The 56,964-nt window shown below is 57.9% G+C and carries 50 protein-coding genes, 5 tRNA genes, 2 pseudogenes and 1 riboswitch; of the genes and pseudogenes, 25 read left to right on the top strand and 32 right to left on the bottom strand.

The window, feature by feature from the left end; genetic code table 11:
• Positions 1–67: 67 nt before the first annotated feature.
• Positions 68–144, bottom strand: a tRNA-Arg gene (locus QOM10_RS22065).
• A gap of 293 nt (positions 145–437) precedes the next feature.
• On the opposite strand from QOM10_RS22065, the gene QOM10_RS22070 reads away from it, so the two are divergent.
• Together QOM10_RS22070 and QOM10_RS22075 are read left to right on the top strand one after the other, a co-directional pair.
• Entirely contained in the window at positions 438–674 is a 237-nt protein-coding gene (locus QOM10_RS22070) for a hypothetical protein (RefSeq protein WP_127929423.1), read from the top strand.
• A 20-nt stretch (positions 675–694) separates the two neighbouring features.
• Positions 695–874: a PA3371 family protein gene (locus QOM10_RS22075; RefSeq protein ID WP_150776407.1), complete on the top strand. Its 180-nt coding sequence runs from the start codon at positions 695–697 to the stop codon at positions 872–874.
• On the opposite strand, the gene phnN is transcribed toward QOM10_RS22075, so the two are convergent.
• A complete protein-coding gene (phnN, locus tag QOM10_RS22080) occupies positions 849–1,418 on the bottom strand; it encodes a phosphonate metabolism protein/1,5-bisphosphokinase (PRPP-forming) PhnN (RefSeq protein WP_316916941.1) in 570 nt (189 codons plus the stop codon). The two genes, QOM10_RS22075 and phnN, sit on opposite strands and share 26 nt — an antisense overlap.
• Before the next feature lie 390 nt (positions 1,419–1,808).
• Between phnN and QOM10_RS22085 the strand changes: the two genes are divergently transcribed.
• A complete protein-coding gene (locus tag QOM10_RS22085; RefSeq protein WP_003178899.1) occupies positions 1,809–2,135 on the top strand; it encodes an Arc family DNA-binding protein in 327 nt (108 codons plus the stop codon).
• A gap of 113 nt (positions 2,136–2,248) precedes the next feature.
• On the opposite strand, the gene mgtE is transcribed toward QOM10_RS22085, so the two are convergent.
• Entirely contained in the window at positions 2,249–3,691 is a 1,443-nt protein-coding gene (gene mgtE / locus QOM10_RS22090; protein ID WP_007919330.1) for a magnesium transporter, read from the bottom strand.
• Between the two features lie 321 nt (positions 3,692–4,012).
• Between mgtE and QOM10_RS22095 the strand changes: the two genes are divergently transcribed.
• Positions 4,013–4,531: a cell envelope protein SmpA gene (locus QOM10_RS22095; protein WP_127929426.1), complete on the top strand. Its 519-nt coding sequence runs from the start codon at positions 4,013–4,015 to the stop codon at positions 4,529–4,531.
• Positions 4,532–4,550: 19 nt separating this feature from the next.
• Here QOM10_RS22095 and QOM10_RS22100 read toward each other — a convergent pair.
• The 8 genes from QOM10_RS22100 to ltaE all read right to left on the bottom strand — a co-directional run bounded on the left by QOM10_RS22100 (position 4,551) and on the right by ltaE (position 10,662).
• Positions 4,551–4,627 (bottom strand) — tRNA-Arg (locus tag QOM10_RS22100).
• A gap of 72 nt (positions 4,628–4,699) precedes the next feature.
• Positions 4,700–4,776, bottom strand: a tRNA-Arg gene (locus QOM10_RS22105).
• A gap of 71 nt (positions 4,777–4,847) precedes the next feature.
• A tRNA-Arg gene (locus tag QOM10_RS22110) sits at positions 4,848–4,924 on the bottom strand.
• A 107-nt stretch (positions 4,925–5,031) separates the two neighbouring features.
• Positions 5,032–5,122: transfer RNA gene (locus tag QOM10_RS22115), tRNA-Ser, on the bottom strand.
• 62 nt (positions 5,123–5,184) lie between these two features.
• Entirely contained in the window at positions 5,185–5,373 is a 189-nt protein-coding gene (gene csrA, locus QOM10_RS22120) for a carbon storage regulator CsrA (RefSeq protein WP_002554426.1), read from the bottom strand.
• Between the two features lie 187 nt (positions 5,374–5,560).
• Complete coding sequence (locus tag QOM10_RS22125) at positions 5,561–6,802, bottom strand: aspartate kinase (RefSeq protein WP_008086083.1); 1,242 nt, start codon at positions 6,800–6,802, stop codon at positions 5,561–5,563.
• 90 nt (positions 6,803–6,892) lie between these two features.
• Positions 6,893–9,511, bottom strand: coding sequence for an alanine--tRNA ligase (gene alaS, locus QOM10_RS22130; RefSeq protein WP_150750296.1), 2,619 nt, complete (start codon positions 9,509–9,511; stop codon positions 6,893–6,895).
• 146 nt (positions 9,512–9,657) lie between these two features.
• A complete protein-coding gene (gene ltaE, locus QOM10_RS22135; RefSeq protein WP_150750297.1) occupies positions 9,658–10,662 on the bottom strand; it encodes a low-specificity L-threonine aldolase in 1,005 nt (334 codons plus the stop codon).
• 198 nt (positions 10,663–10,860) lie between these two features.
• Positions 10,861–11,031, top strand: a riboswitch (FMN riboswitch).
• A gap of 103 nt (positions 11,032–11,134) precedes the next feature.
• Here ltaE and QOM10_RS22140 point away from each other — a divergent pair.
• Positions 11,135–11,644, top strand: coding sequence for a 6,7-dimethyl-8-ribityllumazine synthase (locus tag QOM10_RS22140; RefSeq protein ID WP_016983960.1), 510 nt, complete (start codon positions 11,135–11,137; stop codon positions 11,642–11,644).
• Positions 11,645–11,765: 121 nt separating this feature from the next.
• Here the strand turns inward: QOM10_RS22140 and astE are convergent, their stop codons facing one another.
• The 7 genes from astE to QOM10_RS22175 all read right to left on the bottom strand — a co-directional run bounded on the left by astE (position 11,766) and on the right by QOM10_RS22175 (position 19,645).
• A complete protein-coding gene (gene astE, locus QOM10_RS22145) occupies positions 11,766–12,776 on the bottom strand; it encodes a succinylglutamate desuccinylase (protein ID WP_150750298.1) in 1,011 nt (336 codons plus the stop codon).
• 12 nt (positions 12,777–12,788) lie between these two features.
• A complete protein-coding gene (locus QOM10_RS22150) occupies positions 12,789–13,079 on the bottom strand; it encodes a hypothetical protein (protein ID WP_007919345.1) in 291 nt (96 codons plus the stop codon).
• A 58-nt stretch (positions 13,080–13,137) separates the two neighbouring features.
• Entirely contained in the window at positions 13,138–14,484 is a 1,347-nt protein-coding gene (gene astB, locus QOM10_RS22155) for an N-succinylarginine dihydrolase (protein WP_095048119.1), read from the bottom strand.
• 163 nt (positions 14,485–14,647) lie between these two features.
• A complete protein-coding gene (gene astD / locus QOM10_RS22160) occupies positions 14,648–16,117 on the bottom strand; it encodes a succinylglutamate-semialdehyde dehydrogenase (RefSeq protein ID WP_316918394.1) in 1,470 nt (489 codons plus the stop codon).
• On the bottom strand, positions 16,114–17,139 hold the full coding sequence (astA, locus tag QOM10_RS22165; RefSeq protein WP_160041483.1) for an arginine N-succinyltransferase: 1,026 nt from the start codon (positions 17,137–17,139) through the stop codon (positions 16,114–16,116). Before astA ends, astD begins: the two co-directional genes overlap by 4 nt.
• 51 nt (positions 17,140–17,190) lie before the next feature.
• Entirely contained in the window at positions 17,191–18,210 is a 1,020-nt protein-coding gene (gene aruF, locus QOM10_RS22170; protein WP_007919353.1) for an arginine/ornithine succinyltransferase subunit alpha, read from the bottom strand.
• A gap of 214 nt (positions 18,211–18,424) precedes the next feature.
• The gene (locus QOM10_RS22175) at positions 18,425–19,645 is read right to left on the bottom strand and encodes an aspartate aminotransferase family protein (RefSeq protein ID WP_008077923.1); all 1,221 of its coding nucleotides are present in this window, start codon (positions 19,643–19,645) and stop codon (positions 18,425–18,427) included.
• A 305-nt stretch (positions 19,646–19,950) separates the two neighbouring features.
• Here QOM10_RS22175 and QOM10_RS22180 point away from each other — a divergent pair, with 305 nt between their 5' ends.
• Positions 19,951–27,765: a dermonecrotic toxin domain-containing protein gene (locus QOM10_RS22180; protein ID WP_316916942.1), complete on the top strand. Its 7,815-nt coding sequence runs from the start codon at positions 19,951–19,953 to the stop codon at positions 27,763–27,765.
• Between the two features lie 37 nt (positions 27,766–27,802).
• Here the strand turns inward: QOM10_RS22180 and QOM10_RS22185 are convergent, their stop codons facing one another.
• The 7 genes from QOM10_RS22185 to acs all read right to left on the bottom strand — a co-directional run bounded on the left by QOM10_RS22185 (position 27,803) and on the right by acs (position 35,878).
• Positions 27,803–28,795 (bottom strand): GlxA family transcriptional regulator, encoded by a 993-nt coding sequence (locus QOM10_RS22185; RefSeq protein WP_177413875.1) that lies wholly within the window; start codon positions 28,793–28,795, stop codon positions 27,803–27,805.
• Between the two features lie 244 nt (positions 28,796–29,039).
• Complete coding sequence (locus QOM10_RS22190) at positions 29,040–29,804, bottom strand: ABC transporter ATP-binding protein (protein WP_007912705.1); 765 nt, start codon at positions 29,802–29,804, stop codon at positions 29,040–29,042.
• A gap of 27 nt (positions 29,805–29,831) precedes the next feature.
• The gene (locus QOM10_RS22195) at positions 29,832–30,944 is read right to left on the bottom strand and encodes a M14 family metallopeptidase (RefSeq protein WP_316916943.1); all 1,113 of its coding nucleotides are present in this window, start codon (positions 30,942–30,944) and stop codon (positions 29,832–29,834) included.
• A gap of 1 nt (position 30,945) precedes the next feature.
• Complete coding sequence (locus QOM10_RS22200; protein ID WP_007912703.1) at positions 30,946–31,644, bottom strand: ABC transporter permease; 699 nt, start codon at positions 31,642–31,644, stop codon at positions 30,946–30,948.
• The gene (locus tag QOM10_RS22205; RefSeq protein ID WP_007912702.1) at positions 31,641–32,330 is read right to left on the bottom strand and encodes an ABC transporter permease; all 690 of its coding nucleotides are present in this window, start codon (positions 32,328–32,330) and stop codon (positions 31,641–31,643) included. The genes QOM10_RS22200 and QOM10_RS22205 overlap by 4 nt, the downstream gene beginning before the upstream one ends.
• Positions 32,331–32,421: 91 nt before the next feature.
• Positions 32,422–33,195, bottom strand: coding sequence for an ABC transporter substrate-binding protein (locus QOM10_RS22210; RefSeq protein ID WP_038366516.1), 774 nt, complete (start codon positions 33,193–33,195; stop codon positions 32,422–32,424).
• A 727-nt stretch (positions 33,196–33,922) separates the two neighbouring features.
• Complete coding sequence (gene acs, locus QOM10_RS22215) at positions 33,923–35,878, bottom strand: acetate--CoA ligase (RefSeq protein WP_316916944.1); 1,956 nt, start codon at positions 35,876–35,878, stop codon at positions 33,923–33,925.
• A 474-nt stretch (positions 35,879–36,352) separates the two neighbouring features.
• Here acs and QOM10_RS22220 point away from each other — a divergent pair, with 474 nt between their 5' ends.
• The 6 genes from QOM10_RS22220 to QOM10_RS22245 all read left to right on the top strand — a co-directional run bounded on the left by QOM10_RS22220 (position 36,353) and on the right by QOM10_RS22245 (position 41,634).
• Complete coding sequence (locus tag QOM10_RS22220; protein WP_316916945.1) at positions 36,353–36,613, top strand: DUF2790 domain-containing protein; 261 nt, start codon at positions 36,353–36,355, stop codon at positions 36,611–36,613.
• A 542-nt stretch (positions 36,614–37,155) separates the two neighbouring features.
• Complete coding sequence (locus QOM10_RS22225; protein WP_122662771.1) at positions 37,156–38,406, top strand: ribonucleotide-diphosphate reductase subunit beta; 1,251 nt, start codon at positions 37,156–37,158, stop codon at positions 38,404–38,406.
• Positions 38,407–38,754: 348 nt separating this feature from the next.
• Positions 38,755–39,288, top strand: a complete 534-nt coding sequence (locus QOM10_RS22230) for a Bro-N domain-containing protein (protein WP_134176795.1) — start codon at positions 38,755–38,757, stop codon at positions 39,286–39,288.
• 113 nt (positions 39,289–39,401) lie between these two features.
• The gene (locus QOM10_RS22235) at positions 39,402–40,115 is read left to right on the top strand and encodes an HNH endonuclease signature motif containing protein (protein WP_134176794.1); all 714 of its coding nucleotides are present in this window, start codon (positions 39,402–39,404) and stop codon (positions 40,113–40,115) included.
• A gap of 136 nt (positions 40,116–40,251) precedes the next feature.
• Entirely contained in the window at positions 40,252–40,590 is a 339-nt protein-coding gene (locus tag QOM10_RS22240; RefSeq protein WP_244294975.1) for a hypothetical protein, read from the top strand.
• Positions 40,591–40,647: 57 nt separating this feature from the next.
• Positions 40,648–41,634: a hypothetical protein gene (locus tag QOM10_RS22245; protein WP_316916946.1), complete on the top strand. Its 987-nt coding sequence runs from the start codon at positions 40,648–40,650 to the stop codon at positions 41,632–41,634.
• 3 nt (positions 41,635–41,637) lie between these two features.
• On the opposite strand, the gene QOM10_RS22250 is transcribed toward QOM10_RS22245, so the two are convergent.
• From QOM10_RS22250 to QOM10_RS22260, 3 genes are all read right to left on the bottom strand, one after another.
• Positions 41,638–42,786 (bottom strand): hypothetical protein, encoded by a 1,149-nt coding sequence (locus tag QOM10_RS22250; protein WP_316916947.1) that lies wholly within the window; start codon positions 42,784–42,786, stop codon positions 41,638–41,640.
• 86 nt (positions 42,787–42,872) lie between these two features.
• Complete coding sequence (locus QOM10_RS22255; RefSeq protein WP_316916948.1) at positions 42,873–43,592, bottom strand: DUF6933 domain-containing protein; 720 nt, start codon at positions 43,590–43,592, stop codon at positions 42,873–42,875.
• A 77-nt stretch (positions 43,593–43,669) separates the two neighbouring features.
• Positions 43,670–44,485, bottom strand: a complete 816-nt coding sequence (locus tag QOM10_RS22260; RefSeq protein ID WP_316916949.1) for a sulfite exporter TauE/SafE family protein — start codon at positions 44,483–44,485, stop codon at positions 43,670–43,672.
• 112 nt (positions 44,486–44,597) lie between these two features.
• On the opposite strand from QOM10_RS22260, the gene QOM10_RS22265 reads away from it, so the two are divergent.
• From QOM10_RS22265 to QOM10_RS22280, 4 genes are all read left to right on the top strand, one after another.
• A complete protein-coding gene (locus QOM10_RS22265; protein WP_316916950.1) occupies positions 44,598–45,365 on the top strand; it encodes a helix-turn-helix transcriptional regulator in 768 nt (255 codons plus the stop codon).
• A 93-nt stretch (positions 45,366–45,458) separates the two neighbouring features.
• Positions 45,459–45,776, top strand: a complete 318-nt coding sequence (locus QOM10_RS22270) for an XRE family transcriptional regulator (RefSeq protein WP_160041501.1) — start codon at positions 45,459–45,461, stop codon at positions 45,774–45,776.
• A gap of 42 nt (positions 45,777–45,818) precedes the next feature.
• Positions 45,819–46,187, top strand: a complete 369-nt coding sequence (locus QOM10_RS22275) for a type II toxin-antitoxin system RelE/ParE family toxin (RefSeq protein ID WP_083368143.1) — start codon at positions 45,819–45,821, stop codon at positions 46,185–46,187.
• Positions 46,174–46,494, top strand: coding sequence for a helix-turn-helix domain-containing protein (locus tag QOM10_RS22280; RefSeq protein WP_150775215.1), 321 nt, complete (start codon positions 46,174–46,176; stop codon positions 46,492–46,494). Before QOM10_RS22275 ends, QOM10_RS22280 begins: the two co-directional genes overlap by 14 nt.
• A gap of 11 nt (positions 46,495–46,505) precedes the next feature.
• Here the strand turns inward: QOM10_RS22280 and QOM10_RS22285 are convergent, their stop codons facing one another.
• Positions 46,506–47,561: an MBL fold metallo-hydrolase gene (locus QOM10_RS22285; RefSeq protein ID WP_150775216.1), complete on the bottom strand. Its 1,056-nt coding sequence runs from the start codon at positions 47,559–47,561 to the stop codon at positions 46,506–46,508.
• Between the two features lie 216 nt (positions 47,562–47,777).
• Between QOM10_RS22285 and QOM10_RS22290 the strand changes: the two genes are divergently transcribed.
• The 5 genes and pseudogenes from QOM10_RS22290 (at position 47,778) to QOM10_RS22305 (ending at position 51,814) form a co-directional block, all read left to right on the top strand.
• Positions 47,778–48,386 carry a TetR/AcrR family transcriptional regulator gene (locus tag QOM10_RS22290; protein WP_150750316.1) on the top strand — a complete coding sequence of 203 codons (609 nt, stop codon included), beginning with the start codon at positions 47,778–47,780 and terminating at the stop codon, positions 48,384–48,386.
• Positions 48,387–48,542: 156 nt separating this feature from the next.
• Complete coding sequence (locus QOM10_RS22295; protein ID WP_316918395.1) at positions 48,543–49,610, top strand: diguanylate cyclase; 1,068 nt, start codon at positions 48,543–48,545, stop codon at positions 49,608–49,610.
• A 281-nt stretch (positions 49,611–49,891) separates the two neighbouring features.
• Positions 49,892–50,575: pseudogene (locus QOM10_RS31365) on the top strand (PAS domain-containing protein); the annotation flags it as partial.
• Between the two features lie 108 nt (positions 50,576–50,683).
• Positions 50,684–51,121: pseudogene (locus tag QOM10_RS31370) on the top strand (methyl-accepting chemotaxis protein); the annotation flags it as partial.
• Positions 51,122–51,280: 159 nt separating this feature from the next.
• Positions 51,281–51,814 carry a DUF1003 domain-containing protein gene (locus QOM10_RS22305; protein ID WP_150750318.1) on the top strand — a complete coding sequence of 178 codons (534 nt, stop codon included), beginning with the start codon at positions 51,281–51,283 and terminating at the stop codon, positions 51,812–51,814.
• Here the strand turns inward: QOM10_RS22305 and QOM10_RS22310 are convergent, their stop codons facing one another.
• Positions 51,815–52,756, bottom strand: coding sequence for a LysR family transcriptional regulator (locus tag QOM10_RS22310; RefSeq protein WP_316916952.1), 942 nt, complete (start codon positions 52,754–52,756; stop codon positions 51,815–51,817). It lies immediately after the preceding gene.
• Positions 52,757–52,771: 15 nt separating this feature from the next.
• Between QOM10_RS22310 and QOM10_RS22315 the strand changes: the two genes are divergently transcribed.
• Positions 52,772–53,476: a CTP synthase gene (locus QOM10_RS22315; RefSeq protein ID WP_316916953.1), complete on the top strand. Its 705-nt coding sequence runs from the start codon at positions 52,772–52,774 to the stop codon at positions 53,474–53,476.
• Complete coding sequence (locus QOM10_RS22320; protein WP_150750321.1) at positions 53,476–53,781, top strand: antibiotic biosynthesis monooxygenase family protein; 306 nt, start codon at positions 53,476–53,478, stop codon at positions 53,779–53,781. Before QOM10_RS22315 ends, QOM10_RS22320 begins: the two co-directional genes overlap by 1 nt.
• A 125-nt stretch (positions 53,782–53,906) precedes the next feature.
• Here QOM10_RS22320 and QOM10_RS22325 read toward each other — a convergent pair whose 3' ends face one another.
• Positions 53,907–54,233 carry a DUF2025 family protein gene (locus QOM10_RS22325; protein ID WP_108227136.1) on the bottom strand — a complete coding sequence of 109 codons (327 nt, stop codon included), beginning with the start codon at positions 54,231–54,233 and terminating at the stop codon, positions 53,907–53,909.
• A 221-nt stretch (positions 54,234–54,454) separates the two neighbouring features.
• Here QOM10_RS22325 and QOM10_RS22330 point away from each other — a divergent pair, with 221 nt between their 5' ends.
• Together QOM10_RS22330 and QOM10_RS22335 are read left to right on the top strand one after the other, a co-directional pair.
• Complete coding sequence (locus tag QOM10_RS22330; RefSeq protein ID WP_127929456.1) at positions 54,455–55,582, top strand: glycerophosphodiester phosphodiesterase; 1,128 nt, start codon at positions 54,455–54,457, stop codon at positions 55,580–55,582.
• Between the two features lie 162 nt (positions 55,583–55,744).
• Positions 55,745–56,050 carry a PepSY domain-containing protein gene (locus QOM10_RS22335; protein ID WP_159812753.1) on the top strand — a complete coding sequence of 102 codons (306 nt, stop codon included), beginning with the start codon at positions 55,745–55,747 and terminating at the stop codon, positions 56,048–56,050.
• A gap of 389 nt (positions 56,051–56,439) precedes the next feature.
• Here the strand turns inward: QOM10_RS22335 and QOM10_RS22340 are convergent, their stop codons facing one another.
• Positions 56,440–56,886, bottom strand: a complete 447-nt coding sequence (locus QOM10_RS22340; protein WP_316916954.1) for a hypothetical protein — start codon at positions 56,884–56,886, stop codon at positions 56,440–56,442.
• Between the last annotated feature and the right edge of the window lie 78 nt (positions 56,887–56,964).

Below are 56,964 nucleotides of genomic sequence, written 5' to 3' on the forward strand. Positions count from 1 at the left end.
ATGATCGCGTTATAGAGCGGCTGGAGGCCGGTGAAATCTGGTAACAGAGGGAAGTTCAAACAATAGATGGTGTCCCAGGGCAGGTTCGAACTGCCAACCTTCCCCTTAGGAGGGGGATGCTCTATCCAATTGAGCTACTGAGACACGGGGTTGTCACGAGCAGACGCTGCGTGACGGACGGCCTGCATGTTAACGGCCAAGTCCTGATTTGTCATGTCATCCGTAGCCATATTAAGTGTAGGCATGCACACCGCAATGCTGCGGGAAGTTTTACCGTGCATTTTGCACGCCCTTAAGACGCCACCAATGCAGATTGCAAGCCCTGCAAGCCCAAAAAACCTCTCAAATCCTTGTTTTTAAAGGACTAAACAGCGGTTAGACTGTTGGCACGACGACTGCTTTGCCTGTTCAATAGAAGAACAATCGGAGCGCCGCTCATGAATACCACCCTCTTACTTGCAAACGCCGCTGCATTGGCGATTTTGGCCAGCTTTCACTTTATGCCTGAAAGCGCCACCCAGAAATCGGTAGCCCAACGTATGCCGCATTACCTGCAAGTGCAGAGGCAACCCCAATTGGCAGTTCTAACCGATAAAGACAGCTTTGCTCCAAGAGCTGTCAGCGCCCGAGAGCAAGCCCTGCCACCCCAAATGATCAACCGTCTGGTTTTTTGAAATATCTTCAGGAGTACAGCATGTCAAAGTCAGCCGCAGGATTTCTGATTCTCGCCGTTATGAGTGGTGTCATGCATTTTTCGCTGTTCGAGGACACCGTTGTCACCCTGCCACTGATTGTTTGCGGCGTGTTTTCGGTATTGTTTGTCCTGGCACTGATCGCTGGTCGCAAAATCAAGTTCGATCCGGTACTGCGTTAAACCGGATCACATCCAGCAATTGACTCACCGCGCCCGCCAAGTCGCCCGAATTGTCGATTACATGTACCGACTCATCGCTTGATCTTCTGTCCTTGAACAATGTATTGCGGCCAAGTCGAGCCTCTATCTGTTCAAGTGTCTCCCGACCGCGTCGAAGAAGACGCTCTTGCAAAACCTCGTCATCTACCGTCAATAGAACAGGTACCAACGTCGGGTAGCGCTCCAACGCTTGGCGAAGGTTTGCGCGGGAGCCGTTGACCAGCACGTGCCGCCCCGCTGCCAACAAATGATTCATCTCAATCGGTATTCCATACGCAAGACCGTTAGCATGCCAAGCCAGCGAAAAATCGCCAGCGAACTGACGATTCTCGAATTCCTCGGGCGTCACACCCACCGCATCCTCGCCCACCGACTCGGCTGATCGAGTAATAACCCGCCGGATGATCTCGCAGTTCATTGCCTGCAGTGGTTCACGTGCAGCCTCAATCAAACTGTCCTTGCCCGAACCGGACGGCCCCATCAAATAAATAAGCTTGCCATCCATCCTGAAAACGCCCTCCGGCAGGTGTCTGCCACTAGTAAATCGGCAATTTGCCACTATCCTGTACAGATAAGGAGCAAGGATGCAGAACCCGCATAGCATGCACGTTCTGATGCTTGCGGACATCAATTGATGTACCGCCGGAAGCGGCAAAGGATGTGGACAGAGGCGAAGATTTCCAACCAGTCCGCATTTCTGATAATTGGTGCTGGCATTACGCCTTTACCCAGCTCAATATTTGTCACAGAATTGACGCCAATGATCTGGCAATTTTGAGGCATGATGCGGGCCTCTTAACAATTCAGGTTGAACCATTTGGCGCGGATGCTTGTCCTACCACACATCCTGCGGCCAATCCCGAGAACCGCTCCCCTGAACTAACCGGTTAAATATATGCGCCCATTGAAACAGGCAATTTATTCCAGCCGTACGGCTGACAAGTTCGTCGTACGTCTGCCAGACGGAATGCGTGAACGCATTGCCGAGGTGGCTCGCAATCATCATCGCAGCATGAACTCCGAGATCATTGCGCGCCTTGAGCAGAGTCTTATTCAGGAAGGTGCACTGGGCGAAGAGCTGAGCATGCGCCTGGACAGCCCGGAGCTGTCGTTGCACGAGCGCGAGCTGTTGCAACGTTTCCGCCAGCTATCTCATCGTCAGCAAAACGCTTTGGTGTCCTTGATTGCCCATGACGCCGAAATGGCAGCAGACGCGTCCTGAGCCATACCGAACATCTCAAGCCAGCTTAACTGCTGGCTTTTTTTTGCGCGGAATTCGAGATTTCGCAGACAAGAAAAAGCCCGCCAATAGGCGGGCTGTTTCGATGCAGCTGATCAGAGCAGGAAGATTGTCGCCAGCCCGAGGAAGATGAAAAAGCCACCACTGTCGGTCATCGCGGTAATCATCACACTTGCACCCATGGCTGGGTCGCGCCCCATTTTTGCCAGGGTCATCGGAATCAATACTCCCATCAACGCCGCCAACAGCAAGTTGAGCGTCATAGCCGCGGTCATTACCACGCCCAACGACCAACTGCCGTAGAGAAGATAAGCAACCACACCAATCACACCGCCCCAGACCAGGCCATTGATCAGGCCTACCGCCAGCTCTTTGCGCATCAGGCGCGAAGTATTGCCTGTGCTTACCTGGTCGAGCGCCATGGCGCGAACGATCATGGTGATCGTCTGGTTACCGGAGTTGCCACCAATACCGGCCACAATCGGCATCAGCGCTGCGAGCGCTACCAGCTTCTCGATCGAGCCTTCGAACAGACCGATCACTCGAGAGGCGACAAACGCAGTGATCAAATTGATCGCCAGCCATGCCCAACGGTTGCGTAAAGACTTCCAGACCGAAGCGAAAATGTCTTCCTCTTCACGCAGACCGGCCATGTTGAGAACTTCGTTCTCACTTTCTTCACGAATCAGGTCAACCATTTCGTCAATGGTCAGACGACCAATCAGCTTGCCGTTCTTGTCGACCACCGGAGCCGAGATCAAGTCGTAACGTTCGAACGCCTGAGCAGCGTCGTAGGCATCTTCGTCCGGATGGAAACTCACCGGATCGCTGGCCATCACCTCGGCAACCTGCTTGTCCGGATCATTGACCAGCAGGCGCTTGATCGGCAGCACACCTTTGAGCACGCCGTCGTAGTCAACGACGAACAGCTTGTCGGTATGACCCGGCAGCTCTTTGAGGCGACGCAGATAACGCAGAACAACTTCGAGGCTGACATCCTCACGGATGGTTACCATCTCGAAGTCCATCAACGCGCCGACCTGCTCCTCGTCGTAAGACAGGGCCGAACGGACGCGTTCACGTTGCTGGTTATCCAGGCTCTCCATCAACTCATGAACGACGTCTCGCGGCAGCTCGGAAGCCAGGTCAGCAAGTTCGTCGGCGTCCATGTCCTTGGCAGCAGCCAGGAGTTCGTGATCGTCCATGTCGGCGATCAGCGTTTCACGAACGGAGTCGGATACTTCGAGAAGAATGTCGCCGTCGCGATCAGCCTTGACCAATTGCCAGAGCGTCAGACGGTCGTCCAGCGGCAAGGCTTCAAGAATGTAGGCGACGTCGGCGGAGTGCAGATCATCGAGTTTGCGCTGCAGCTCGACGAGATTTTGCCGGTGAACCAGATTTTCGACGCGGTCGTGATGCGCGCCTTCCTGGCGATGAGTCAGGTCTTCGACGACCCGCTGGCGCTGCAGCAGCTCGACGACCTGAGCCAGGCGATCCTGCAGGCTTTCTTGTGTTTTCTTTACTTCGATTTCAGACATAGGCGAACTCCACTCCCAGCAGCGGGGCACGCCGGAAGGATCAATCAGTCAATTCATGATTGGTGAAACGGGGTACTGAGTAACTACTGGGTAAGTCCATGGAGGTTTTCCATAAGCCCCGGCGGGGCTGACGGGCGCAATGATACACCGCCTGACGGTTTAAAACGTTAAAAAATCACGGTCGAAACAAGCGCTTGCGAAACAAACCTGAGCACTGTCCTGATCCCTGCACATGCGACGACTCATCCTGAAAAGAAAACACACCAACACTCGAAAATGCAGCGTCTACCCTTGAGCGTAGATCGTCATGGAGGACGCCGAATGCCATTGAAACCATCCCACCTCGTACTCACCAGCCTGCTCTGCCTGCCGCCCACCGGGGCCGCCCTCACCCTCCATCGCTGCGAAGCCGCCGATGGCAGCATCACGTTCACCTCGATGAGCTGTGCACAAGGTGAGCAGCGCTCAGCACAGGAAGTCCACCCCTACTCACCCGGATCAGTTGTGGCAGTGATGCCGGAACACAACCATGAAGAAACATCCGGCATGACAACCAAAGGCCGCGAACCAGGCATCGTTGGCCACACCGAAGACAAATGCGGAAATCTGATCGACGCCAGGCAACGGCGCGCAGCGATCATCAATCGACGCGTCATTGCCGGCATGAACCAACAAGACGTCGAAAGCGCGCTAGGCAAACCGGACAAGGTAAATACCCGAACATCGACGACCAGCTATCGATACGACCTCAAGCGAGGCCGTAGTGCTCAAATTGATTTTGATGAGAGGGGGTGCGTGAAGGCAAAAGCCAAATCCCGGACAGCAAAAAGCCCGCGATAAACGCGGGCTTTTCGGTATATGGTGCACTCGACAGGATTCGAACCTGTGACCGCTCGGTTCGTAGCCGAGTACTCTATCCAGCTGAGCTACGAGTGCAATTTGTGTTTTTAGACCAGACCACAACTGGCTGAAACCAAGTTATTCACATTGCTGCAACTAACTCTTAAATGGTGCACTCGACAGGATTCGAACCTGTGACCGCTCGGTTCGTAGCCGAGTACTCTATCCAGCTGAGCTACGAGTGCATTTGTGTTTTTAGACCAGATCACATCTGGTTGAAGCCGAGTTATTTACATCGCTGTAACTAACTCTTAAATGGTGCACTCGACAGGATTCGAACCTGTGACCGCTCGGTTCGTAGCCGAGTACTCTATCCAGCTGAGCTACGAGTGCATTTGTTGCGCCGCATTATAGCCCGTCTAATCTCTATTCCAACCACTTTTTCTATTAATTTCAACAACTTACAGAAAAAGCCAGATTACGACGTACTAAGCAAATAATGGCGGAGAACGGGGGATTCGAACCCCCGACACCCTTTTGAGGTGTACTCCCTTAGCAGGGGAGCGCCTTCGGCCACTCGGCCAGCTCTCCGCAACACGGGGCGTATCTTAACCAACCTTTTCCCCGTTTGCAAACATAAAAATCGATAAAAATTAATGGCTTGGTTCTTCGTCCTTCTCTTTCTTTATACGCAGGTAAATTTCCTCACGGTGCACAGCAACCTCTTTCGGGGCGTTGACGCCGATACGCACTTGGTTTCCTTTAACGCCGAGCACGGTCACGGTGATTTCGCCATCACCGATAATCAGGCTTTCTGCGCACCGACGAGTCAGAATCAGCATACCTTTCTCCTCACGCAATTCAGTTCAGGGACAACAGTCTGCAAAAAAAAGGCACCCGACCTACAACCGGAGCGATCGTAGCCCTACATGCCTGAGTATTGACCAGCGCGAGCAAAAGAACAGTTCAGGGCTCGCGCCATTCAAAAAATAAAGGGCGCGGTCAGACCGCGCCCTTCAAGAAACGGAATTACTCGCCTTGACGGGCCGGAGCATCCAGTTCGAAAGCCGTGTGCAGGGCGCGCACAGCCAGTTCCAGGTACTTCTCTTCAATCACCACGGAAACCTTGATTTCCGAAGTCGAGATCATCTGGATGTTGATGCTTTCCTTTGCCAGGGATTCGAACATGCGGCTGGCCACGCCTGCGTGAGAACGCATGCCGACGCCGACGATCGAGACCTTGGCAATCTTGGTGTCGCCTACGACTTCACGGGCACCGATCTCGCGAGCGGTGTTTTCCAGCACGGTCTGTGCGGCCTGGTAGTCGTTGCGGTGCACGGTGAAGGTGAAGTCGGTGGTGTTATCGTGCGCGACGTTCTGCACGATCATGTCGACTTCGATGTTCGCGGCACTGATCGGGCCGAGAATCTTGAACGCCACACCCGGGGTGTCTGGCACGCCACGGATGGTCAGCTTGGCTTCATCGCGGTTGAAAGCGATGCCGGAAATGATCGGCTGTTCCATGGTTTCCTCTTCATCAATAGTAATGAGGGTGCCCGGACCCTCCTTGAAGCTGTGCAGTACGCGCAGCGGAACGTTGTACTTGCCGGCGAATTCCACCGCACGGATCTGCAACACCTTGGAACCGAGGCTGGCCATTTCCAGCATCTCTTCGAAGGTGATCTTGTCCAGACGCTGAGCGACCGGCACAACGCGCGGATCGGTGGTGTAAACACCATCAACGTCGGTGTAGATCTGGCACTCGTCAGCCTTCAACGCAGCAGCCAGTGCCACGCCGGTGGTGTCAGAACCGCCACGACCCAGGGTGGTAATGTTGCCGTGCTCGTCGACGCCCTGGAAACCGGCGACAACTACCACGCGACCCGCTTTCAGATCGCCACGAATCTTCTGGTCATCAATCTGCAAGATACGCGCTTTATTGTGCGCACTGTCGGTCAGGATCCGCACCTGATTACCGGTGTACGACACCGCCGGCACACCGCGCTTGATCAGCGCCATGGCCAACAGGGCAATCGTCACCTGCTCACCGGTGGAAACGATCACGTCCAGTTCACGCGGAACCGGTTGGCCGTCGCCACTGATTTGCTTGGCCAGATCGATCAGACGGTTGGTTTCGCCGCTCATTGCAGACAGCACAACCACCAGGTCATCGCCGGCATCGCGGAATTTCTTAACCTTGTCGGCGACCTGCTCGATTCTCTCGACAGTACCGACCGAGGTGCCTCCAAATTTCTGTACGATCAAAGCCATTTCAAAGCCGCCTCTGCCCATGAAGGGCGCCCAATAATCACTCGAACAGCCGCCGGGCCCGCCACTAGACTGCGGGCCCGACGGGCCGTCTTATAAACCCTGCTCGACGAATGGAACGGTCAGCGCCAGTGCGCCATCCAGCGCGCCGGCATCAACACCGCCGCCCTGCGCCATGTCCGGACGACCACCGCCCTTCCCGCCCACTGCCGCAGCAGCCTGTTTCATCAAATCACCGGCTTTGAGTTGGCCAGTCAGGTCTTTGGTTACGCCTGCAACCAGAACGACCTTTTCCTCATGGACACTGCCGAGCAGGATCACTGCGCGGCCGAGTTTGTTCTTCAACTGATCAACCAGCGCCAACAGCGCCTTGGCGTCCTGACCATCCAGACGTGCGGCCAAAACCTTCACGCCTTTGACGTCCAGAGCCGAGGACGACAGATCGTCGCCCGCAGCACTGGCCGCCTTGGCTTGCAACTGCTCGAGCTGCTTCTCCAGTTGGCGATTGCGCTCCAGCACAGCCGACAGCTTGTCGATCAGGTTGTCGCGGCTGCCCTTGACCAGGCTGGCCGCTTCCTTGAGTTGTTCTTCTGCAGCATTCAAGTAGGCCAGTGCCGCAGCACCGGTCACTGCTTCGATACGACGCACGCCCGAGGCCACACCGCCTTCGCTGATGATTTTCAGCAGGCCGATGTCGCCGGTACGGTTGGCGTGGATACCGCCGCACAGCTCGACGGAGAAATCGCCGCCCATGCTCAGCACGCGCACGTTGTCGCCGTACTTCTCGCCGAACAGCGCCATCGCGCCTTTGTTCTTGGCGGTTTCGATGTCGGTTTCTTCGGTTTCAACCGCCGAGTTCTTGCGGATCTCGGCGTTGACGATGTCTTCCAGCGCTTTGATCTGCTCAGGCTTGATCGCTTCAAAGTGGCTGAAGTCGAAACGCAGACGCTGGCTATCCACCAACGAACCTTTCTGCTGAACGTGCTCGCCCAGTACCTGACGCAGTGCCGCGTGGAGCAAGTGGGTTGCCGAGTGGTTCAACGAAGTCGCGTGACGCACTTCGGCATCGACGTGGGTTTCCACTGGCGCGCCGATGGTCAGGCTGCCCGAATCCAGCACGCCGTGGTGCAGGAATGCGCCGCCAGTCTTGGTGGTGTCACGTACGTCGAAACGTGCGCTGCCCGCCTGAAGGAAACCGCAGTCGCCGATCTGGCCGCCGGATTCAGCGTAGAACGGCGTCTGGTTCAGAACGATCACCGCCTCTTCGCCTTCATTCAAGACGTCGACCGACTGGCCATCTTTATAGATAGCGACAATTTTTGCCGAACCGCTGGTGTCTTTGTAGCCGGTGAATTCGGTGGCCACATCAACCTTGACCAAGGTGTTGTAGTCCAGACCGAACGAGCTGGCCGAACGCGCGCGAACACGCTGGGCTTCCATCTCACGTTCGAAACCGGCTTCGTCGACCGTCAGGCTGCGCTCGCGGGCGATGTCGGCGGTCAGGTCCATCGGGAAACCGTAGGTGTCGTAGAGTTTGAACACCACGTCGCCCGGCACCACGGTGCCTTTGAGTTCCAGCAGGTCCTGCTCGAGAATTTTCAGGCCGTGCTCCAGGGTTTTGGAGAACTGCTCTTCTTCGGCCTTGAGCACGCGCTCGATGTTGCTTTGCTGCTTTTTCAGTTCCGGGAAGGCTTCGCCCATCTCGGCAACCAGCGCCGCGACGATCTTGTAGAAGAAGCTGCCAGTAGCGCCCAGCTTATTGCCGTGACGGCAGGCGCGACGGATGATCCGGCGCAGCACATAACCGCGACCTTCGTTGGACGGCAACACGCCGTCGGCGATCAGGAAGCCGCACGAACGGATGTGGTCGGACACTACTTTCAGCGAAGACTGATCACCGTTTTCGCAACCGATCGCTTCGGCCGAGGCCTTCAGCAGGTTCTTGAACAGATCGATGTCGTAGTTGGAATTGACATGCTGCATCACCGCACTGATCCGCTCCAGGCCCATACCGGTATCGACCGACGGCGCTGGCAACGGATGCAACACGCCGTCGGCGGTGCGGTTGAACTGCATGAACACGTTGTTCCAGATCTCGATGTAACGATCGCCGTCTTCTTCCGGCGAGCCCGGTGGGCCGCCCCAGATGTGGTCGCCGTGATCGTAGAAAATCTCGGTGCATGGACCGCACGGGCCGGTATCGCCCATGGTCCAGAAGTTGTCGGAGGCGTACGGCGCGCCTTTGTTGTCGCCGATGCGGATCATGCGCTCGACCGGCACACCGATTTCTTTGGTCCAGATGTCATACGCTTCGTCGTCGGAGGCGTAGACGGTGACCCAGAGTTTTTCCTTAGGCAGTTGCAGAACGCCGGTCAGGAAGGTCCACGCGTAGGTAATCGCGTCCTTCTTGAAATAGTCACCGAAGCTGAAGTTACCGAGCATTTCGAAGAACGTGTGGTGACGAGCGGTATAACCGACGTTTTCCAGGTCGCTGTTCTTGCCACCGGCACGCACGCATTTCTGGCTGCTGGTCGCACGGGTGTACGCACGTTTTTCCTGGCCCAGGAAGCAGTCCTTGAACTGGTTCATCCCCGCGTTAGTGAACAGCAGGGTTGGGTCGTTGCCCGGAATCAAAGAGCTGGAGGCTACACGGGTGTGGCCTTGCTCTTCGAAGAAGCGAAGGAAGGCTTCACGGATTTCTGCGCTTTTCATTAGGTTCTTCCACGGAGGCTGCGGCCAAAGGCCTGTTCGAAACGTCAACAGACGAAGCGACGGCAAAGGGCCGCATTATATCGGCCCTGCGCGCGGGGTACAGCGTGTTTATACGATAGAAACGGTCAATTGGACGGCTAACGCTGTCACTTGCGCGAAAACTCGACGAATGTCGCGATCACTTGCTCGATTTGCGAGCGGTTGACGTCCATGTGCGTGACCATACGCAGACGCGCAGCAGCGCTCAATTTGATCCCGCGTTCGCCGGCAAACGCCTTGAGTGCTTCGGCTTTGTCGCCCATTTGCACATAAACCATGTTGGTTTGCACGGGTTCGACGATGAAACCTGCTTCACGCAAGCCATCGGCGAGCAATTGCGCGTTGGCGTGGTCGTCGGCCAGACGCTCGACGTTGTGATCCAGCGCATACAGGCCTGCCGCTGCCAGCAGTCCGGCCTGGCGCATGCCGCCGCCGACCATTTTGCGCAAGCGACGAGCTTTGCCGATCAACTGCTCAGAGCCGCACAGCACCGACCCCACCGGGGCACCGAGGCCTTTGGACAGGCACACCGACACCGAATCAAAGTACTGAGTGATTTCCCGTGCATCCACACCAAGTTTCACCGCTGCGTTGTACAGGCGCGCGCCGTCGAGGTGCAGTTGCAAGCCTTTGTCCTGAGTAAAGCGGCGGGCGCGGGCCAGATACTCCAGCGGCAGCACTTTGCCCTGCATGGTGTTTTCCAGCGCCAGCAAACGAGTTCGAGCGAAATGGAAGTCATCCGGCTTGATCGCTGCCGCGACCTGATCGAGATCCAGCGAACCGTCCGCCTGTACTTCCAGCGGCTGCGGCTGGATCGAGCCGAGCACCGCAGCGCCACCACCTTCGTACTTGTAGGTGTGCGCCTGCTGACCAACGATGTACTCGTCGCCGCGCTCACAGTGCGCCATCAACCCCAGCAGATTACTCATGGTGCCGGTCGGCACGAACAAAGCGGCGGCAAAGCCGAGGCGCTTGGCCAGCTCGGCCTCCAGGCGATTGACCGTTGGATCTTCGCCGTAAACGTCATCACCGGTGTCCGCCGCAGTCATCGCGTCGAGCATGGCCGGAGTCGGTTGGGTGACGGTGTCGCTACGAAGATCGATAACACTCATGAACCTGGCCTCTAATCAGCAGGGGAAATCCCTTTACGAAGTGGAATTACTGCGGTCATCGCGGGGATTAATCAACCCTTGCGCAAGGAAAAGTCATTTCGAGTCGTCAAAAAATTCGATGGCAATCATCAGAAAGGCGCAATGCACAGACACACAATCTGTGTTAAAAACGCTGCGCCGCCCGAGAAAGGGCGGCAAAAACGTTCTCAGGGCGGGGTGCAATTCCCCACCGGCGGTAATTGCGCGCAATGCGCATAGCCCGCGAGCGCTTGGTGCTGACACGGCTTTGGTTGTGCGCGGCGACAAGGTCAGCAGACCCGGTGTGATTCCGGGGCCGACGGTCATAGTCCGGATGAAGAGAGAACGGGATTAACGCCAAAGGGCCGTCCGCGTGCATTCGTGCGTGCGCTCGTACCCTTGAATCCCTTTCGATTCATAACGCCCTGTTTTTCACACAAACAGGAGTCAGAACATGCAACCCACCGCTATCGACAGCAAAAGCAAACACCCTCATGGCGAGCGCGTCGCGTTCATCCAAGCCTGCTGGCACAAGGAAATCGTCGACCAGAGCCGTAAAGGCTTCGTTGCCGAAATGATTGCCCTGGGTTATCAGGAATCCGACATCGATATCTTCGAAGTCGGCGGCGCTTTTGAAATGCCGCTGCACGCCAAGTTGCTGGCCAAGACCGGTCGTTATGCCGGCATCGTCGCGGCAGCCCTGGTGGTGGACGGCGGCATCTACCGCCACGAATTCGTCGCCCAATCGGTGGTCAGCGGCCTGATGCAGGTGCAACTGGAAACCGAAGTGCCGGTGTTCTCGGTGTCGTTGACGCCGCATCACTTCCATGCCGGTGACGAGCATCAGAAGTTCTTCTTTGAGCACTTTGTACACAAGGGTCAGGAAGCGGCAAGGACTTGCGCGGATACGCTGCAGAAGGTTCGGGCATTGCGTCGTACAGAGCCGCGTGCTGTAGCCGTCTAAGCCTCGAACGATCGTTCCCACGCTCTGCGTGGGAATGCCTCAATGGACGCTCTGCGTCCGCTTTGGGACGCGGAGCGTCCCGGGCTGCATTCCCACGCGGAGCGTGGGAACGATCATCGGGTCAGGCGAGATTTTCGTCGGTGGTCGGGACGATCAGAATGCCCGCGCGCAAGCCGTTCTTGACCTTGGGATTGGGGAAGATGATACGTGCGCCCTCTTCCTCAATGATCCAGCGGGTATTGGCCAGATCTTCGGCCAGCACGTAACCCACGTCCAACTCTGAAAAGTTTTCGATGTCCTGCGGCAGGTTCAAGCGGAACGCATCACTGTGCTTGATGATTTCCCGGGCGACACTGAACAGCTGCAAACCGTCTAGCCCCTGCTCCGCCATCTCCGGCTCGGTACCTTCGATGATCTGCTTCAGACGAGTTTCCAGCAGCGAGACGTTAACCCCGTCGTTCTGCCCGAACGGCCGCGCCTTGCCCAGTTCCAGCGTGAAAGCCTCGGCACCGAGCTTGTCGTAGGTGTACGAGCTGAACACGATCGACGGTTTGTTCTGCAACAGCACCGCTTCCATGCCCGCAGCGCGCAGACGTGCCAGCTCAAGACGCGAATGCTGGCGACCTTCCTTCCACGGATACAAGGCAAACTGCTCGATCTTCGAACCGCGAATAGCGGTGTGCAGGTCGTAGTGCAGACGCTGGCGATCCGGTTTGCTGAAAAAGCTCGCTGCCAGACGCTCCAGCTCACAGGCACGCAGTGCTTCGCTGCCACTGCTTTGTTCATGACGGCCGTTGAACAGCCGATTGACGTCCTGCTCGACGAAACGCTCGCCTTTGCGAATCGCTTCCGGGTTGCCAAACAGGAACAGAATGCGTGCGCGCGGCTTCAGATCGCCGCGAGCGATGTCGTGCAGCAACCGATCAAGCAACTCGATCGGCGCAGTTTCATTGCCGTGGATGCCTGCCGACAGCAGCAGGTCCAGGCCATTGTCGCGCGCTTCCGGTGGCCGGACTTCCAGCGCACCTTCGCTCAACCAGCGCATACGCACGCCTTCGACAGTCAGTTGAGTCTTCTCCGCCGGTTCGCGGCCGGCGAGGGTCAGTTCAAGCAGTTTGCCGAGGGCGAGCATAGAACGGTTTCCTTAGTGGTCGTGGTTGCAATCCGGGCCGTGCACGTGGTCTTCGTCGTCGCCGACGTCAGCCGGTTCCATTTCCAGTTGCAGACTTACCAGATTAGTCGCCAATGGGCGCAGCAGCAGGTTGGCGTACTCGGCGTCACCTTCTTCAACGTCCACGCCGATCAGCAGTTGGCCACGGCCGTCCTGCTGGATCCACAGCTCTTTGCCTTGCCACATGACCGCAACGCGGGTGCAGGAAGTCTCCAGTTGCGTGCCGTCGGTGTCTTCAAGGATCAGCTGCAGGGAATCGCTCATGTTTTTACTCTCTTGGGGGAGACAAGCCGCGCGCCGCGTTCAGGCGACGCGCCGGCCATCAATTGATCTGGAATGGATAAACCGCGCCCAGTTTAAGGATTTGCGTCAGTTCATCCAGTGCCGTCCGGCATTCAAGCAGCAATTGCGGATCCGCCAGATCGGTTTCGCTCAGGCGGTCGCGGTAGTGCTTTTCAACCCATGCGGTCAACGAACCGTACAACGGTGGCGTCATGATAACCCCTGGGTTGACGGCTGCCAGTTCGGTTTCGTTTAGCGCGACGCGCAGTCGCAGGCACGCCGGGCCACCGCCGTTCTGCATGCTTTGCTTGAGGTCGAAGACTTTTACTTCGCGGATCAGACCGCCGGAGCTGGTCAGGCTTTGCAGGTAAGCCCAGACGCGCTCGTTGGCCTGGCACTCTTGCGGCACGATCAGCAACATCGAGCCATCAGGACGCGAGAGCAATTGGCTGTTGAACAGGTACGAGCGCACCGCGTCATCCACGGTCACCGCCGAACGCGGCACGCACACGGACTGGAAGTTGCCGCCGACCTTGGCCAGTTTGCTTTGCAGTTCGGCCAGCATTTGATCGGTCTCGAGGAATGCATCCTCGTGATAGAACAGCACTTCACCGTTACCCACGGCGATCACGTCATTGTGGAACACGCCCTGATCGATCACGTTCGGGTTCTGCTGGGCGTAAACCACGCCTTCGTCACGCAGACCGTGCAGACGCGCAACGGCTTGCGAGGCTTCGAGGGTCTGGCGCGCCGGATATTTCTGTGGCGCCGGGAAACGATTGTCGAAAGCACTGCGACCGAACACGAAGAATTCGACGCCCGCCTCGCCATATTCACGGCAGAAACGCGTGTGGTTGGCCGCGCCTTCGTCACCAAATTGCGCCACTGCCGGCAGAGCAGCGTGATGGGCGAAGTGCTGCTGATTGGCGAACATCGCGCCGAGCACGCGACTGGTGGTCGGATGCTCGATGCTGCGGTGGTACTTGCAGTTGAGGTTGGCGGCGGTGAAATGCACGCGGCCGTCTGCGGTGTCGGCACTCGGGCTGACCGTGGCGGCGTTGGCCACCCACATGCTCGACGCCGAGCAACTGGCGACCAGCAGTGGCATGGCTTCTTTGGCAGCGCGCTCGATCACTTGCGCGTCAGTACCGCTGAAACCCAGGCGGCGCAGAGCGGCAACGTCCGGACGCTCCTGTGGCGCCAGCACGCCTTGCTGAAAGCCCATCTCCATCAGCGCTTTCATCTTCGCCAGGCCTTGCAGCGCCGCTTCCTTCGGGTTCGAAGATTGCTGGCTGTTGCTCTGGGACGCAACGTTGCCGTAGGACAGACCACCGTAGTTATGGGTCGGCCCCACTAGACCGTCAAAATTGACTTCATAGGATTTCATCAGCGAGGCTCCACGAGAATCTGTTGTTATAGGCATCAGTAACTATTCTTTTAGACCGAGGCGCGGCCTTCGCGAGCAGGCTCGCTCCCACAGGATTTATGTTGGACACAACATGTGTGAACACCACTGAACCTGTGGGAGCGAGCTTGCTCGCGAATGGGCATCACGCCATTTTCACGCCTGGCGTGAGGGCCGATGGCAACACCAGGCTCGGCGTTTCCAGCGACGCTACCGGGTACGCGCAGTAATCCGCCGCGTAATAGGCGCTGGCGCGATGGTTGCCCGAGGCACCCACACCGCCGAACGGCGCGCTGCTCGCAGCACCGGTCAGCTGTTTATTCCAGTTGACGATCCCGGCGCGGCTTTCCAGCCAGAACTGCTGATAACGCGCTTCGGAATCGGACAACAAACCAGCGGCCAGACCATAAGCGGTGTCATTGGCTTCAGCGATCGCCGCTTCGAAATCGGTGTAGCGGATCACTTGCAGCAACGGGCCGAACAATTCTTCGTCCGGACGCTCGGCAACAGCGCTCACATCGAGAATGCCCGGAGTCAGCAACGCGGCTTGTGCCTGTGGCTGAGTCATTTCCAGCAACGAAACCGCGCCGTTGGCCAACAGATGCTCTTGAGCGTCCATCAGCGCTTTCGCTGCGCCGAGGGAAATCACCGAGCCCATGAACGGCGCCGGTTGCTGATCGAACGCTCCGACTTCAATGGTCGCGCTGACCTCAACCAGGCGCTTGAGCAGGCCGTCGCCCCGCGCGCCTTGCGGCACCAGCAGACGGCGTGCACAGGTGCAACGCTGGCCGGCAGAGATGAACGCCGACTGAATGATCGTGTAGACCGCCGCATCCAGATCCGCGACCTCATCAACCACCAGCGGGTTGTTGCCGCCCATTTCCAACGCGAGAATCTTGTCCGGACGCCCGGCGAATTGCTGGTGCAGATGATTGCCGGTGCGGCTGGAACCGGTGAAGAACAGGCCATCGATGCCCGGGTTCGCCGCCAGTGCGATGCCGGTTTCGCGAGCGCCTTGCAGCAGGTTCAAAACGCCTGCCGGCAGACCCGCTTCGATCCAGCACTTGACCGTCAGCTCGGCGACTTTCGGCGTCAGCTCGCTTGGCTTGAACAGCACGCTGTTACCGGCCAGCAATGCCGGAACAATGTGACCGTTCGGCAAGTGGCCGGGGAAGTTGTAAGGACCGAACACCGCAACCACACCGTGCGGCTTGTGACGCAGTACGGCGGTGGCGTCGCCCAACGGGCCGCTCTTCTCGCCGGTACGCTCGCGGTAGCTCTGCACCGAGATGGCAATCTTGTTGACCATGCTGGTCACTTCGGTCGCGGATTCCCACAGCGGCTTGCCGGTCTCTTCACCAATGGTGCGAGCCAGTTCGTCAGCGTGGTTTTTCAGCGACGCGGCGAAGGCCTCAAGCACAGTGATGCGCTCTTCCAGCGTACGACGCGCCCAGCCCGGAAAGGCCTGACGTGCAGCCTGCACGGCCGATTCAACCTGAGCAGCCGTGGCGCCCTCCCCCGACCACAGCACTTGCTGGGTCACCGGGTTCAGCGATTGAAAGGCCTCGCCCTGACCGGCCAGCCACTCACCTGCGATGTATAGCGAATTCATTATTTCGACTCCCGTGCAGCGGACAACGCCACGGCGCGCACTTGATCACCAGCGTTGAGTTGAAGACGTTTGGCGGTCTGCGGATCGACCACCAGCGTGCCGGCAGCGAGACGCGCCGGCGCAGCGGTGATGCGGCAGTCTTCGCGCTTGCGGTTATGGATGATGAACGGCGTGGCGTCGTCGCCCGGAGTACCGACGGCGAGCACCAGCGCTTCGCTGTCACGCACTGCGCGGATCTTGCCGGTTTCGCATTCGATGGCCGGGCCGGCGTCGAAGATGTCGACGTAACCCTGATAGCTGAACCCTTCGCCCTTGAGCATCGCCAGGGCCGGCTCGGTGTCCGGATGCACCTGACCGATGACGTTACGTGCGCCTTCGGAGAGGAAGCAGGTGTACAGCGGGAATTTCGGCATCAGTTCAGCGATGAACGCCTTGTTGCCGACACCGGTGAGGTAATCGGCCTGGCTGAATTCCATTTTGAAGAAGTGCCGACCCAGACTTTCCCAGAACGGCGAACGGCCGGCGTCATCGGAGACACCGCGCATCTCGGCGATGATCTTGTTGCCGAACAATTCCGGGAACTCAGCGATGAACAGCATCCGCGCCTTCGACAGCATGCGGCCGTTCAGACCGCTGCGGTAATCGGCGTGCAGGAACAGCGAGCACAGCTCGGAATTACCGGTCAGGTCGTTGGCCAGAAACAGCGTCGGAATCTCGCGATAGATGTTCAACTCTTGCGAAGCGCTGACCGTCAGACCGACACGGAAGTTGTACCAAGGCTCACGCATGCCGACAGCACCAGCAATGGCGGAAATCCCCACCACGCGACCGTCGTCGTCTTCGAGCACGAACAGGTAGTCCGCATCGCCACGGCCGGCTTCACCGCGAAAGGTCTTCTCGGCCCAGCCGACCCGGTGGGCCAGACGTTCTTCGTTGGCCGGCAAAGTGGTCAGACCGGTGCCGGTGCTGCGGGCCAGGTCGATCAGAGCGGCTAAATCGCTGCTGCGTACGGGACGAACAATCATGCTATCTCCTCAAACGGGCCGCTTTCGCCACCCGTGAAACTCGCTAAGGCGTTAAACCGCCACCAGGCGCACGCTGGCACCTTCACCGACGCCCAGGGCTTCGGCCGCTTCCAGATCCAGAGTCACCGGTTTGCCCGGCGCGTAATCCAGTTCCAGCAGCACCGCGCGGTAATCCTGCAACTGCGCGTTGGCCACCAGATACTGGCGCCCGGCACCTTTCACCGGCTCGCCGATCTTCACCGGCACCACGCGGCTCTGGGCGATCGAACGAATCCCCGAAACGCGCGCATGCAGGGTCGGGCCACCGTCGAAAATGTCGATGTAGTGATCAGTCTCGAAGCCTTCGCGCATCAGGATGTCGAAGGTGATCTGCGCACGTGGATGCACCTGGCCCATCGCCTCTTGGGCGGAATCCGGCAGCAGCGGCACGTAGATCGGATAATGCGGCATCAGCTCGGCGAGGAATGTACGGCTTTTCAGCCCGCACAGACGCTCGGCTTCGGCGTAGTTGAGGTCAAAGAAGTTGCGCCCGATTGCATCCCAGAATGGCGAGTCGCCGTTCTCGTCGCTGTAACCGACGATCTCGGTGACCACCGAATCAGCGAAACGCTCCGGGTGGCTGGCAACGAACAGCAGACGGCCACGGGAGTTGAGCTCGGACCACGGCGAACCGACCAGCTCGCGCTGCACGTAGAAACTGGTCAGCAAGCTGTTGCCGGTCAGGTCATGGCACTGCGAAAGCACGTGGATCTTGTTGTGGATCTTCAGCTCGCGCGAAGCGTGGACGAAGGTCTCGTTGCGGAAGCTGTAGAACGGCTCCGAATAACCGGCCGAGGCGACAATCGCCGAGCAACCGACCAGTTTGCCGGTGGTGGAGTCTTCGAGGACGAAGAAATAGCTCTCTTCACCGTTGAAGCTCACTTCGGCGGCGAACGAAGCTTCGCTCGCGGCGATCTTGTCGCTCAGACGTTCCACGTCATCCGGCAAGGAAGTGACACCAATCGGGCTGTCCGCAGCCAGACGCTGTACCTCGCCCAGATCAGCCATTTGCGCAGGGCGCATCACCAGCATGGTGTCACTCCTTTCTCTTATCAATTCACAGAAAAAATAACCGGGCCTACATGGAGATCAATGTAGGAGTGAGCCTGCTCGCGATTGCGGTCTGTCAGAAACCAATGAGTCGACTGACATACCGCAATCGCGAGCAGGCTCACTCCTACAGTTGATCTGGTCCGGCATAAAATTTTGATCGACGCCTGAAAAACTCCAGGCGCCGAAGGGTCTATCAGGCTTGCGTCAGTGCTGCAGCAGCGCGTTCGAAACGGTCGAGACCGGCATCGATATCGGCGTCTTCCACCACCAGGCTCGGGGCGAAACGGATCACGTCCGGGCCGGCTTGCAGAATCATCAGGCCTTCTTTTTCAGCGGCGTTGAAGATGTCTTTGGCTTTGCCTTTCCAGGCATCGCTAAGCACGCAACCGATCAGCAGACCGAGGCCACGCACCTGTGTGAACAGGCCGTATTTCTCGCCGATCTGCTCAAGGCGCGCCTTGAACTTGTCGTGCTTGGCGTTCACACCGTTCAGCACTTCCGGGGTATTGATCACGTCGATCACCGCTTCAGCGACCGCGCACGCCAGCGGGTTGCCGCCGTAGGTGGTGCCGTGAGTGCCGACAACCAGATGTTTGGCCAGCGCTTCGGTGGTCAGCATCGCCGCGATCGGGAAACCGCCGCCCAGGCTCTTGGCGCTGGTGAGGATGTCCGGGGTCACGCCGTAATGCTGGTAGGCGAACAGCTTGCCGCTGCGGCCCATGCCGGTCTGCACTTCGTCGAACACCAGCAGCGCGTTGTTCGCGTCGCACAGTTCGCGGGCACCTTGCAGGTAAGCCAGTTCGGCCGGCAGTACGCCGCCTTCGCCCTGGATCGGTTCCAGCACGACCGCACAGGTCTTGTCGGAAACGGCGGCTTTGAGCGCTGCCAGATCGTTATAAGGCACGTGGGTGATGCCGGTGATTTTCGGGCCGAAACCGTCGGAGTACTTCGACTGGCCACCGACGTTGACGGTGAACAAAGTACGGCCGTGGAAGCTGTTCAGCGCGGCGATGATTTCGTACTTCTCAGTGCCGAAACGGTCGAACGCCACACGACGGGCCAGCTTGAACGCGGCCTCGTTGGCTTCAGCGCCGGAGTTGCAGAAGAACACGCGCTCGGCGAATGTGGCGTCGATCAGCTTGTGCGCCAGGCGCAGGGCCGGTTCGTTGGTGAACACGTTGGACACGTGCCACAGCTTGTTCGCTTGCTCGGTCAGTGCACCGACCAGCGCCGGGTGCGCGTGGCCCAATACGTTAACGGCAATCCCGCCGGCGAAGTCGATCAGCTCGCGGCCGGCCTGATCCCAGACACGGGAACCGGCGCCACGCACCGGAATAAAAGCGGCAGGCGCGTAGTTGGGAACCATTACCTGGTCGAAATCGGCGCGTTGTACCGCAGCGTGCTCAACGGACATCGGAGTCTCCTGATGAGGGCCACCCGCCTGAAACTGGCGAGCGATGGGGGGATTGTAAGGACAGTTTTCTGCCCGGCCTTGTCGCCAAGCGACAACTTCTTATAGCGCAAACCCCGGATTTTCACGGGTTTACGGCAATGCGACAAATAGCGTCGCAAAGGCGCAGTTTAACTGGCCCTGCCGATTTGCGGCAGGCTGCAGAGAATAGCAACTCAACCTCGCAGCAAAGCTATAAATATGTACCGCACCTCGATCGCCATTTGCTGATTTGCTGGGCATTCCTTTCAACGCCCAAGGAATGGCCAATGAACTTGCCCGAAGGACAACAACCGGCATCCCCGCCCGACACCAACGATGCCCAACACCCTGACGATCATTACCTGCCGCTGAAGAACGCCATCCCCGATTGGCTGGGCAGTGCCTCAGTCGCTCGCCGCGAGGCACTCAAGCGTATTTCGCCGCAACGCTCGTCCCCCGTGCAATCTGCGCCCGCCACGCAACACGCACAGATGAAAAGCCTAAATGCCGCCCACATGGCCGCTCAAAGTGAGGTCGATAAAAGCCTTGAACACCTGCAAGACGCCAGCGCCTTTGCCGAACCGTTGCTCCAGGCAGAGCTGAAAAAGTGTTTCGATCTGGATCTGGATGTCAGAACCACATTTGTACGCCTGTACATTCCCGCCACCACGCCGTGGTTTCCGATAAGCACAGGCGCGCGCGTCTGGTCCGTCTCGCTGCTGGATGCCGCGCTGCATAACTTCGAGGAAAAGGAAAGCTACGCGGCAGCCTTCGAAGCCGCGTCGACCTACACCACCCGCCCCTCCTCCACAGGCCAGTTCGAAGCCCTGCCGTCGATCAAAGCCAAACTGAGCATTTCGGCGTTCGTCCAGTTGTGCCGACGGCTGGATATCGGCGCGCAGTACAAGAAAAAACTCGAAGACACGCTGGGTTTTACCGATTCGACGGTGAAGTCAGCACTGCGAAAGAAAATAGACGCCAGTGCCAAAGCCTCCATGAAAGCCGCTCTGCAATGGGCGCTAATGAACCGGGACATATCGCAAAGTTACTCTCGTCTGGTTGAAGCGATGCTTGACGGGTTGGGCGGCCTCTATGTCAAGGACGCGCCGGTACGCAGCCATGACATAACCCTGCTGGGCGCGTCGCTCACCGGAATTGTCGTGTTTGCCCCGGATCTGTACGTGTCTCGCAGCGCCGCACGGGTGGTGGCCTACGTTCCGGATGATCCCGAGCATCCCTTCAAGGAATATGCCTCAGCGGCCGAAATGGTGGTTGAACTGACACGACAACTGCGTTCGAAGGATTACCAGCAATTCTTCAGCCGATTCGTCAACCACGATCAACGGGGGGCTTTCTTCAGCACGCTGAACAGTCGACTCACGCAGATCAAGTGGCACCCCCACGAGCCAGGCAACGCGCTGCCTACATGGCGTGAAGCGCCGGTCGAGCGCCCCGATCTGCAGTCGGGGCTCGAGCCGTTCGCCGACGATCTGTGGCAGCACCTCTACCAGACCCGACTGAACAAGATCCTCAATGACGCTCAGGTCATTGCCGTTCCCACCGCAGCGGTGGACCAGAAGGCACGCTGGGCCTTCTGGGATTCGGTGGTCAACATCATCACCACGATTGCGCAGACCGCCGCACTGGTCGTCGCGCCATTCGTGCCGGTTCTGGGCGAAGCGATGATGGCGTACATGGCCTATCAGTTTCTCGACGAAGCGTTCGAAGGCATCATCGAATGGGCGCAAGGGCGTAAAACCGAAGCGTTCGAACACCTGATGGGCACAGTCGAATCGCTAGTCCAGCTCGGCACTTTCGCCGTTGGTGGTGCGATTGGCGCTGCCGAGTTTCGCAAGATATTGCCCAAGGAGATTGTCGCGTTCATCGACCGCTTCAAACCTGTGCGACTGGCCAACGAACAAACCCGCTATTGGGACCCGAACCTCGCCCGCTATCAACACACAAGCCTTCCTGATACTGGCTCAAAGGCCAGTGAGCTTGGCCTGCATCAACATCAGGGCAAGCAACTGCTGCCTCTCGACGACGCACACTTCGCCGTCAACGAAAGCTCGATTCCTGGCCAATACCGTATCGAACACCCGACCCGCGCCGACGCCTATCAACCCGTTGTGCGACACAACGGTGCCGGCGCCTGGCACACCGAACTCGAGCAACCACTGGATTGGGGCGGCGCCACTGCGCTGCAACGCATCGGGCCTTGCGTAGAGTCGTTTTCCCCCGCCGAGCGCGAGACGATTCTGCAAGTCAGCGGCGTCAACGAAGATGCCTTGCGCAAAATGCATGCTGATCAGCAAACCTTGCCGCCACTTCTGGCCGACAGCATCCAGCGCTTCAAGATCGATCAGGAACTGCAACGGCTGAGCGACCAACTCGATAGCAGCGATGCGCAAGAATACCTGCGCGTCGACCCCGTGACGCAGCTGCAACTGTTGACGGACCATGGTCGCTGGCCACGCAGCCAGCGCCTGCGTTTCATCGATCAACAGGGCGAGCTGATCTGGCAGTCCTCCGCTGACGAAACCCTGCCACTGACCGAGTTTCACCAAGAGCCCGACGGCGATGTGCTGAAGACACTGCTTGGCGCCCTGGACGAGCAGCAAACCAAAAACCTGCTCGCAGAACCCTTCAGCGGGCCAACGCATTCCGTGCAAGTGCGCAGCCAAACGCTGCGCAAGCAATTGGCCCAGCTCAGCAGACGCCACCGCACCACGCTGTTCGAATCGCGTTATCAGGCACTGCAGCGCATTGACGATCCACTGGCACAACAACTGGATCGACATCAGCCCGGCTTGCCGGCCAGCGTCACCCGCGAACTGCTCGACACGGCCACCGGCGGTGAACTGCGTCAGATCAATGATGGGCAACTGCCGGCGCGCCAGCAGGAGCTCATGCAACTGGCCAGCCAGGAGGTGCGCGTCACCCGGGCGTACGAAGGCCTGCAATTGAAAGCCACCAACAACCCCGATTCCGACTCCCTGGCGTTGCACAGCCTCAAGCTATTGCCTGGCTGGAGCGGCGATGTGCGTATCGAGATCCGCGACGCACATTACGAAGGGGCGGTGCTCGACAGCATCGGACGCGACGCTGCCCCCGCACACAAAGTGCTGGTTCGTCAGCGCGACGGCCGCTATCAACCTTACGACGATCGCGGTCAGGAACTGCATTCGGCCACTGACTTCTACTCCAGCCTGTTGTACGCATTACCGGACAGTGAACGCCAAAACCTGAACCTGCAGATCGGCCAGGCTGATGCGCTGAAAGCGGCGATCCGCGAGCGCACACTAGAGCGCAATGAGCTGCGCAGCGTGCTGTTCGATGCACCGATTCGCCAGCCTGGCGTGGACACACTGCGACTGGCCGGCTTCGCCGATCAACGGCCGACACTGCCACGGAGCCGTGACGATGCCGGCTTTTTTGAAGCCGGCGAACTCGGTGTGATCGGCATAGAAAATCAGGACAATCTGGTCACGGCAGGCCAACGAATCATCCGTCCCGAGGAGCGTGTACAGGCACTCTATCGAGGCTTCTCCAACGAAGAAGCGCGAAATTTCGTCGCTGCCTTTCAGCATGATACTGCGGCACTGAACGCGGATCTGGCCCGGCGCCACATCGAGTACAGCAAGCTCAGTGATGACCTGCGCCGATGGGAAATCGACGTACCCGCCAACCATCCGCAAAACGGTCAGCCGCTAACCTACATCGAGCGTCGGGAAGCCCTGCAGAATCGCGCCTTGCTCAGGGATGCACTGCTACGTTGCTGGCGCCGGCAAACCCGCGGCCCCGCCGGAAACATGCTGCAGATTGCGCAACCGATACTGGGCGAGTTGCCCGCACTGGAAGCGGATTTCAGTCACGTCGCCATGCTGTCGATCAATGGCAGCGTGCAAACCGGAGCAGTGGACGCGTTCCTGCAAAGTTTCCCGTCGCTGCTGTACCTGGATGCGCAAAACCTCAACCTGCCGAGCCTGCCCCAGGCTTTCACGGCCATGCCGCAATTGCGCCAGTTGATCTTGCGCAACTGCGGCATCAGCCACTCGACGGCCAACCAGGCAGTGCTTGCATCATTGTCCAACCTTTCATTGCTGGATCTGCTTGGCAATGCACTGGGGACACCTCCCGACGTCAGCGCAATACCGACGCTGCGCTACCTCAATCTATCAAACACGGGTATCGAAACCGTGCCCGCCAATCTGCTTGATCACCCGCAATTGATCACCGGCAGTTTCGATGGCAACCGGATCACGGAAATACCGGATGCCTTTTTCGACCTGGCCAGCTCCCTCAGTGACGGTTACGGTTTTGCCGACAACCCGCTGTCGGCCGCCACGCGGGAGAAAGTAAAAACATTCTATAACCACACGGGCAAGCAGTTCGGGGTACGCCAGGAGCCTGCGGATGTCTTGCGCACCACCACGTTGTTTCCTGAACTGAATGCCGACCAGGCCAGTGAGGTCCTGTACCGGCTCCCCGGCACCTGGGTTGAAGGCCGGGCCCAGCTCGCTCGCTGGGAAACCGAGCTCACCACACTGCAGACCGAACTCAGCGAATGGGTCACTCAAATACCTGCGCTCGACCCTGTGTTCAAACGGCCATTGACGCTGGAAGAACAGCTACTGGAACGCAATGCCAGAGACGCGTTCCGGCAGAGACTTGAACGGTTCTGGCGTTCCAGATCGACGACCGCCAGAGACAGCGAGCTGAGCGCAACACTGGAGTTCATTGGCGATCTGCCGGTGCTCAGCACCAACTTCGACCACGCCACCCGACTGACACTGGTGGGTAATAAAAACATCACTGCCACCCTGCCATTCATCCAGCGCTTTGATCATCTGACCACGCTGGAACTGCACGCCTTCGACCTCGAACCGATCGCGCTTGCACAGATCAGGATGCCTCACCTCAGCACACTGGAGCTCAACGATTGCGGCGTGGTGTTGACCCCGGAAAACCAGGCAACCCTGCTTTCACTCAACCACCTGCGTACGCTGGATTTGAGCAACAACCCCTTGGGCACCTTCCCCGACCTCAACCTCCTCCCGGAGCTGACTTATCTCGATCTGTCCAACTGCGGCATCAATGCAGTGCCCGACGGGGTGGCCAGCCATCTGAATCTGCGTACCGCGATTTTCAGCGATAACCGCATTAGCGAAATCCCCGATGCAGTGTTTGAGCATTCCGCCGATCAGAGTGACGGCTTCGATTTTTCCGGCAATCCCCTGTCGCTCGCCACACGCAACAAGGTCAAAAGCTATTACCGACGCATGGGCCACGACTTCAACGTACGAGCCGACGATGCTGATATTGCCCTGATGCGCCAACTGTTCCCGTCCCTGGACGAGCAAGCGGCCAGCGACGTGATCTACGATTTGCCCGGCACCCTGGCCGACAGCCGCAATCAACTGGTCGCGTGGCGGGCCGAACTCAATCAGTTGAAATCCGACCTGACCTTGTGGGCGCCACAGGTTCCGAGTGTTCACCCCGTCACAGGGCAGATCCTTACGGCGATCGAGCTGTTCGACCAGTACGCAGCCCGATCCGAGTTCGGCCAACAGCTGGAACGGTTCTGGCGCCACAGGTCAGTCGAGTCAGGCATGCGCGCGGACTATTTCGAATCCGACCTGCGATTCTTCGGTGACTTTCCCCGACTGACAGTTGATTTCACTCACGTCTCAGGCTTGAAGCTCAAAGGCAACGCCGCCATTGGTGCGCCGGAAAGGTTCTTCAATTTGTTCCTCAACACCCGTGAACTGGACCTGCAACAGTTTCCCCTGGGCGAAATCCCCCAGGCAGTGGCTCAACTGCCAGCGCTGACAGAGCTGTCGCTGAGGGACTGCGGCGTGACGCTCACCCCGGCTGACGAGCATCTGCTCGCTACGTTGAGTGACCTTGAGCTTCTCGACCTGAGCAATAACCCGCTGGCGGTGATACCCGACCTTGAGCCCCTGCCGGCCCTGCGTGACATTCTGTTGTCCAATAGCGGTATCACGGCAGTGCCCAATGGCGTCGCCAATCACCCGAGCCTGAAAAACGCCTTGTTCAACGATAACCGCATCACCGATCTGCCCGAAGCGTTTTTCAACCTCGACCTGGATCTGGCCGACGGCCTCAACCTGACCAACAACCCACTGTCTCTGGCAGCCCGCGAGCGTATCAAAACCTACTACGTCGAACATGGGCGCAACTTTGACGTTATGCCGGACATCAGCGATCTGGACTGCGCGCAAAGACTGTACCCGTGGATGGACAAGGACGATGCCAGCCACATGATCTATCACCTGCCGGGCACACTGCAGGCTGGCACTGCACAACTGCTGCGCTGGGAAGTGGAGATCAGTCAGATGATCAGCGATTTGAGTGCGTGGTCCGAACGCGCACTGACCCGTAACCCCGCGACCGGCGAGTATTGGGGCGCATCTGAACGAGCCACAGAACTGTTCAAGAAGAGACAGTTCAGTCAGCAACTGGAAGGATTCTGGCGCAGCAGGAACGTCGACAAGACAGAGCTGAGGCTGAACGCGCTTGATATCGAGGCACCTTTTGCCGATGACTTGCCAGCGCTGACGGCCGACTTCAGCCACGTTGCCCGCCTGTCCATCCAGGGCAGTAACGCCTTGAATGCCCCGGACGCCTTCCTCACCTGCTTCAGCGGATTGCAAACGCTGGAACTGCGCAATTTCGCGCTGGGTCGACTCCCTCGTGCACTGACACTTATGCCGAGCCTCGAAACGCTGACTCTGAGCAGTTGCGGGGTTGTATTCGACGCGGCGGGGCAAGCCACGCTGACCGCAATCAGCCGACTGAAGCGCCTGGACCTCTACAACAACCCTTTGGCTACAACGCCGGACGTCAGCTCGTTGCTGGCGTTGACGGAGCTGGAACTCAGCCGGACCGGCATCACCGAGGTGCCTGCCGGTGTCGGCCAATTGCCTCAGCTGCGCGGCGTCTTTCTCAACGAAAACGCCATTGTTGAGCTGCCACAAGACATGAGCGGGTTTGCCGCAAACGGCGTCGTCCTGAGGGCCAATCCGCTATCCGCTGGCGCTCGAGAACGGATAAAAACCTATTACCAGTCCAGCTATCAGAACCTTGGGGTGGCGCCGGACCAGGCGGACATCGAGCTGACTCAGAGCCTGTATCCCGGCATCAGCGAAACGGATGCCGGTCATCTGATCTATGGTCTGCCGGGGACACTGGTCGAAGGACGGACTGAATTGCTGCGTCGCCAGAGCGACCTCGCCACGCTACATGACCAACTCGATGTGTGGGCGAAGGAGGTTCCACGCGATCCGGTGACCGGTGTGAGGCTTGCGGACGAAGTGTTACGCCAGGAAAGTGCCCGGCGCACGGATTTCATGAAGCAACTGGAACAACGCTTGCGCCTGGCGCCGACGCGCATGGCCCCCATAGACGTCACACTCGAAATATCGTTTACCGGCGAGCTGCCAGCCTTAAGCGGTCGCTTCGAACAGGTCAGCAAACTGAAACTGACCAGCACAGCCCAGGTACACCCACGGGTTGAGCGTCTGCTTGAGTTGTTTCCAAACCTGAGCGAACTGGCCGTCAGCGACTATCAGCTCAACGAAATTCCCCTGCCGGTGTTGCGCATGAACAACCTTACAAGCCTGACACTGCGTCGTTGCCGTATCGCTCTGACGGAGCAAGGCGCGAATGCGCTGGCCGCCATGACCAACCTTCGCGTCCTGGATTTGAAGCACAACCCGCTGGGGCGTGCGCCGGATCTGAGAAACCTGCAGGCGTGTCATTCACTGCATCTAAGCGACACCGGACTGACTGAACTGCCCACCGGCCTTTTTGATCTGCCGCAGTTGACGTACGCAGATCTTTCCGCAAACGCCATTACCGAACTGCCCGTCCCACTGCCCTTTTCCGCAGAGGGCAGAGCAGTCACCTATGACTTCAGTAACAATCCATTAAGCCCGCAAAGCCAGCAGAGTCTGACAACCTACAACGCGGCCAATGAATTGCGACTGCTCAAGGAGCGAGAAGCGCGGACCCGATTCCACCAGGAACTCGACGACTTTGAGGGTTCAAGCTTTTCCGATGGCGAAGAACAACCCTAAGCACAGTGAGCACTGGCGAGCGTTGGCTAACCAGTACTCAGCCGCGCTCGGGCGGCACTGACGACAATTCGAACGGGCTGCTGCTGCGCCGCTGGTTGCGATCTTCCCGCGGCGTGGCACCGAAGAAATTGCGGTAGGCGCTGGAGAAATGCGGCCCCGAAGAGAAGCCACACGACAGGCCGATCTGGATGATCGACTTGCTGGTCTGCATCAACATCTGCCGGGCCTTGTTCAGGCGCAGTTCCAGGTAGTACTGGCTCGGCACACGGTTGAGGTATTGCTTGAAGATCCGTTCCAACTGACGACGGGATACGCACACGTGCTGGGCGATTTCGTCGGTGGTCAGTGGCTCTTCGATATTGGCTTCCATCAGCAACACCGCCTGGGTGAGCTTCGGATGACTGGAGCCGAGACGGTTCTGCAAGGGGATGCGCTGACGCTCACCACCCTCGCGGATGCGTTCAACCACCAGTTCTTCCGAGACGGCGCCGGCCAGTTCTGCACCGTGATCGCGAGCCAGCACCGCCAGTAACAGATCGAGCACGGACATGCCGCCACACGCGGTCAGGCGATCGCGATCCCAGTCGAACAGATGACTGGTGGCGATGACTTTCGGGAAACGCTCGGCGAAATCATCCTGCCAGCGCCAGTGCACGGCGGCGCGATAACCATCGAGCAAACCGAGTTGCGCCAACGGATAAACGCCAGCGGACAAACCGCCAATGACGGTACCCGCACGCACCAGTTGCTTTAGCGCACTGCTGAGTGCCGGGGCCAACGTGGTCGGCGGCTCGTCAGCGAGCAGGAACAGTTTCTGGAAGTTTTCGAGCTTGCCGGTCCAGGGCTCACCGGGCAATTGCCAGGCGCCTTCGGCCCCGGTTCCTGTAACGGCTTCGGCCTGCAAGAACGACAGTTCGTAAACCACGTCCGGGTGCACACGCTGAGCAACACGCAAGGCTTCCTCCGCCAGCGCCAGCGTCAACGCTTTAGTGCTGGGCCAAATCAGGAAACCAATTCGATGGGCAGTCATGGGCGAGCGATCCGAAACGAAGAACAGTGATGAAGGCATGGGCCAATGCTAGCCCGTAAATGAACACAAATCTTGAAACTGCGCAGATCAAATGTAGGAGTGAGCCTGCTCGCGATGGCGGTGAAACAGTCAACATTATTACTGTCTGAACCACCGCTTTCGCGAGCAGGCTCACTCCTACAAGGGATTTTGGTCAGTCTCTAAGTCGCGAAGCATGACCTAATTTGGTGCATAACGGCAGCGATTACTTGAGACTGCCCGAGAGGAATTGTTGCAAACGTTCCGATTGCGGATTAACCAGCACTTCACGCGGGTTGCCGCTTTCTTCAACAACACCTTTGTGCAGGAACACCAACTGGTTCGACACTTCACGGGCAAAGCCCATTTCGTGCGTGACCACAACCATGGTGCGACCTTCCTGCGCCAGCGCTTGCATCACCTTCAGCACGTCGCCGACCAGTTCCGGGTCGAGCGCCGAGGTTGGTTCGTCGAACAGCATCACTTCCGGTTCCATCGCCAGCGCACGGGCAATCGCCACACGTTGCTGCTCGCCACCGGACATGTGCCCCGGGAACGCGTCTTTACGATGGGCCACACCGACCTTGTTCAGGTAGTACTCGGCTTTTTCGCGGGCTTCGTACTTGGGTACGCCCAGTACGTGAACCGGCGCTTCCATGATGTTTTCAATAGCAGTCATGTGCGACCACAGGTTGAAATGCTGGAACACCATCGACAGGCGCGAACGCATGCGCTGCAGCTGTTTCGGATCAGCGGCTTTCAGCGCGCCGTCCTTGTTCGCCACCAGTTTCAGCTCTTCGTTGTTGAGCAGAATCTTGCCCGCGTGCGGCTGCTCGAGCAGGTTGATGCAGCGCAGGAAAGTACTTTTGCCGGAGCCACTGGAGCCGATGATGCTGATCACATCGCCGGCTGCCGCTTTCAGGGACACGCCCTTGAGCACTTCGTGACTGCCATAGCGTTTATGCAGGTCTTGGACTTCAAGTTTGTACATGCGGTCGGTTCTCACAAAAACAGTCAGTCAGTCGTTGAGCAAGCGCCCGTGACGCAGCGCTTCGCGCCCCGCCACCTTGGCCAGCCAGAAACCGGGTTGGGCATAACGCAGCCGTTCAATGGCAAACAGCACCCCGGAGGTACCAGCACACACCGTGCTGACCCGATCGGACAGAGGATCAATCACTTCAAAAATCTCGTCGCCCGCCTCGACCCATTCGCCGGGCTTGCGCAGAAAACTTACGACGCCCGGATGCGGCGCGAGCAGCAACTCGGTGCCTTCGAACGGCATGCCTTCACACGCTTCATGCGCCGGGTTCGGCCACTCACCGGTGATCAAACCTTGCTCGGCGAGGAACGCGAGAATGCCTTCAGCATACGCGCAGGCTTCGGCGCGACCGGTATCGGCCTGACCGCCCAGCTCAATGGTCGTCGCCAGACACGCCAGCGGAATCTGCGCATCGGGAAACTGCCGCGACAGACGCAACCACGGCAGCGAGCAGGCTTCATCGAACGAGCTGCCGCCGGAATCTTCCGCGAGCAATCCGACCTTCACATTCAGGTGCGCCGCCAACGAACGCCACTGCGGCCAGTGCTGTGGCAATGCGTACATGTGCAACGCGGCTTCGGCATCGCAATGCAGATCGAGCACTACATCAGCGGTGCAGGCATGGCTGAGCAACACACGTTGCATGCCTTGCAACTGGCTGCTCGCTTCCGGCAATGCCGCCAAGTGATCAGCCATCGCCTGACGGATCAGGCGCACATTGGCGTGCGGATCATCACCGAGGCTCTCAGCCAATGCCGCCGCAACCGGCGCACTCAGCTCGACGAAATCACGGTTGAAATTCTTGCCGCTGCCCGCTTCGAAACGGCCCTGGTGATTGCCTTGCAGCAACTGCCCGAGACCCATCGGGTTGGCGACTGGCACCAGTTCGACGACACCGTTGAGCAAGCCTTTGGCTTCGAGTTCGCCGAGGCGCTTTTTCAGCTCCCAGGCGGTGCGCATGCCCGGCAATTCGTCAGCATGGAGGCTGGCCTGAATGTAGGCCTTGCGCTCGCCATGGCCGAAGCGAAAGACCGAAATCTTGCGCTCGCTGCCGAGGTGGCTCCACGGCAATACGTGGTCGATGCGTTCCATATCAATGCTTCCGCGGGGCCAGGTAGCTCAACCAGCGACGCTCGGCCAGTTTGAACAGCTTGACCAGAATGAACGTCAGGCACAGGTAGAACACACCAGCGGTGATGTACGCCTCGAACGGCAGATAGAACTGCGCGTTGACGGTACGTGCCGCGCCAGTGATGTCGATCAAGGTGACGATGGAGGCCAGACTGGTGGTCTGCAGCATCATGATCACTTCGTTGCTGTACTGCGGCAGCGCCCGGCGCAGGGCCGATGGCAGCAGGATGCGCTTGTACAGTTTGAAGCGCGACATGCCCATGGCCTTGGCCGCTTCGATCTCACCGTTCGGCGTGGCCTTGAGGCTGCCGGCGATGATCTCGGCGGTGTAAGCGCTCGTGTTGACCGCAAAGGCCAGGCACGCGCAGAACGTTGCGCTGGACAGCCATGGCCACAAGAAGCTTTCGCGGACCGCTTCAAACTGCGCCAGACCGTAGTAGATCAGGAACAGTTGCACCAGCATCGGCGTGCCACGGATCACGTAGGTGTAAAGCCACGCGGCGCCGTTGACGACCGGGTTCTTCGAGACGCGCATCAGCCCCAGCGGCAGGGCCGCGAGCAGACCGAAAAACAGCGACAGCGCGAGCAGTTTGAGGGTGGTCAGCAGGCCGCCGAGGTACAGCGGCATGGCCTCCCAAATGACGTTGTAGTCGAAGATCATAGATCAGCCGCCCTTACGCCTACCGAGTAGCGCTTCTCAAGTTGACGCAGGATCAGCAACGAAACACTGGTGATCACCAGGTACATCGCCGCCACTGCGAGGAAGAAGGTGAAAGGCTCGCGGGTGGCATCTGCCGCCTGCTTGGCCTTGAACATCATGTCTTGCAGACCGACCACGGAAATCAGCGCGGTCGCCTTGGTCAGTACCAGCCAGTTGTTGGTGAAGCCCGGAATCGCCAGACGAATCATCTGCGGCACCATCACCCGGAAGAACACCTGAAAACTGCTCATGCCGTACGCCATGCCGGCTTCGGCCTGACCTTTGGGAATGGCCATGAACGCGCCACGGAAGGTTTCCGACAGGTACGCACCGAAGATGAAACCGAGGGTGCCGATACCGGCGGCCAGCGGATTCAAATCGATGTAGTCGTCATAACCGAGCATCGGTGCGACACGGTTGAGCAAGTCCTGACCGCCGTAGAAGATCAGCAGGATCAGCACCAGATCGGGAATCCCGCGGATCACCGTGGAATACAGATCGCCCAGCCAGGCCAGCCAGCGCACCGGCGACAGGCGCAACGCGACACCGATCAGCCCGAGAACGATGGCCAGAGCCATGGACGACAAGGCGAGCTGAAGCGTCAGCCATGCGCCATCGAGGATGACAGCCCCGTAGCCTTTCAACATGATTCAGGTCCTCGAAAGTTGGGATGAAAAAATGGCGCAAACCGCAGAGATCCTGTTGCTTGCGCCATTTCGGACTTGTCGCAGAGACGTGTTACTTGCCGTAGATATCGAAGGCGAAGTACTTGTCCTGGATTGCTTTGTATTTGCCGTTTTCGCGGATGGCCGCGATGGCAGCGTTGATCTTGTCTTTCAGGGCGTCGCCCTTGCGCACTGCAATGCCTACGCCGTCGCCGAAGTATTTGACGTCGGTGAACGCTGGACCTGCAAACGCGAAGCCTTTGCCGGCGTCGGTGTTGAGGAAACCGTCTTGCAGCAGGGTGGCGTCAGCCACGGTGCCGTCGAGGCGACCGGCGGCCACGTCGAGGTAGATTTCGTTCTGCGAGCCGTACGGCTTGATCTCGGCACCCAGTGGCGCGAGGACTTCGCGGGCGAAACGCTCGTGGATCGAACCACGTTGCACGCCGATGTTCTTGCCCTTCAGCTCAGCCAGACCTTCGCTGACCTGAGTACCGGCCTTCATCACCAGACGTGCCGGGGTGTTGTAGTACTTGTTGGTGAAGTCGACCGACTTCTTGCGGTCTTCAGTGATCGACATCGACGACAGGATCGCGTCGATCTTGCGCACTTTCAGTGCCGGGATCAGACCGTCGAACTCTTGCTCGACCCACACACACTTGACCTGCATCTGCTCGCACAGAGCGTTGCCGATGTCGTAGTCGAAACCGACGATGCTGCCATCCGGCGCTTTCGAGGCGAACGGAGGGTAAGCCGCTTCGATACCGATCTTCAGAGGTTTTTCGTCAGCGAAGGCGTTCATCGACAGCACGGACAGTGCCAGGGCGCCAAGCAGCACAAGTTTCTTCATCTTGGGACTCCATCGGTAAAGGGCAAAAACGGCAGAGTGAGCGACAGCCCAATATGCGAATGGGTGAATCGGGAAATCGGTTGCTGCATCGGTGGGAAATTTCCCATTGAAACCGAAGGAGGTTTCAACGTCAGCCACGATGAGCGAGTGATCGGCATTCTAACGACAGGCCGGAAGCCGATATTTCTTCAATGCGACAACTAATTACAGATGCACAGAGAAAGCGACTTTGGCGCATTGACAGCCCTGCAATTTCATGCAAGAGCGAGAGACAGTGAACCGATCTATGCTGCAAATTGCGGGCCTATTATTCGCAAACCCTTCTAATCCGGCAAGCGCAGCGTTGTGTCTTATTTTTCACTGGGGGTTTAGAGGCTCTAAAACGGGGCGATGCGTTTCCCTTCGCCCCGCTCCGGGGCGGGCGGTTACACATTCGGTTACGTGGAAGGTGTTGGGTAACAGCGGGAAATGTCTTACGGGGGAGATCGATAATTATTGGTTGGTCGGGTCTGCGTTCCGACAGCGGACTACACCAGCGCCTGACAAATTGCCTTCGCGAGCAGGCTCGCTCCCACAGGGATCTGCATTTTGCCTGAAGGTACTCGGTCAAACTGTGGGAGCGAGCCTGCTCGCGAAGAGGCCAGCCCAACCACCACAAAACCCCCAGACACAAAAAAGCCCCGCCCGGCAAAACCGGACGGGGCTTTCTTCTTCTCAGACCTGCTACTTAAGCAACATTCATGGTCTTGTGCGTATCAATCAAATGCTGCACCACACCCGGATCCGCCAGGGTCGAGATATCCCCCAACCCGTCATATTCCGCCGTGGCAATCTTGCGCAGAATCCGGCGCATGATCTTGCCCGAGCGCGTCTTCGGCAGCCCCGGTGCCCACTGGATCACGTCCGGCGACGCAATCGGCCCGATCTCCTTGCGCACCCAGTTCTTCAGCTCCAGACGCAACTGCTCGGTCGGCTCTTCGCCATTCTTCAACGTGACATAGACATAAATGCCCTGCCCCTTGATGTCATGCGGCACACCCACCACCGCCGCCTCAGCGACTTTCGGATGCGCAACCATCGCACTCTCGATCTCGGCCGTACCCATACGGTGGCCGGACACGTTGAGCACGTCATCGACACGCCCGGTGATCCAGTAGTAACCATCGGCATCACGACGCGCGCCGTCACCGGTGAAATACATGCCCCGGAAAGTCTTGAAGTAGGTATCAACGAAACGATCGTGATCGCCGTACAGCGTGCGCGCCTGACCTGGCCACGAATCGAGAATCACCAGATTGCCTTCAGCCTCGCCCTCGATAATGTTACCGAGGTTGTCGACCAGCGCCGGCACCACACCAAAGAACGGACGCGCCGCCGAACCCGGCTTCAGCGCGTGCGCACCCGGCAACGGGCTCATCATGTTGCCGCCGGTTTCGGTCTGCCACCAGGTATCGACGATCGGGCAACGCGACTTGCCGACATTCTTGTAATACCAGTCCCACGCTTCCGGGTTGATCGGCTCGCCCACGGAACCGAGCAGGCGCAGGCTACTGCCATCCGCGCCTTCAACAGCAGCCTGACCCGAGGCCATCATCGCGCGGATCGCGGTCGGTGCGGTGTAGAGGATGTTGACCTTGTGCTTGTCGACGATCTTCGCCACCCGGGTGATGTCCGGATAGTTCGGCACGCCTTCGAACAGCAGCGTGGTCGCGCCATTCGCCAGCGGGCCGTAGACAATGTAGCTGTGGCCGGTGACCCAGCCGACGTCGGCGGTGCACCAGTAGACTTCGCCCGGACGGTAATCGAACACGCGCTCGTGGGTCATCGCCGCGTACAGCAGATAACCGCCAGTGGTGTGTTGCACGCCCTTCGGCTTGCCGGTCGAACCGGAGGTATAAAGGATGAACAGCGCTTCTTCCGCGCCCATCTCTTTCGGCGCGCAAACGGTGCCCGCCACTTTCATCAGGTCTTCGTACCAGATGTCGCGATGCTGGTTCCACTTGATGTCGCCACCGGTGCGCTTGCAGACGATGACTTTCTGGATGCTGCTGGTTTCCGGATTGGTCAGTGCGTCGTCGACGTTGGCCTTGAGGGAAATCTTCTTGCCGGCACGAATACCTTCGTCAGCGGTGATCACCACTTTCGATTTGCAGTCGATGATGCGACCGGCCAGGGCTTCCGGCGAGAAACCGCCGAACACCACCGAGTGAATCGCACCGATCCGGGTGCAGGCCAGCATGGCGACCACGGCTTCGGGAATCATCGGCATATAAATGGTCACCACGTCGCCGCGGTGTACGTCCTGACCACGCAGGGCGTTGGCCAGTTTGCAGACTTGTTCGTGCAGTTCGCGGTAGGTGATGTTGCGGCTCTCGGAAGGATCGTCACCTTCCCAGATGATCGCGATTTGATCGCCGCGCTCGGCCAGATGACGGTCGAGGCAGTTGTAGGAAACGTTCAGGGTGCCGTCGGCAAACCACTTGATGTCGACATGGTGATCGTCGAACGACGTCTGTTTCACCGTGGTGAAAGGCTTGATCCAGTCCAGACGCTGGGCTTGCTCGCGCCAGAAGCCGTCCGGGTTGACGACCGACTGCTGGTACATGGCTTTGTAGGTCGCCTCGTCAGTCAGCGTGTTTGCCAGAACCTCGGGACGAACGGGATACAGAGAAGCCGCACTCATCTTTCCTACCTCGGTGTAATAGTTGTTTTTGTATGACCCTGTTGTAACGGGGCGGGGGCCATAGAACCATTCGACGATGGTAGTAACAAGCCCCTACAAAACATCCAGATACCCGTAACGCGGCCCTTACACCGATCCTCCAAACATCCCCAATTCCCTGTGGGAGCTTGCCTGCAAGCGAATCAGACACCTCGGTCCCCCAGGCAAATCACCCGCCCAGCAATCCAGTCACCACCCCATCTCAAGCGATTGTTACCAAATCTGCCAAAGGTGTTTATCAAAACCCGCTCTGTTTACCCCCGCCCCATCTCCCTAAAATTCACCTCGCCAACAAGGCAAACGCGATTAACAACGATACAGCCCCCACGAAGGCCGTTAATCCAGCTCTCAAGTAATAACTGCAAACGATGAAGTTACACACGCAACCCCATAAAGGTTGCGTGACCCCACTCGACCTCAAAAAGGTAAATCCGAATGAAAGCTTTATTGGTTCTGGCCCTCAGCAGTCTGTGCGCAACCGCCATGGCAGATGAGATCCCGACTGATGTCGCACAGCAACAACCGGTTATCGAGGAATACACTTACTCCACTCACCTGGACATCGCCAACGTTGTATCGATGAGTGAAATTCCCAACGTCTGCGAAGTAGTACCGGCAAAAATGGAGTACGACGACTCCAAAGGTCAGCGCCACATCCTGCGCTACAGCGTCATGGGCAACGGCTGCACCAATTGATGATTCGAGACTGCACCGAATTGGATCTCTCAGCGCTTCATTGAGGGTCGATTCCAGCCCGACTTCGGTCGGGCTCAGTTGTGTTTGAAGTCATCAAAAATGCTTGCAAACCACTAGATGTAGTGAAAAACCGGTTTTTTTGTTCGTTTTTTGAGCAAATCGACAATTGCGAGATTTTTGCGAAAAAAAATCTATCCCCGGCAAAGCCCTGTAAACCCTCACTCTCGTCGAAAAACCACCCTCCTCGACCGCTCCATGCGCGGATTCGCCTCAGCACAGCCGTGTTTTTTTCCCTATAATGCCGCCCCATACGGGTCAGCAATATTCCCTTACAGGGAGCAAAAGCCATTCTGAAGCCCCGCAGCAGCGTTCAACGCTGATTGCGCCCATCAGAGGCTCTCGGAACCCGTCAAAATTTCTGTTTATTTGCCTGCGTGCATCGCTGCAAAAAACGACATCCAACGCGGTCTGTACGACCGTGTGAAAAACCAACCAATCAGGTTTCACACGGGCACAGGCCCTCACGCAGGAGACGACACGTCATGCTGAGCTGGGACGAATTCGACAAAGAAGACAGTGAAGTAGCAACCGTGAAAGGCGCCAACGCCGGCCACGCTACTGAAGCCAACATGGACCGCCTCGACAACGCCGGCGGCGCCGCAGCGCTGGAAGCCCGCGCCGTGACCGCCGACGACTCGGCCGCTGTCGCCCGCGCCAAGGCTGCACTGAACTCCCTCGACGTTGCCGAAGGCCTCGCCGAACTCGAAGGCGCCTCCGCCCGTGTCGCCGTTGACGAAAAGCGCATGATCAACTGCCGCGCCGACCTCAACCAACTCGTGCCATTCAAGTACGACTGGGCCTGGCAGAAATATCTGGACGGTTGCGCAAACCACTGGATGCCGCAAGAAGTCAACATGACCGCCGACATCGCCCTCTGGAAAGACCCGGAAGGCCTGACCGACGACGAGCGCCGCATCGTCATGCGCAACCTCGGCTTCTTCTCCACCGCCGACTCCCTGGTTGCCAACAACCTGGTACTGGCCGTGTACCGCCTGATCACCAACCCGGAATGCCGCCAGTACATCCTGCGCCAGGCTTTCGAAGAAGCGATCCACACCCACGCCTACCAGTACTGCATCGAATCGCTGGCCATGGATGAAGGCGAAATCTTCAACATGTACCACGAGATCCCATCGGTCGCGAAAAAAGCCGCCTGGGGCCTGAAGTACACCCGTTCGATCTCCGATCCGAAGTTCGAAACCGGCACCCCAGACACCGATAAAGAGCTGCTGCGCAACCTGATCGCCTACTACTGCGTTCTGGAAGGCATCTTCTTCTACTGCGGCTTCACCCAAATCCTCTCCATGGGCCGCCGCAACAAAATGACCGGCGTCGCCGAGCAGTTCCAATACATCCTGCGCGACGAATCCATGCACCTGAACTTCGGCATCGACGTGATCAACCAGATCAAAATCGAAAACCCGCATTTGTGGGATGCTGAGATGAAGGAAGAAGCGACCCAGATGATTCTGCAGGGTACGCAGCTGGAGATCGAATACGCACGTGACACCATGCCTCGCGGGGTGTTGGGTATGAACGCGGCGATGATGGAGGACTACCTGAAGTTCATCGCTAACCGTCGTTTGTCGCAGATCGGCCTCAAAGAGGAATATCCAGGGACGACTAACCCGTTCCCTTGGATGAGCGAGATTATGGACTTGAAGAAAGAGAAGAATTTCTTTGAGACTCGCGTGATCGAATACCAAACTGGTGGTGCGTTGAGCTGGGACTAATAGTCTCGCTCGGCACGATTTGACGATTGCGGTTTGAGTCGGCAAGTCGAGAAAGCAAAAAGCCCCGATCTGATCGGGGCTTTTTTATGGGCGATAGGTGAACCTTTTTACGCCTACGCCACAGCGTTCAATCTCCTACAGCACTTACAGTCGCTTCCCATTGAAGCCTGCCACGAGCACTACTAAGCTCTATCGCAGGTGCCTAAGAAACGCCCAACGTAGAAAGCTTGGTCAGTGACACAGACGTGTAATTCGTCGGTGGCAACTGCTCTGCTCGTTGGGATTTCTTACGTCCGCTCTACGTTGGGTCAGGCCCTCCCAAAATTCCAAAACGTAGAGGTCATAGATATGTCTAATCCATGCTCGGTAACCGTCTTCTCTCGCCACAACCTTTCTCTGCATGCCCTTCTACTCGAAAACCAGCCATGGTTCTCCGCCCGGGATGTTGGCCGTTTGATGGGCTTCCATCTGAATGATCGGGTGGTCAATAAGTTAGATATCGATCAACGCCGCGTCATGTGGATTGAGTACTTTCGAGAACCAGAACAGCATCTGATGCTTAGTGAATCCGGGGTTTATGCGCTGTTGGTGTATCACTACGTACCGGGGAATCGGTTGTTGCGTGAGTGGCTGACCAATGAGGTAGTGCCGACCTTGCGCGATGCGCAGGATTCGGGAAATTCAAATCGGCCAATGTTGAGTTTGTTGGATTGGCCGGAGATGTCTTTGAGTTTGTTGCATTGGCAGGATGAGGGGTGGATTCGGCTGCGGGATATGCCTTCCCTGTTAAACGATCGAAATCCACGACGAGCTTCTCTAGAGAAACCCTGGTGGCGGAGGGTTACGCAGGTGTTCCAGTCCTCGAAGCACTCGATGGGTTAGGAACAAGTTTGTAGGACCGCGCAGGATTCGTCGCTATTTCCTGTAGGACTTTTCGTAGACAGATGTGATGGCCACTCAGTATCGTCCGAGGGTATTCAACCCTCGGCGATTCTATGGACACGGAAAAAAGTAATAGCGATTGGAGTGACGTAGAGATTCAGGCGGCGGTCGACGCCTATCTGAAAATGCTGGCACGCGAGCAAAGCGGCCAGAAATTCGTCAAGACTGAGGAAAATCGAATCTTGCGTGAAGGCCCCTTAGCCGGTCGGACTAAAGGCTCGATCGAGTTTCGGATGCAGAACATCTCTACCGTGCTGGTAGAAATGGATCGAGTGCGTATTGAAGGCTATAAACCTGCCAAGAATGTTGGAGCGAATGTAGCGCGCAGCATCCGTAAGGCACTTGATGCTTCTACTGTTCTGACACTTGAAGATTCTGATCCAACGGCGGACGAAGCATTGCTCGAGCAACGTGCGGCTAAATTTGAGCGAAAGCAATTTGATTACGTCCCTAAAGGGATAAAAACGCCAATCCAAACGACTTCCACTAGAAAGGTTTATTTTCGCGATCCTGAATTGAGGGGCTGGGTTCGTCAGCAAGCCAATGGAAAGTGCGAAGGTTGTGGCAAAGCAGCGCCATTTGAAAAGGATGGGAAACCGTTTTTGGAAGTGCATCACGTCAAGCACATGTCGCAAAAGGGTTCGGACCTTGAGACGAATGTTGTGGCGTTGTGTCCCAACTGTCACCAGCGTTGCCATCATTCGGACGACAGAGCGGAATTCACTGCTTGGCTTTATGACAACGTTGGAAGACTAGAAAAGGAATAATTGCCCCTTGCCTTGCTAACCGCATTTGCTGGTTTGGGGCAGCTTCGCAGCCCAGCGGGAGCAAGCTCCCTCGCCACAGTTTTTGTGTGCTGCTGAACAACGCTTACCGTGACCGAGAGCACTCTCGAAAACGCATATGGACGAACATCACATGCAGCCACCAACCCGAAATTCGACCACCCCAGGTCAATCCCGACTCCTGACCGCCTCATTTCTAATCGTCTTTTTCTGCCTGCTGCTTATGGCCCTGCGTATCGCTCAAAAGAACGAAATCATGGCCGTTGGAGCAGTCTGGGTCGCAAATGCGCTAACAATGGTGCTGCATGTTATTTACTGGAAGCGTTATGGCATGTCCGCCGGCTTTAAAATCGCGGTTGTGATTCAAATCGTCATTACCATTCTGCCCTTCCTGTTTGGCAATCTCGGTTTTGTGGCTGTTATGTTGATGCTGGGTGGCGAGGTCCATTACTGGTAAGCCGCCCCGCCTCCCGCTATTAATACCCCTCCCCCACTCAAGGATCCGAGCCCCACCATGAAATTCGATCTCGCCTACTGCCTCAGCCTCGACGACAAGTTGTCGATCTATGATGTTCGCGATCTCAATTTCGATGAGACGGTTGCCTTCGACTCTGCGAAGGAACACTTCCAGTGCCCCAACGATGCCTGTCGTTCAACGTTCGACGCTTCCAACGAGTTGGGCACGTTCAACGCCAAGAACGTGAATTACGTGCGCACGCCGCACTTCAAGAATCTGCCCACGACGCAGCATGTGGCGGGTTGTCCGTATGTGAGTTTGAAGGCTTCAGCGTCTGGCGTTGAGACGGCGGATGGTGAGGCGGATGACGGTCGTGAGGAGCATTTCCCGTCGGAGTTGTTGCTGACCCGCCGTGAGTATGTGCGCAAGCCTGTCGCGCCAGCGGTAGAAGCGGATGTGTTGCGCGATGATCCGGTGCGGCTGGCGGCGGACAGTATTAAAGAGTCGGCGGGTCGTGAATCGGCGCCGGACAAGACCAGTGTTTTTGCGCATCCGGTGGAGTGTTTCGTTTCCAACTTCGCGGACAAGGAGTTGCTTAAGCGCATGCCGTTGAAGGTCGGCGAACATTCGGCGCCGTACAGTTCGTTCTTCAAGAAGATTGAGTATCTGACGGACAACAAGGGGCTGATTTACTGGGGGCGGATCAAGAAGATCGAGGACTTCCACAGTGCCAGTTTTCGTATCGATTTCGAGGACAAGGTCTGGTTCAAGAAGCCCGAGGACAGTAAGAAGAAGCCGTATCCGGTCAGCGTTTATCTGAATAAGAAGCTGATCGACAACTACCGCAAGCGCAAGGCGTTTCTGGAAGAGATCAAGCATGCGGTGGATAGCGACAAGGCGTTGTTCTGTTTCTTCTATGGGGTGACGCCGGAGTTGAAGCAGGTGCCCGGCAAGAAGAACCCCGAAAAGCCTTTCGAGGTCTTCAATGCCAATATCGAGAACCTGGATCACTTCATTATTCGTGAAGCGCCGGGGCTGGAGTGACGGTTAGCCTTGGGGTAGTTGCAGGTTGACGGCGCCGGGGTGTTGTTTGACGAGGGAGTACGGCAGGATCGACCACTCTGGTTCATCGCAACCACGTTGTACGCGCGGAAAGTACGGTCCCAGGTAAATGCCTTTGGCGGTGAAGTGCCAATTTAAAACGCTCCAAACATTTTCATCGGTGTAATCGCAGCTGTCCTCATCACCATCGGCTGGTTTTTTCATTTCGTTGGGATACAGCGTTGTGAATTGTTTGATCAGCCACGGCGTCAACACATCGCTCTGACTGCTCACGTTTTTTCCAGCCGAGGTATTCTCGCGCTCACCAACCCACAACACGTCTTGCAGCTTCATGTCTTGGCCAGTGTAAACATTTAGGTTGATGGGGGAGTTACTGACATCGGGGTGCGCGCCACCACAGTCATACCCGGTATTGATGTTCAGACTGACCACGTCCGGCGACAGGAACGTGGGCGCGACACTCTGATACTGCTCGGCATTTTCGCCACCTTGCAGCATGCAGGCGTGGTAGCTGATGACCTCTCGCCAGAGTCGCTCAAGCAATAGCTGATTGATGCGTAGTTGATCTTGCGCCGGGTAGCCGGACGCTACGCTGAACAGTGAAATTTTCGATTCAGGCTCGACCCACCACTGCAGGTTATAACCCATAAAACTTTCAGTCTTCGCGGGTTTGAGCTTGAGTCCCTGTAAACGCAAATACTCGTAGGGTTCGCTCTTCGGCAGCGTGGCAATGAAAGGCAAAGTCGTTGATGTCGGCGCTGGAAGTTTGGCTTCGGCAAGTTTCATCGGCAACTTCTTGCCCTGAGGACTTTGCCATTCGCCCTGCCAGCCATCAGCAGTGGGTTTCAGTTTCAGCGTTGGCAGCGGCTTGTCGTCGCCGTAACGATTGTTGCCCTCGGTCAGGCTCAGCGTGCTGTCCTGCAGCGAACCGCTGAGTGCCAGATCGCGATGATACTTCTCATAGAAATAGCGACCAGTCACTTCGTCCGGCTGCGTGGTGTTGAGCTCCACGACAATCGGTGTCTTACCCAGCGTACCGGTAAATACGCGCCGGCCATCTTCGGCATGGGCAGTGGAAATCAGTGTGAACAGCGCCGCGGCATATGGCGCCAGGCGCATCAGTCCCTTGAGCATGAATCAATCCTTGAAGGAGTCGGAGAACGCGTCGGCACACAGGCGCCGGCGCTGAAAAATACGCTGCGGATTATGGCGGGGGCCGCTTAACTATTCGAGTTTTCTTGCTCGTACTTTTTAAGCCAGGCTTCGTGCTCCAGCGCCGCAATTTTCCGAGCCATTTGTTGGCGACGCTCCTTGGCAGCATGAAGCTGGACGTCATCAAGAAAGCAGTAATGACGCAGCCAGTGGAGCGCCATTTCCTCATCCGGAAAGTAGTAGGACTTGGCGCCCTTGCTGCTCCTGGGCGTGTCATTCATTTGCTCGTCAAATACCATCGCTGTGATTTCATCCGGTGGCAAAGACCCCGTATGGGCGACTTTGTCCTGGAAATTCCATGCAATCTCATCAATGTGTTTTTGCGCGCTGCGATGGCTACGTCGATAGAACCGTTGATGCTCACAAGTCTGTTTCAGCCGCGCCAACATCAACTCCGGATTAAGCCACTGCCCGAGGTCATGATGATGTGCGTTGATCACTATCCCCTTGACCCAACGGTCTACAAATCGATCAACAAAGTCTTCTGTGTCAGCCTTTTTCGCATCAGCGAAAATCAGGCAATAGCGGGTCTGGACGTGAATGACCAACAACACATGCTTGCGTTGTACCGTTATCGCGTGCACCAGCCACTGCTCGTCAGCGCCGTTCGACTCATCATCTTCAATGATTGGGGACGGCGGATTAGCGTTCACCGGCGTGATCTTTTTGCCCTTGTGGACACGGCTGAAGAATTTGCTGGCGGCTTCGGTGCAATTGAAGATCAACATCCGGGTTCTCTCGTAGTTTCTGGAGGACGGCGCTCAATTACCGATTTTGATTTCTTCCGCTGTAGCCTGGCAATGGTTCATTTAAGCGAAATGCACAGCAGCACAATAATCAGCAACCCGATATAAACCCAGGCATGCACCCGATCCGGGATCCGCCCAATCCATGGCGCAGCCAATCTAATCCCGATGAGCGAGCCAACCGTCAGCACCGCAAACGCCAGCAAATCCACATACCCGACAAACCAAGTCCCCAATTCGGCCTGGCTGAACCCGGCCAGCGCCATGTACGTAAGGGTCCCCGTTAATGCCACCGGCACACTCAACGGGTTGGCCATGGACGTCGCTTGCGACATGCTCAATCCACAACGGCGCAACAACGGCACGGTCATGACGCTGCCTCCTACACCGAGAAACGTCGCGATGGCGCCGATGCCTACACCGCCTGCGGAAGTTTCTATAGCGCCAAGTCGGCGTGGGATGACGTCTGCGTTCTGAGTGAGAAAACCGCGTCGCAGCAGGCAATCAATGATGGTCACGCCGAGATAGCCGATGAACGCGTAGCGAAGCACTTCGCCGCTGACCCACACCGCCGCTATTGCGCCAACGACCGCACCCACGCCGATAAACCCTCCCAACGGCCACAGGTAATGCCGGATCAGGTTGCCGGCGCGGCGGTGTTTGTCGGTGGCGATCAGGGCGTTGACGATCATCACGCAGGTCGAAGTGGCGACGGCGATGTGCATCGCTGACTGGCCGATCGGGTCGTCGGCGCCGTGGCTCGCGGTGAGCAGACGATACAGCAGCGGCACCACGACGAAGCCGCCGCCGAAGCCGAACAGGACCGCGGTGATGCCGGTCAGGCAGCCGAAGAGGGTCAGCAGTAAATAGAACATGTCGAGGCGTCCGTGGTGGGAGAGCGGTCGACGATAGAGCGGCAGCGCTTGGCCTGCTTCAGCAAGTCAGCCAATAATATTTGCGTTTACGCCAATCACCGGAAAACGCCTGATGCGCAATGTTTCGATCAATCTGCTGGATGACACGCCGCGCGCGGTGGTGGCGATCGGTACGGATTATTCCCACGGTCACTTGCTGCCTTTTCACACGCATCGGCGGGCGCAGTTGTTGTACGGCGCGACCGGGGTGATGCAGGTCAGCACCCATGACGGCAACTGGGTGGTGCCGCCACAGCGAGCGGTGTGGATTCCGCCGGGGGTGGCGCACGAGGTGTTGATGCTTGGGGTCAGCACGCGCAGCTTGTACATCGAACCGGGTGCAGTGGATTTGGGGGAGCGCTGTCAGGTGATCAGCGTGTCGCCGTTGATGCGGCATTTGCTGATGGAGGCGGTGGAAGTACCGCTGACGTATGACCTCAGCGGGCGCGATGGTGTGTTGATTGATCTGTTGCTGCATGAGTTGACGCGCAGTGCGCCGCTGCCGTTGCACATTCCGCTGCCGACTGACGGAAAGCTCCTGTCTCTGTGTCAGAACTTTCTGCATCAGCCGTACGCCCACCAATCACCACAGCAGTGGGCTGACCAATTACACATAAGCTTGCGTACCTTCAACAGGATGTTTCGCCAACAAACCGGGCTGAGCTTCAGACAATGGCGGCAGCAGGCTTGCGTGGTCCTGGCGCTGGCACGTTTGGCCTCGGGTGAAGCGGTGACACGAATCGCGCTGGACTTCGGTTATGAAAGCCCGGCGGCGTTCTCGACGATGTTCCGGCGGATCCTCGGGCAGGCACCGTCCGTCTGGTTGGAGGCGGCGAATTAGCGCAAATCAAAAAATGCGTTTGATCCCGGCCGAAAACAACTGTACAAAAACACAGTACATTTTCAATCAGCACTCTTGAGCCCGGAGCACACCATGGCCTCTCTTGCGATGAACCACATCCTCGAACGCATTGCCCTTTTCCAGTTCACCCCGACGCACTGCGTCCAGGCCCGAGCGATGCTGGGCTGGAGCGCGGAACAGCTATCGCGGGAGGCTGAGGTTTCGGTTGAAGACATTCAACGGTTTGAAGCGCAGCAGGACGTAGCGGATGCGGCGCGACTGGCGCTGGCTTACCGGTTCGAGGCGCAGGGGCTGGTGTTCTTTCCCGGGTTTGCACCGGGGCGTAGTGCGAGTGTTCAGGGCGTGTCGTCGGAAGCGATGGGGCGTGGGGATTTTGCGATGGCTGATTGAGAGAACGAGTTGATCTTTATTCCTAAATAGGTATATTTTCGCATGAGTGCAAGGAAGCCGCTCTTGTGGGTCTGCAGTAGCAAGAAAGATCTCAAGCAGATGCCCACAGACGTACAGGATGTTTTTGGTTATGCACTGGATTTGGCCCAGAGTGGCTTGAAGCATCCGGATGCAAAACCCCTGAAAGGGTTTGGAGGCGCAGGTGTGCTAGAGCTGATCGAAGACTTCGATACCAACACCTACCGCGCCATTTACACGGTTCGTTTCGGCAGTGCCATTTATGTATTGCACTGCTTTCAAAAGAAGTCGACTACCGGAATCAAAACGGCTCAGTCCGACATTGATCTGATACGAAACCGTCTTCGAGCCGCTCAGGATCACGCGAAAGGATCAGAAAATGATAGAAATTGAAAAAGGTAGCGGGAACGTCTACGAAGACCTCGAACTGCCCAATGCTAGTGAAATGCAGGTTAAGTCGCAGCTCGCGGCGAAGATCGGCGAGATCATCAAGGCTCGCCATCTCACTCAGATTCAGGCGTCTGAAATCCTTGGATTATCCCAGCCGAAACTTTCCGAAATGCTGCGGGGAAAATTTCGAGGAATCAGTGAAGCCAAAATGATGGAATGTCTTTCACATCTTGGGCGAGACGTGCAGATCGTAGTGAAATCGGCCCCCCGATCACGGAAAGAAGGCCGAATTGAAGTGGTGTTTGCTTAACCTGAAACTCATTAAGCGCTCTGCACCACCGCCTCACCCTCCCCTTCAACCGCCAACCACCACGCCTCCCCGCGTTGCGGTTGAGCGATGTTAAACGCCTCGCCCATCTGCGGCGTGGTAATGGAAATACTGCGTTCCCACGCCAGAGCCAGAATCCGGTCAAACGGTTCGTGCCAAGCGTGCATGGCCAGGTCGAAGGTGCCGTTGTGGATCGGGAAGAGCCATCGGCCCTTGAGGTCAATGTGCGCTTGCAGGGTTTCTTCGGGCTGCATGTGTACGTGTGGCCATTCGACGTTGTAGGCGCCGGTTTCCATCAGGGTCAGGTCGAACGGGCCGTATTGTTCGCCGATGCGTTTGAAGCCGTCGAAGTAGCCGCTGTCGCCGCTGAAGAAGATCCGCGTGTCGCCGTCGATCATTACCCATGACGCCCACAGTGAGCTGTTGCCATCGAACAGACCACGGCCGGAAAAGTGCTGCGACGGTGTGGCGACGAAACGGATGCCGGCAATCTCTGCGCCCTGCCACCAGTCGTACTGGCGGACTTTGCTGGCTTCGATGCCCCATTTGATCAGGGTATCGCCGACGCCCAGCGGGGTCAGGAACAGGTTGGTCTTGGCAGCCAGTCTGAGCACGGCCTGATAATCGAGGTGGTCATAATGGTTGTGCGACAGGATCACCGCTTCGATCGGCGGCAACTGGTCGATGCTGATCGGCGGCTGGTGGAAGCGTTTCGGCCCGGCCCACTGCACTGGCGATGCGCGCTCGGCGAAGACCGGGTCGGTGATGAAGAATTTGTCGCGCAGCTTCAGCAACAAGGTCGAGTGACCGAGGCGATAGACGCTGTGATTGGGCGCTGCCAGCAGTTCTTCCCGGGTCAACGCTTGCACCGGAATCGGCGCGGCGGGTCGGGTGTTGCGCGGTTTGTGGAAAATCATGTTCCACATGATCCGCAGCATTTTGCGTACGCCTTCGCGTTGCACAGGTGCGTGGTTGCGAAACAGCCCCTGATGCTGCCGCGAGGCTTCAGGCGTGGATGTGTTATCCGGGATCGAAACTGGATTGGCCATGACTGAATGACTCCAGAAAAACCGCGCAATTCACGGTTTTTCCACGGTGGGACGATAAATGGCCAAATCTGCACGCATAGGCCGAACTTCTGTTTTTTAGATTGCGAGGATTAACGCAACATTACACTGCTCGGTGTAGTTTCTAGGTTGCATGAAAGCGGATGACAAGTAAACTGCCAAGTGTAATTTCACCTTTTCCTCTGCCGAAGCGTACTTATGACAGCTCCACAGCGCCTCACCGACCGTAAACGCGAAGCCATTATCCAGGCGGCGATTGCCGAATTCCGTGCCCACGGTTTCGAGATCACCAGCATGGACAAAATCGCGGCCACCGCCGGTGTGTCGAAGCGCACGGTGTACAACCATTTCCCCAGCAAAGAAGAACTGTTCGCGGAAATTCTCAACCAGTTGTGGGCACGAATCAGCGCCGAGCAATCGGTGACCTACAACCGCGATCAGCCATTGCGCGAGCAATTACGGCAGATGCTGCAGGCCAAGGTGCAGTTGATGGCCGATGAGAATTTTCTGACCCTGGCACGGGTGGCGATTGCCGCCACCATCCACTCGCCGGAGCGCGCGCAGAACATGATCGAGCGCATGGGCGAGCGCGAAGAAGGTCTGACCGTGTGGATTCGCGCCGCGCAGGCCGACGGCCGATTGAAACCGGTCGACCCGGAATTCGCCGCCCATCAAGTACAAGGTTTGCTCAAGACCTTTGGCTTCTGGCCACAGATGTCGATGGGCCGCGCCGCTCTCGATGCCGACATGCAGAACACCGTCGCCGAATCGGCGCTGGAGATGTTTCTGGCCTGCTATCAGCTCTAAATAGCCGTTCTCCTGCGCGAGCCACCGATTAAATGGCTCGGAAGGACACTGATTATTCCCGTTGGAATAAATGACAATGTCCGACAATCGACCGACGAACGGTTAGCCTGAGAAAATACTGCAAAGTATTTCAGGATGAATTTCGCGCAGGGCATCATGGAAAACCAACGCGGCAAAGGCTTGTCATTCGCCCGACGCATTTACCTGCCCAGGGCCATCGGTCTGGGGATCGGTTTCTTCAGCGTCGGTGCTGCGTTGTATCCGCTGAACATGCCCGGCTGGGTCTGGGGGCTTTTGCTATTCAACGGCTTCGCCTGGCCGCATCTGGCTTATCAGATTTCTACTCGCTCGGCGTTCCCGTATCAGGCTGAACGCCGCAACCTGTTGTATGACTCGCTGTGCGGGGGATTCTGGGCGGCGAGTTTTCAGTTCAGTCCGCTGACCACCGTGACCATCCTGTCGATGATGACCATGAACAACGTCGCCGCCGGTGGCTATCGGTTGTTCGTGTTCGGCGCCCTCGCCCAACTCGCCGGCGTATTGCTGGGCTGGATGATCTTTGGCGTCCAATTCAGCCTGACGATGAGACAGGAGCAAGTCTGGGCCTGCCTGCCGATGCTCACCCTGTATCCGCTGGCGCTGGGCATGGTCTGTTATCGCTTGGCGATCAAACTCTCCCAACACAAACGCGCACTGAGCGCCCTCAGCCGTACCGACAGCCTCACCGGCCTGCTCAACCACGGTGCCTGGAAAGACCTTCTGCACCTAAAATTTCAGCAGTGCCGCCAACACAACAGCCAAGCCACGCTGGCGTTGATCGACATCGACCATTTCAAGGAGATCAACGATAGCTTCGGGCACATCGTCGGCGATGCGGTGCTGCGGCAATTGAGTCACGACCTCAAGCACCTGCTCGATCAATACGAGTTGGCCGGGCGTTACGGCGGTGACGAGTTCTGCGTGATCCTGCCGACACGGCCGCTGAACAAGGCCGAAGCGCTGATGGAGCAGTTGCGCGAGGCATTGCAGCAGTACCGTCATCCGCAGGTGCCAGACTTGCGAGTGGGTCTGAGTATCGGTCTGGCGCGGTATCAGCCCTTGTACAAGGATGCCCTCGACTGGCTGGACGATGCCGACAAAGCGCTCTACACCGCCAAACACACGGGCCGCAACACTATCAGCGTGGCCTTGAGCCGTGCCGCTACAGACAACGCCAGCGCCTGAAAAGTTATACAAAATTACAAATAATTAGTTTCTTGTACAACTTTATGAAGTTTTGTATAAGTAGCCATCTGCCAGTTAAGGAATGCTGGCATTGAGCAGTCACCGCCGAATGCCGTCCGCGCATTCGGTCTGCCAGCGCGGAAATAGGGACTGAATCCTCGATCTTCCCCTTCTTCCAGAGTACTGCGAGCATGTTCTTCAATCGCCACAAAGCCGTCGTCGATGACCTTCAGCGCACCCTCACCGAACAAGCCGGCCTGCTCGACGCGATCAATCGCTCGATGGCGGTGATCGAATTTGACCTCGATGGTGTGGTGCTGCGCGCCAATGACAACTTTCTCAAGACCATGGGTTACACCGCCGAACAAGCGATCGGCCAACCGCATCGGCGTTTTTGCACACCGGAATTCGGCCGCAGTGCTCAATACACGGATTTGTGGTCACGCCTGAAAAACGGCAAGTTTCAGTCCGGGACATTTGAACGGGTCGATAGCAAGGGCCAGCCGATCTGGCTGGAAGCCAGTTACAACCCGATCAAGGATGCCTCGGGGCGCGTGGTAAAAGTGGTCAAGTACGCCATGGACGTGACCGCCAAGGTGCAGCAGGAAAGCGAGGCCAATGCCAAGTTGCAAGCGATTGACCGGGCAATGGCGGTCATCGAATTCAACCTCGACGGCAGCATTCTTACGGCCAATCAGAATTTTCTGACGCGCATGGGTTACACCCTCGCCGAGCTGAAAGGCAAACATCACCGTTTGTTCTGCACGCCTGCACTGGTCAACAGCAGCGCCTATGAGGATTTCTGGCGGCGCTTGAACCAGGGCGAGCTTTTCCAGGGGCAGTTCGAACGCGTGGATAAACGTGGGCAAACGGTGTGGCTCGAAGCCAACTACAACCCGGTTTACGACGCCGCTGGGCGCTTGTGCAAAGTGGTGAAGTTCGCTTCTGATGTGACCGCCCGAGTCGAACAACACGAGCAGGACGCACGCAGTGCCAGCGCGGCGTATCACATCTCGGTAGCGACGCGAAAAGTCGCCGAGCAAGGCACTCAGGTGATCCAGCAAGCCGCCAGTGAAATGCGCGAAATCGCCGAGGACATTGCCCAATCTTCAACGTTGATTGCGCAACTGGGTGAACGCTCCGAGCAGATCACCGCCATCGTCAACACCATCCGCGCGATTGCCGACCAGACTAATTTGTTGGCGCTGAATGCCGCGATTGAGGCAGCGCGCGCCGGTGAACAGGGTCGCGGATTTGCTGTGGTCGCTGATGAAGTGCGACAACTGGCGGCACGTACCAGCGGCTCGACGGCGGAAATTTCCAGCATGATCGGTTTGATCCAGAGCGAAACCCGCCAGGCGATCAAGAGCATGGAAGGCACCCGGGGTCGCGCGGCTGAAGGGGTCGAGTTGGCGAATCAGGCGGGGACGGTGATCTTGCAGATTCGCGATGGTGCCAGTGAGGCAGTGGATGCGGTGAGCATGTTTGCCAATGAGCGGGTGCCGGGGTAATTGATGCAGAGTCAGTAGACCGCGGCGCGGCCTTCGCGAGCAGGCTCGCTCCCACAGGGAAATGCATTCCAATGTGGGAGCGAGCCTGCTCGCGAAGGGGCCGGTCGCCACCACGCAGGGCTATAGTGACTACACGTCCCACGCCCTGCCGAGTGCACCATGACCACTGAAAAAACCGCAACAACGGAATCAGCTCCCGTCGATCACCTGCGCTTCCACCGCCCCCACGCCCACCTCAACACCACCTTCGGCAACGACACGTTCGCCCTGCGCGCCGAGGCGTTTGCGCGGTTCTTCGGCACGCCGATGTTTCTCGGCGCACAAACCCTGATTGTGCTGTTGTGGGTCTGCCTCAATGTGTTTGGCGTGACCACCTTCGACGTTTACCCGTTCATCCTGTTGAACCTCGCTTTCAGCCTGCAATCGGCCTACGCCGCACCGCTGATTCTGCTCGCACAAACCCGTCAGGCCGCCCGCGACAAGGCGCAAGCCGATGCCGACGCGCAACACCGTGAAGCGTTGGCACAGGCCAATACCGAGCGTCAGGCCCAAGCCGCGAAAAACACCGCGCAGTTGCTTGAGCTGCTGGAGCAGAACACCCGCCTCACCGAGATGACCAAAAACCTCACCGAACGCATCGCCAGCCTGACCAGCGAGTTGCACGATCACATGCGCCAGAATCCGCAGCGCTGATCACGGCAAACGTAGCGCCCGCCCCAATTCATCGAACAGTGTCACCACCGAGCGCAAGGCCCGGCAATCCGGGCGGGTCAGCAGCCACAGCGCGGTGTCGTAACCGTGCAGCGGCTCGCTTAACGCCTGCAAACCGCCGGTGATCAGAAAGTCCGGTAACGCCGCCACGCCGAGGCCTGCGCGGACCAGTTCGGTGACCGACAACATGCTGTTGCAGCGATAGCGCGGGGTGACGCCGGGCAGGTGTTGGCGACGCCAGGCAATCGTCGGATGATCGGGGAGAAAGTCGTCCGGGGCGATCCAGGTCAACGTCGTCAGATCCGAAGCATCGACATTCTGCAGATAGCGAGTACTGGCACAGATCCGGTAGGAAATCTTCGCCAGTTGCCGTCCGACCAGATGCTCCGGCGGTGTACGCGTCAGGCGCAGAGCAATGTCGGCGTCGCGCCGACTGAGGTTGGCGAAATCGTTGGAGGTGCTGAGCTCAATGTTCAGTGCCGGGTAATTAGGCATGAACTGCGCCAGCGCCGGGAGCAGCAAACCTTGCAACACCGAGTCGGTGCAGGTCAGGCGCACTGTGCCGCTGACCACTTCGCCACCCTGGTCTACACCAATGCGAGCAGCTTCCAGTGCCTGTTCGGCGCGCTCGGCTTGCTCGGCCAGTGTCTGCGCGAGAGTTGTCGGTAAATAGCCGGCACGGCTTTTTTCGAACAGTTGCTGACCGAGTGCGGCTTCGAGACGGCGCACGGCGCGAAACACCGTCGACACGTCGACCTTCAACAGCTGCGAAGCGCGGGCCAGAGAGCCGCCTCGTACCAAGGCCAGAATCAGGGCGAGATCGGGGTAGTCGAGCTGATAGTGCGTCGCTGCATTGATCACTTGGGGAAACGCCCATATTGAGTGCGTGAACGCCAATCTATAGTGAGGGCCATCAATCAACAAGCGCAGGGAACTTCCATGGAAAACAGCGCCATCCGTATCGCCCTGATTGGCGATTACCACCCGCAGGTCACCGCTCACCAAGCCATTCCCGTCGCCCTCGGGCTGGTCGCCGAACACCTCAACCGCAACGTGCAATTCGAATGGTTGCCCACCGAGCAGATCCACGCCGATACGCCGCTCGAGCGGTTCGACGGTTTCTGGTGCGTCCCCGCCAGTCCTTACAAAAGTGAAGCCGGCGCATTGCGGGCGATCCGTTTTGCCCGCGAACAGCAGCGCCCTTTCCTCGGCACCTGCGGCGGTTTTCAGCATGCGGTGCTGGAGTTTTCCCGCAACGTGTTGGGCTGGGAGGATGCGGAACACGGTGAAACATCGCCCGACGCTGAACGCGCGGTACTCACGCCGTTGACCTGTTCGCTGGTGGAAGCGGTAGACAGCATTGATCTAGTGCCCGACTCGTTGATCGCCAAGGCGTACGAAACGTCGCAAATTCGTGAAGGCTATCGCTGCCGCTTCGGTGTGAATCCGCTGTTCGAACAGCAACTGTTGAACGATCGGCTACATGCTGTCGGTCATGATTCGTCAGGGGATTTACGCGCGATCGAACTCAAGGATCACCGGTTCTTTGTCGCGACGTTGTTTCAACCGGAACGTGCGGCGCTCAAAGGGTTGATGCCGCCGCTGGTGCGCGCGTTTGTTGAAGCTTGTGGGGAGGCACGTTGATGACTGCCTGCTTTGCGGTGATTTTTACGTCGACTCGCACCGAGGGTGACAATGGGTATGCCGAGGCGGCTGAGCGCATGGCTGCGTTGGTCAGTGAGCAGCCGGGGTTTCTTGGGGTGGAGTCGGTTCGAGGAGCGGATGGCGTCGGGATTACGGTGTCGTATTGGCAGAGCGAAGCGGCGATTCTGGCGTGGCGGCAGAACCCCGAGCATCGGCTGATACAGGAGCGTGGGCGTTTGCAGTGGTATTCGGCGTTTCACACGCGGGTGTGCCGGGTTGAGCGTGAGTATCGGTTCGGGCAATAAAATGGCGGCGTATTGACGGCCGCTTTCGCGAGCAGGCTCGCTCCCACAGGGGATTTGTGAACACCACGGTTCCCATGTGGGAGCGAGCCTGCTCGCGAAGAGGCCCTTACCCTCACAGAAAAACTTCAGCCCCGTACCAGACTGCGCACCGCGACAATCTCCGGCACTTCAACTTTGCTCATATACACCCGCAACGGCTCGGTGATGTTGATCCGGTCATCGATATTTTGATCCAGCAACAACTGAATCAACTCGCGTTTAAGCGTCATGGTCTGCGCTGTCGCCGGTGCCCAGACGAATTCGTTCACAGGAATAATGCCGTCATCGGCCACGTCCATACCGAACGAATCTTCGCTGAAGCGCACGATGTACTGACCGGTTTTACGATTGAGGCCGACAAATCCCTTGAGATCGTCGGCGGCCTGGCAGATGAGTTGGGAGGTGATGCGCATGGTAAACCTCACGAAAGATGATCGATGGTTTACACGCAGGGCAACTGAGCGGCGCGCCCTCTGCCGGAGCGTCTGCCGTGGGCAAGCGTACTGCAAACAGCGCCACAAAAGTGCAGGAAAAATCGCTTTTAATACGTTTATGTCGGTCCTGCGATAGCACGCAATCGATTCAGTTGCTAAAAGATACGTCTTTGAAAATGCCCTGCGAAAGGAACTCGAACATGCCCGCTACTTTCACCAAAAGCGCCCTGGTCCTGAGCCTGCTGCTCGGCCTCGGTCAGGCGCACGCCGCCAGCCACAGCGATCCCGATGCGGTCGCTGCCGCCAACGGCATCCCGCACCCGGCGGTGATCGCTCACCGTGGCGCGTCCTTCGATGCGCCGGAATCCACGGCGGCGTCCTACAAACTGGCGCGTGATCTGGGCGCCGATTACCTGGAAATGGACTTGCAGCGCAGCAAGGACGGCGTGCTGTTCGCCCTGCACGACGACAACCTGCAACGCACCACCGACGTCGCCAGCAAGTTTCCGGAGCGCAAGGACGCCTCGGCTACCGCGTTCACCATGGCCGAACTGAAAACCCTCGACGCCGGCAGCTGGTTCAACGCCAAGTACCCGGATCGCGCGCGCCCGTCCTACGCTGGGCTGAAGATTCTGACCCTCGATGAAATCATCGACATCGCGCAGGCCAATCCGCAGCACAAGCCGGGCCTGTACATCGAGACCAAAGAGCCGCAACTGTTTCCGGGGATCGAGAAAGACCTGAAAGAGAAACTGCAGGATCGCGGCTGGCTGAGCCCGGCCGGCTCGAAACTGGCGAAAAGTGCGCTGGGCGTGGGTCAGGGCAAAGGCAAGGTGATCCTGCAGACGTTCGAGAAAAACAGCCTCGAACTGCTGCAAAAAGAAATGCCGCAAGTGCCGAAAATCCTCCTGCTGTGGGTCGGTGAAGGCAGCATCGAGCCGAAATCCAAGGTGACGTTTGCCGAGTCCGGCGAGAAGGACAAAAACGTTTTCTACGGTAAACAAGAACCGAAGTCCGAAGCCGAATTCAAACAATGGGTGGATTACGCCAAGGCCCAGGGTGCCATCGGCACCGGCCCTTCGGCGAAGCTGACCAAGGGCGGCGACCAGAGCTATTCGGATCTGGTGCAACCGTGGATGAACCAGTACACCCACGATCAGGGCCTGCTGGTGCACGTCTACACCGTCGACGAGCCGGTGGACTTCGAGAAAGTCATGGCGGCAGGTGTCGACGGCATCTTCACCAACCGCGCCAGCGAACTGTTGAAGTTCTACAAACGCCCGGCGGCTGGCACTGTTGATCAGGTGTTGAAGAACAACGGCTTCTGATCTGAAATCGAGGCGCCTTCATCGCGGGCAAGCCACGCTCCCACAGGTTCTGTGCAGGTGCGTGGCTTACCCGTTTTGTTTGGGTGCGGGGTTTTAAGGGTGAGTTAAGTTGCGCTGGTTAACCTGAGGCCACTTAAACGAATCACCCCAAGGAATGAACCGATGAAAACTTTGACTGCCCTGTTTACTGCCGCTGCCCTGACTCTTACCGCTGGCCTGGCCCAGGCTGATGTTCGCGTTGACCAGATTCCGCAACTGGTCAAGGAAGGCAAGATCAAGTCGCTGGAGTCGATGAACGCCGAAGCGCTGAAACTGCATCCGGGTGCGACTATTACTGACACGGATCTGGATAACCACTTCAATGGTTATGAGTATGAAGTTGAGCTGCGTTTGGCCGATGGCACTGAATGGGATGTCGACTTCGACGCCACCACCGGCAAGGTGCTGAGCAACAAGCAAGACCACTGATACCGCGCACAAGCGAAAGCCGCACGATTGAAAGATCGTGCGGCTTTTTTCATGTCTGGTGTTTGGCTTTGTTGATGGGTTGTCAGTGAGATTTTCTCCCCCTCACCCCAGCCCTCTCCCCCAAGGGGGCGAGGGGGAAAGGGAGCCGATCGGGGGCTATTTCAAGACCTGAGTTCGACTCGATATTTCAGGTCGGCGCAACTCAAATAATCACCCCGGTCAGTCCCCTCTCCCTCTGGGAGAGGGCTGGGGTGAGGGGAAAGGGAGCCGATCGCGGGGGCTATTCAAGACCTGAGTTCGACTCGATATTTCAGGTCGGCGTACCTCGAATAGTCACCACGGTCAGTCCCCTCTCCCTCGGGAGAGGGCTAGGGTGAGGGGAAAGGGCATCACGCCGAGGTGCTGACCAGCGAACCCGAGGTGCTCGAGTCGGAATCCTGCAACGCCTGCAACAATGAGGCTGTGGCGGTGGACAGGGAGGCCGAAGTGGCGGTGATCTGCGCTTGGGCGGCAGCCACCTCGGCGACCTTCGCATCAGAATTTTCCTGCTTCGCCTGGGCCGCTTGCAACGCCTGTTGCTCTTCCTGCAATTGCTTCTGCAGTTCGGCAATCTGCCTGCGCAGTTCCTTCACCGAGTCCGATTCTTCGCTGCTGCTGGAGCTGCTGTCACCCGCCGGAGCGGCCCCACCACCGGTGGCGACTTTACCGGTATCGGCCGTAGCGCCAGTGCTGGCGGCTGCCGTGGTCGAGGTATCGTCACCGACATCGCTGATTGCGGTTTTGCTCGAAGGTGTGGTGACGGTCTGATTGATCGAAACAGAAGTGATGCTCACCATGGAAAGGCTCCAATGCCGGTTATAGATAACCGGTCATCGACCACGGCCGCAGGTAATTGAGATCGACTGTGTACCGAC

Origin of the sequence: Pseudomonas sp. P108 (assembly GCF_032613195.1) — a bacterium.
Taxonomy (GTDB): domain Bacteria; phylum Pseudomonadota; class Gammaproteobacteria; order Pseudomonadales; family Pseudomonadaceae; genus Aquipseudomonas.

Excerpts from the sequence above, each read along its gene's own strand:
- QOM10_RS22070 (WP_127929423.1), top strand. The coding sequence starts at position 438 with ATGAATACCACCCTCTTACTTGCAAACGCCGCTGCATTGGCGATTTTG.
- QOM10_RS22075 (WP_150776407.1), top strand. The coding sequence starts at position 695 with ATGTCAAAGTCAGCCGCAGGATTTCTGATTCTCGCCGTTATGAGTGGT.
- phnN (WP_316916941.1), bottom strand. The coding sequence starts at position 1,418 with ATGGATGGCAAGCTTATTTATTTGATGGGGCCGTCCGGTTCGGGCAAG.
- QOM10_RS22085 (WP_003178899.1), top strand. The coding sequence starts at position 1,809 with ATGCGCCCATTGAAACAGGCAATTTATTCCAGCCGTACGGCTGACAAG.
- mgtE (WP_007919330.1), bottom strand. The coding sequence starts at position 3,691 with ATGTCTGAAATCGAAGTAAAGAAAACACAAGAAAGCCTGCAGGATCGC.
- QOM10_RS22095 (WP_127929426.1), top strand. The coding sequence starts at position 4,013 with ATGCCATTGAAACCATCCCACCTCGTACTCACCAGCCTGCTCTGCCTG.
- csrA (WP_002554426.1), bottom strand. The coding sequence starts at position 5,373 with ATGCTGATTCTGACTCGTCGGTGCGCAGAAAGCCTGATTATCGGTGAT.
- QOM10_RS22125 (WP_008086083.1), bottom strand. The coding sequence starts at position 6,802 with ATGGCTTTGATCGTACAGAAATTTGGAGGCACCTCGGTCGGTACTGTC.
- alaS (WP_150750296.1), bottom strand. The coding sequence starts at position 9,511 with ATGAAAAGCGCAGAAATCCGTGAAGCCTTCCTTCGCTTCTTCGAAGAG.
- ltaE (WP_150750297.1), bottom strand. The coding sequence starts at position 10,662 with ATGAGTGTTATCGATCTTCGTAGCGACACCGTCACCCAACCGACTCCG.
- QOM10_RS22140 (WP_016983960.1), top strand. The coding sequence starts at position 11,135 with ATGCAACCCACCGCTATCGACAGCAAAAGCAAACACCCTCATGGCGAG.
- astE (WP_150750298.1), bottom strand. The coding sequence starts at position 12,776 with ATGCTCGCCCTCGGCAAACTGCTTGAACTGACCCTCGCCGGCCGCGAA.
- QOM10_RS22150 (WP_007919345.1), bottom strand. The coding sequence starts at position 13,079 with ATGAGCGATTCCCTGCAGCTGATCCTTGAAGACACCGACGGCACGCAA.
- astB (WP_095048119.1), bottom strand. The coding sequence starts at position 14,484 with ATGAAATCCTATGAAGTCAATTTTGACGGTCTAGTGGGGCCGACCCAT.
- astA (WP_160041483.1), bottom strand. The coding sequence starts at position 17,139 with ATGATTGTTCGTCCCGTACGCAGCAGCGATTTAGCCGCTCTGATCGAC.
- aruF (WP_007919353.1), bottom strand. The coding sequence starts at position 18,210 with ATGCTGGTGATGCGCCCTGCGCAAATGGCTGATCTGGGCGAGGTACAG.
- QOM10_RS22175 (WP_008077923.1), bottom strand. The coding sequence starts at position 19,645 with ATGTCCGTTGAGCACGCTGCGGTACAACGCGCCGATTTCGACCAGGTA.
- QOM10_RS22180 (WP_316916942.1), top strand. The coding sequence starts at position 19,951 with ATGAACTTGCCCGAAGGACAACAACCGGCATCCCCGCCCGACACCAAC.
- QOM10_RS22185 (WP_177413875.1), bottom strand. The coding sequence starts at position 28,795 with ATGACTGCCCATCGAATTGGTTTCCTGATTTGGCCCAGCACTAAAGCG.
- QOM10_RS22190 (WP_007912705.1), bottom strand. The coding sequence starts at position 29,804 with ATGTACAAACTTGAAGTCCAAGACCTGCATAAACGCTATGGCAGTCAC.
- QOM10_RS22195 (WP_316916943.1), bottom strand. The coding sequence starts at position 30,944 with ATGGAACGCATCGACCACGTATTGCCGTGGAGCCACCTCGGCAGCGAG.
- QOM10_RS22200 (WP_007912703.1), bottom strand. The coding sequence starts at position 31,644 with ATGATCTTCGACTACAACGTCATTTGGGAGGCCATGCCGCTGTACCTC.
- QOM10_RS22205 (WP_007912702.1), bottom strand. The coding sequence starts at position 32,330 with ATGTTGAAAGGCTACGGGGCTGTCATCCTCGATGGCGCATGGCTGACG.
- QOM10_RS22210 (WP_038366516.1), bottom strand. The coding sequence starts at position 33,195 with ATGAAGAAACTTGTGCTGCTTGGCGCCCTGGCACTGTCCGTGCTGTCG.
- acs (WP_316916944.1), bottom strand. The coding sequence starts at position 35,878 with ATGAGTGCGGCTTCTCTGTATCCCGTTCGTCCCGAGGTTCTGGCAAAC.
- QOM10_RS22220 (WP_316916945.1), top strand. The coding sequence starts at position 36,353 with ATGAAAGCTTTATTGGTTCTGGCCCTCAGCAGTCTGTGCGCAACCGCC.
- QOM10_RS22225 (WP_122662771.1), top strand. The coding sequence starts at position 37,156 with ATGCTGAGCTGGGACGAATTCGACAAAGAAGACAGTGAAGTAGCAACC.
- QOM10_RS22230 (WP_134176795.1), top strand. The coding sequence starts at position 38,755 with ATGTCTAATCCATGCTCGGTAACCGTCTTCTCTCGCCACAACCTTTCT.
- QOM10_RS22235 (WP_134176794.1), top strand. The coding sequence starts at position 39,402 with ATGGACACGGAAAAAAGTAATAGCGATTGGAGTGACGTAGAGATTCAG.
- QOM10_RS22240 (WP_244294975.1), top strand. The coding sequence starts at position 40,252 with ATGGACGAACATCACATGCAGCCACCAACCCGAAATTCGACCACCCCA.
- QOM10_RS22245 (WP_316916946.1), top strand. The coding sequence starts at position 40,648 with ATGAAATTCGATCTCGCCTACTGCCTCAGCCTCGACGACAAGTTGTCG.
- QOM10_RS22250 (WP_316916947.1), bottom strand. The coding sequence starts at position 42,786 with ATGCTCAAGGGACTGATGCGCCTGGCGCCATATGCCGCGGCGCTGTTC.
- QOM10_RS22255 (WP_316916948.1), bottom strand. The coding sequence starts at position 43,592 with ATGTTGATCTTCAATTGCACCGAAGCCGCCAGCAAATTCTTCAGCCGT.
- QOM10_RS22260 (WP_316916949.1), bottom strand. The coding sequence starts at position 44,485 with ATGTTCTATTTACTGCTGACCCTCTTCGGCTGCCTGACCGGCATCACC.
- QOM10_RS22265 (WP_316916950.1), top strand. The coding sequence starts at position 44,598 with ATGCGCAATGTTTCGATCAATCTGCTGGATGACACGCCGCGCGCGGTG.
- QOM10_RS22270 (WP_160041501.1), top strand. The coding sequence starts at position 45,459 with ATGGCCTCTCTTGCGATGAACCACATCCTCGAACGCATTGCCCTTTTC.
- QOM10_RS22275 (WP_083368143.1), top strand. The coding sequence starts at position 45,819 with ATGAGTGCAAGGAAGCCGCTCTTGTGGGTCTGCAGTAGCAAGAAAGAT.
- QOM10_RS22280 (WP_150775215.1), top strand. The coding sequence starts at position 46,174 with ATGATAGAAATTGAAAAAGGTAGCGGGAACGTCTACGAAGACCTCGAA.
- QOM10_RS22285 (WP_150775216.1), bottom strand. The coding sequence starts at position 47,561 with ATGGCCAATCCAGTTTCGATCCCGGATAACACATCCACGCCTGAAGCC.
- QOM10_RS22290 (WP_150750316.1), top strand. The coding sequence starts at position 47,778 with ATGACAGCTCCACAGCGCCTCACCGACCGTAAACGCGAAGCCATTATC.
- QOM10_RS22295 (WP_316918395.1), top strand. The coding sequence starts at position 48,543 with ATGGAAAACCAACGCGGCAAAGGCTTGTCATTCGCCCGACGCATTTAC.
- QOM10_RS22305 (WP_150750318.1), top strand. The coding sequence starts at position 51,281 with ATGACCACTGAAAAAACCGCAACAACGGAATCAGCTCCCGTCGATCAC.
- QOM10_RS22315 (WP_316916953.1), top strand. The coding sequence starts at position 52,772 with ATGGAAAACAGCGCCATCCGTATCGCCCTGATTGGCGATTACCACCCG.
- QOM10_RS22320 (WP_150750321.1), top strand. The coding sequence starts at position 53,476 with ATGACTGCCTGCTTTGCGGTGATTTTTACGTCGACTCGCACCGAGGGT.
- QOM10_RS22325 (WP_108227136.1), bottom strand. The coding sequence starts at position 54,233 with ATGCGCATCACCTCCCAACTCATCTGCCAGGCCGCCGACGATCTCAAG.
- QOM10_RS22330 (WP_127929456.1), top strand. The coding sequence starts at position 54,455 with ATGCCCGCTACTTTCACCAAAAGCGCCCTGGTCCTGAGCCTGCTGCTC.
- QOM10_RS22335 (WP_159812753.1), top strand. The coding sequence starts at position 55,745 with ATGAAAACTTTGACTGCCCTGTTTACTGCCGCTGCCCTGACTCTTACC.
- QOM10_RS22340 (WP_316916954.1), bottom strand. The coding sequence starts at position 56,886 with ATGGTGAGCATCACTTCTGTTTCGATCAATCAGACCGTCACCACACCT.